51 protein-coding genes and 1 riboswitch (2 of these 52 cut by a window edge) are annotated in these 57,671 nt (G+C 43.3%); of the genes, 17 read left to right on the top strand and 34 right to left on the bottom strand.

Translation table 11 applies throughout. From position 1 onward, the window contains the following. Nucleotides 1-121: the 3' portion of a VOC family protein gene (locus KYJ26_RS04065; protein WP_219166124.1), read on the top strand. The gene continues 290 nt to the left of window position 1, outside the view; only the last 121 of its 411 coding nucleotides appear in the window; its start codon lies off the left edge, out of view; its stop codon occupies nucleotides 119-121. A gap of 64 nt (nucleotides 122-185) precedes the next feature. Here KYJ26_RS04065 and KYJ26_RS04060 read toward each other — a convergent pair whose 3' ends face one another. From KYJ26_RS04060 to KYJ26_RS04040, 5 genes are read right to left on the bottom strand one after another with little or no spacing between them, the layout of a single operon-like run. Then, nucleotides 186-830 carry a Crp/Fnr family transcriptional regulator gene (locus KYJ26_RS04060; protein WP_219166122.1) on the bottom strand — a complete coding sequence of 215 codons (645 nt, stop codon included), beginning with the start codon at nucleotides 828-830 and terminating at the stop codon, nucleotides 186-188. Beyond that, the gene (gene msrB / locus KYJ26_RS04055; protein ID WP_374939751.1) at nucleotides 827-1,966 is read right to left on the bottom strand and encodes a peptide-methionine (R)-S-oxide reductase MsrB; all 1,140 of its coding nucleotides are present in this window, start codon (nucleotides 1,964-1,966) and stop codon (nucleotides 827-829) included. The genes KYJ26_RS04060 and msrB overlap by 4 nt, the downstream gene beginning before the upstream one ends. Further along, nucleotides 1,966-3,018 carry a HAMP domain-containing sensor histidine kinase gene (locus KYJ26_RS04050; RefSeq protein WP_219166119.1) on the bottom strand — a complete coding sequence of 351 codons (1,053 nt, stop codon included), beginning with the start codon at nucleotides 3,016-3,018 and terminating at the stop codon, nucleotides 1,966-1,968. Before KYJ26_RS04050 ends, msrB begins: the two co-directional genes overlap by 1 nt. Then, the gene (locus tag KYJ26_RS04045) at nucleotides 3,005-3,709 is read right to left on the bottom strand and encodes a response regulator transcription factor (RefSeq protein ID WP_219166118.1); all 705 of its coding nucleotides are present in this window, start codon (nucleotides 3,707-3,709) and stop codon (nucleotides 3,005-3,007) included. Before KYJ26_RS04045 ends, KYJ26_RS04050 begins: the two co-directional genes overlap by 14 nt. 13 nt (nucleotides 3,710-3,722) lie before the next feature. Continuing rightward, entirely contained in the window at nucleotides 3,723-4,226 is a 504-nt protein-coding gene (locus KYJ26_RS04040) for a DM13 domain-containing protein (protein WP_219166116.1), read from the bottom strand. A gap of 164 nt (nucleotides 4,227-4,390) precedes the next feature. Here KYJ26_RS04040 and KYJ26_RS04035 point away from each other — a divergent pair, with 164 nt between their 5' ends. The 3 genes from KYJ26_RS04035 (at nucleotide 4,391) to KYJ26_RS04025 (ending at nucleotide 6,548) form a co-directional block, all read left to right on the top strand. Then, nucleotides 4,391-5,473 (top strand): MBL fold metallo-hydrolase, encoded by a 1,083-nt coding sequence (locus KYJ26_RS04035; protein WP_219166114.1) that lies wholly within the window; start codon nucleotides 4,391-4,393, stop codon nucleotides 5,471-5,473. A gap of 58 nt (nucleotides 5,474-5,531) precedes the next feature. Beyond that, nucleotides 5,532-6,074, top strand: a complete 543-nt coding sequence (locus KYJ26_RS04030; protein ID WP_219166112.1) for a DUF6944 family repetitive protein — start codon at nucleotides 5,532-5,534, stop codon at nucleotides 6,072-6,074. A gap of 216 nt (nucleotides 6,075-6,290) precedes the next feature. Further along, nucleotides 6,291-6,548 carry a spore coat protein gene (locus KYJ26_RS04025; RefSeq protein WP_374939750.1) on the top strand — a complete coding sequence of 86 codons (258 nt, stop codon included), beginning with the start codon at nucleotides 6,291-6,293 and terminating at the stop codon, nucleotides 6,546-6,548. Nucleotides 6,549-6,660: 112 nt separating this feature from the next. Here the strand turns inward: KYJ26_RS04025 and KYJ26_RS04020 are convergent, their stop codons facing one another. Continuing rightward, nucleotides 6,661-7,638 (bottom strand): LLM class flavin-dependent oxidoreductase, encoded by a 978-nt coding sequence (locus KYJ26_RS04020; protein ID WP_219166111.1) that lies wholly within the window; start codon nucleotides 7,636-7,638, stop codon nucleotides 6,661-6,663. A gap of 226 nt (nucleotides 7,639-7,864) precedes the next feature. Further along, a complete protein-coding gene (locus tag KYJ26_RS04015; protein WP_219166110.1) occupies nucleotides 7,865-8,713 on the bottom strand; it encodes a VOC family protein in 849 nt (282 codons plus the stop codon). Nucleotides 8,714-8,872: 159 nt separating this feature from the next. Between KYJ26_RS04015 and KYJ26_RS04010 the strand changes: the two genes are divergently transcribed. Both KYJ26_RS04010 and KYJ26_RS04005 read left to right on the top strand, forming a co-directional pair. Continuing rightward, nucleotides 8,873-9,187 (top strand): winged helix-turn-helix transcriptional regulator, encoded by a 315-nt coding sequence (locus tag KYJ26_RS04010; RefSeq protein ID WP_219166108.1) that lies wholly within the window; start codon nucleotides 8,873-8,875, stop codon nucleotides 9,185-9,187. 198 nt (nucleotides 9,188-9,385) lie between these two features. Beyond that, the gene (locus tag KYJ26_RS04005) at nucleotides 9,386-10,600 is read left to right on the top strand and encodes an MFS transporter (protein WP_219166106.1); all 1,215 of its coding nucleotides are present in this window, start codon (nucleotides 9,386-9,388) and stop codon (nucleotides 10,598-10,600) included. Nucleotides 10,601-10,687: 87 nt separating this feature from the next. Here KYJ26_RS04005 and KYJ26_RS04000 read toward each other — a convergent pair whose 3' ends face one another. Beyond that, entirely contained in the window at nucleotides 10,688-10,843 is a 156-nt protein-coding gene (locus KYJ26_RS04000) for a DUF1540 domain-containing protein (protein WP_079532121.1), read from the bottom strand. Nucleotides 10,844-10,958: 115 nt separating this feature from the next. After that, complete coding sequence (locus tag KYJ26_RS03995) at nucleotides 10,959-12,164, bottom strand: MFS transporter (RefSeq protein ID WP_219166104.1); 1,206 nt, start codon at nucleotides 12,162-12,164, stop codon at nucleotides 10,959-10,961. 138 nt (nucleotides 12,165-12,302) lie between these two features. On the opposite strand from KYJ26_RS03995, the gene KYJ26_RS03990 reads away from it, so the two are divergent. Together KYJ26_RS03990 and KYJ26_RS03985 are read left to right on the top strand one after the other, a co-directional pair. Then, nucleotides 12,303-12,737: a MarR family winged helix-turn-helix transcriptional regulator gene (locus KYJ26_RS03990; protein WP_219166102.1), complete on the top strand. Its 435-nt coding sequence runs from the start codon at nucleotides 12,303-12,305 to the stop codon at nucleotides 12,735-12,737. Between the two features lie 10 nt (nucleotides 12,738-12,747). Beyond that, entirely contained in the window at nucleotides 12,748-13,503 is a 756-nt protein-coding gene (locus tag KYJ26_RS03985; protein WP_219166100.1) for a sugar phosphate isomerase/epimerase family protein, read from the top strand. A 44-nt stretch (nucleotides 13,504-13,547) separates the two neighbouring features. Here KYJ26_RS03985 and KYJ26_RS03980 read toward each other — a convergent pair whose 3' ends face one another. Continuing rightward, complete coding sequence (locus KYJ26_RS03980; protein WP_219166098.1) at nucleotides 13,548-14,528, bottom strand: zinc-binding dehydrogenase; 981 nt, start codon at nucleotides 14,526-14,528, stop codon at nucleotides 13,548-13,550. 276 nt (nucleotides 14,529-14,804) lie between these two features. Here KYJ26_RS03980 and KYJ26_RS03975 point away from each other — a divergent pair, with 276 nt between their 5' ends. Further along, on the top strand, nucleotides 14,805-15,182 hold the full coding sequence (locus KYJ26_RS03975; protein WP_219166096.1) for a winged helix-turn-helix transcriptional regulator: 378 nt from the start codon (nucleotides 14,805-14,807) through the stop codon (nucleotides 15,180-15,182). 40 nt (nucleotides 15,183-15,222) lie between these two features. Here the strand turns inward: KYJ26_RS03975 and KYJ26_RS03970 are convergent, their stop codons facing one another. Next, complete coding sequence (locus KYJ26_RS03970) at nucleotides 15,223-16,113, bottom strand: TIGR01777 family oxidoreductase (RefSeq protein ID WP_219166095.1); 891 nt, start codon at nucleotides 16,111-16,113, stop codon at nucleotides 15,223-15,225. Nucleotides 16,114-16,457: 344 nt separating this feature from the next. Between KYJ26_RS03970 and KYJ26_RS03965 the strand changes: the two genes are divergently transcribed. Both KYJ26_RS03965 and KYJ26_RS03960 read left to right on the top strand, forming a co-directional pair. Further along, on the top strand, nucleotides 16,458-18,101 hold the full coding sequence (locus KYJ26_RS03965) for a M4 family metallopeptidase (RefSeq protein WP_219166093.1): 1,644 nt from the start codon (nucleotides 16,458-16,460) through the stop codon (nucleotides 18,099-18,101). A gap of 159 nt (nucleotides 18,102-18,260) precedes the next feature. Next, nucleotides 18,261-19,349 (top strand): diguanylate cyclase, encoded by a 1,089-nt coding sequence (locus KYJ26_RS03960; protein WP_219166092.1) that lies wholly within the window; start codon nucleotides 18,261-18,263, stop codon nucleotides 19,347-19,349. A gap of 110 nt (nucleotides 19,350-19,459) precedes the next feature. Here the strand turns inward: KYJ26_RS03960 and KYJ26_RS03955 are convergent, their stop codons facing one another. Next, on the bottom strand, nucleotides 19,460-19,861 hold the full coding sequence (locus KYJ26_RS03955; RefSeq protein ID WP_219166091.1) for a DoxX family protein: 402 nt from the start codon (nucleotides 19,859-19,861) through the stop codon (nucleotides 19,460-19,462). A gap of 76 nt (nucleotides 19,862-19,937) precedes the next feature. Next, nucleotides 19,938-20,885: an arginine deiminase family protein gene (locus tag KYJ26_RS03950; RefSeq protein ID WP_219166090.1), complete on the bottom strand. Its 948-nt coding sequence runs from the start codon at nucleotides 20,883-20,885 to the stop codon at nucleotides 19,938-19,940. 129 nt (nucleotides 20,886-21,014) lie between these two features. On the opposite strand from KYJ26_RS03950, the gene KYJ26_RS03945 reads away from it, so the two are divergent. After that, nucleotides 21,015-22,319 carry an amino acid permease gene (locus KYJ26_RS03945; protein WP_219166089.1) on the top strand — a complete coding sequence of 435 codons (1,305 nt, stop codon included), beginning with the start codon at nucleotides 21,015-21,017 and terminating at the stop codon, nucleotides 22,317-22,319. Nucleotides 22,320-22,328: 9 nt separating this feature from the next. On the opposite strand, the gene KYJ26_RS03940 is transcribed toward KYJ26_RS03945, so the two are convergent. Both KYJ26_RS03940 and KYJ26_RS03935 read right to left on the bottom strand, forming a co-directional pair. Then, on the bottom strand, nucleotides 22,329-23,072 hold the full coding sequence (locus tag KYJ26_RS03940) for a YqcI/YcgG family protein (RefSeq protein WP_219166087.1): 744 nt from the start codon (nucleotides 23,070-23,072) through the stop codon (nucleotides 22,329-22,331). 64 nt (nucleotides 23,073-23,136) lie between these two features. Next, nucleotides 23,137-23,766 carry a LysE family transporter gene (locus KYJ26_RS03935; RefSeq protein ID WP_219166086.1) on the bottom strand — a complete coding sequence of 210 codons (630 nt, stop codon included), beginning with the start codon at nucleotides 23,764-23,766 and terminating at the stop codon, nucleotides 23,137-23,139. 135 nt (nucleotides 23,767-23,901) lie between these two features. Between KYJ26_RS03935 and KYJ26_RS03930 the strand changes: the two genes are divergently transcribed. Both KYJ26_RS03930 and KYJ26_RS03925 read left to right on the top strand, forming a co-directional pair. Next, a complete protein-coding gene (locus KYJ26_RS03930) occupies nucleotides 23,902-24,534 on the top strand; it encodes a spore coat protein (protein WP_374939749.1) in 633 nt (210 codons plus the stop codon). Nucleotides 24,535-25,302: 768 nt separating this feature from the next. Beyond that, nucleotides 25,303-25,797, top strand: coding sequence for a L,D-transpeptidase family protein (locus KYJ26_RS03925; protein ID WP_219166084.1), 495 nt, complete (start codon nucleotides 25,303-25,305; stop codon nucleotides 25,795-25,797). 39 nt (nucleotides 25,798-25,836) lie between these two features. Here KYJ26_RS03925 and KYJ26_RS03920 read toward each other — a convergent pair whose 3' ends face one another. Beyond that, a complete protein-coding gene (locus tag KYJ26_RS03920) occupies nucleotides 25,837-27,033 on the bottom strand; it encodes an aspartate kinase (protein WP_219166082.1) in 1,197 nt (398 codons plus the stop codon). Between the two features lie 47 nt (nucleotides 27,034-27,080). Next, the gene (locus KYJ26_RS03915) at nucleotides 27,081-28,328 is read right to left on the bottom strand and encodes a homoserine dehydrogenase (protein WP_219166081.1); all 1,248 of its coding nucleotides are present in this window, start codon (nucleotides 28,326-28,328) and stop codon (nucleotides 27,081-27,083) included. A 131-nt stretch (nucleotides 28,329-28,459) separates the two neighbouring features. Then, nucleotides 28,460-28,570, bottom strand: a riboswitch (SAM riboswitch). Between the two features lie 257 nt (nucleotides 28,571-28,827). Here KYJ26_RS03915 and KYJ26_RS03910 point away from each other — a divergent pair. After that, nucleotides 28,828-30,213: a DUF2254 domain-containing protein gene (locus tag KYJ26_RS03910; protein ID WP_219166079.1), complete on the top strand. Its 1,386-nt coding sequence runs from the start codon at nucleotides 28,828-28,830 to the stop codon at nucleotides 30,211-30,213. A 45-nt stretch (nucleotides 30,214-30,258) separates the two neighbouring features. Here the strand turns inward: KYJ26_RS03910 and KYJ26_RS03905 are convergent, their stop codons facing one another. The 9 genes from KYJ26_RS03905 to aspA form a co-directional block, all read right to left on the bottom strand. Continuing rightward, complete coding sequence (locus tag KYJ26_RS03905) at nucleotides 30,259-30,519, bottom strand: hypothetical protein (protein ID WP_219166078.1); 261 nt, start codon at nucleotides 30,517-30,519, stop codon at nucleotides 30,259-30,261. Between the two features lie 28 nt (nucleotides 30,520-30,547). Continuing rightward, nucleotides 30,548-31,759 (bottom strand): helix-turn-helix domain-containing protein, encoded by a 1,212-nt coding sequence (locus tag KYJ26_RS03900; RefSeq protein WP_219166077.1) that lies wholly within the window; start codon nucleotides 31,757-31,759, stop codon nucleotides 30,548-30,550. 397 nt (nucleotides 31,760-32,156) lie between these two features. Further along, nucleotides 32,157-32,654, bottom strand: a complete 498-nt coding sequence (locus KYJ26_RS03895) for a protease inhibitor I9 family protein (RefSeq protein WP_257474877.1) — start codon at nucleotides 32,652-32,654, stop codon at nucleotides 32,157-32,159. 133 nt (nucleotides 32,655-32,787) lie between these two features. Next, the gene (gene sleB, locus KYJ26_RS03890) at nucleotides 32,788-33,498 is read right to left on the bottom strand and encodes a spore cortex-lytic enzyme (protein ID WP_219166074.1); all 711 of its coding nucleotides are present in this window, start codon (nucleotides 33,496-33,498) and stop codon (nucleotides 32,788-32,790) included. A gap of 124 nt (nucleotides 33,499-33,622) precedes the next feature. Then, nucleotides 33,623-37,714, bottom strand: coding sequence for a S8 family serine peptidase (locus KYJ26_RS24185; RefSeq protein WP_219166073.1), 4,092 nt, complete (start codon nucleotides 37,712-37,714; stop codon nucleotides 33,623-33,625). 285 nt (nucleotides 37,715-37,999) lie between these two features. After that, entirely contained in the window at nucleotides 38,000-41,422 is a 3,423-nt protein-coding gene (locus KYJ26_RS03880) for a S8 family serine peptidase (RefSeq protein WP_219166072.1), read from the bottom strand. Between the two features lie 480 nt (nucleotides 41,423-41,902). Next, nucleotides 41,903-46,081, bottom strand: coding sequence for a S8 family serine peptidase (locus KYJ26_RS03875; RefSeq protein WP_219166071.1), 4,179 nt, complete (start codon nucleotides 46,079-46,081; stop codon nucleotides 41,903-41,905). A gap of 340 nt (nucleotides 46,082-46,421) precedes the next feature. Further along, nucleotides 46,422-47,681: a helix-turn-helix transcriptional regulator gene (locus tag KYJ26_RS03870; protein WP_219166069.1), complete on the bottom strand. Its 1,260-nt coding sequence runs from the start codon at nucleotides 47,679-47,681 to the stop codon at nucleotides 46,422-46,424. 311 nt (nucleotides 47,682-47,992) lie between these two features. Then, the gene (gene aspA, locus KYJ26_RS03865) at nucleotides 47,993-49,423 is read right to left on the bottom strand and encodes an aspartate ammonia-lyase (protein ID WP_219166067.1); all 1,431 of its coding nucleotides are present in this window, start codon (nucleotides 49,421-49,423) and stop codon (nucleotides 47,993-47,995) included. Nucleotides 49,424-49,663: 240 nt separating this feature from the next. Here aspA and KYJ26_RS03860 point away from each other — a divergent pair, with 240 nt between their 5' ends. Together KYJ26_RS03860 and KYJ26_RS03855 are read left to right on the top strand one after the other, a co-directional pair. Further along, nucleotides 49,664-50,032 (top strand): cytochrome-c oxidase, encoded by a 369-nt coding sequence (locus KYJ26_RS03860; protein WP_219166065.1) that lies wholly within the window; start codon nucleotides 49,664-49,666, stop codon nucleotides 50,030-50,032. 141 nt (nucleotides 50,033-50,173) lie between these two features. After that, a complete protein-coding gene (locus tag KYJ26_RS03855; RefSeq protein WP_219166063.1) occupies nucleotides 50,174-50,596 on the top strand; it encodes a VOC family protein in 423 nt (140 codons plus the stop codon). Between the two features lie 46 nt (nucleotides 50,597-50,642). Here KYJ26_RS03855 and qoxD read toward each other — a convergent pair whose 3' ends face one another. The 8 genes from qoxD to KYJ26_RS03815 all read right to left on the bottom strand — a co-directional run. Continuing rightward, entirely contained in the window at nucleotides 50,643-50,939 is a 297-nt protein-coding gene (gene qoxD / locus KYJ26_RS03850) for a cytochrome aa3 quinol oxidase subunit IV (protein ID WP_219166061.1), read from the bottom strand. Beyond that, nucleotides 50,939-51,550 (bottom strand): cytochrome aa3 quinol oxidase subunit III, encoded by a 612-nt coding sequence (gene qoxC / locus KYJ26_RS03845; protein ID WP_219166060.1) that lies wholly within the window; start codon nucleotides 51,548-51,550, stop codon nucleotides 50,939-50,941. Before qoxC ends, qoxD begins: the two co-directional genes overlap by 1 nt. 2 nt (nucleotides 51,551-51,552) lie before the next feature. Beyond that, nucleotides 51,553-53,514 carry a cytochrome aa3 quinol oxidase subunit I gene (qoxB, locus tag KYJ26_RS03840; protein WP_219166058.1) on the bottom strand — a complete coding sequence of 654 codons (1,962 nt, stop codon included), beginning with the start codon at nucleotides 53,512-53,514 and terminating at the stop codon, nucleotides 51,553-51,555. Nucleotides 53,515-53,530: 16 nt separating this feature from the next. Continuing rightward, on the bottom strand, nucleotides 53,531-54,550 hold the full coding sequence (gene qoxA, locus KYJ26_RS03835; protein WP_219166056.1) for a cytochrome aa3 quinol oxidase subunit II: 1,020 nt from the start codon (nucleotides 54,548-54,550) through the stop codon (nucleotides 53,531-53,533). A gap of 354 nt (nucleotides 54,551-54,904) precedes the next feature. Next, the gene (locus KYJ26_RS03830) at nucleotides 54,905-56,431 is read right to left on the bottom strand and encodes a multicopper oxidase family protein (RefSeq protein WP_219166054.1); all 1,527 of its coding nucleotides are present in this window, start codon (nucleotides 56,429-56,431) and stop codon (nucleotides 54,905-54,907) included. A gap of 71 nt (nucleotides 56,432-56,502) precedes the next feature. Beyond that, nucleotides 56,503-56,742 carry an SHOCT domain-containing protein gene (locus KYJ26_RS24180; protein WP_219166052.1) on the bottom strand — a complete coding sequence of 80 codons (240 nt, stop codon included), beginning with the start codon at nucleotides 56,740-56,742 and terminating at the stop codon, nucleotides 56,503-56,505. Nucleotides 56,743-56,987: 245 nt separating this feature from the next. Continuing rightward, nucleotides 56,988-57,269 (bottom strand): glutaredoxin family protein, encoded by a 282-nt coding sequence (locus KYJ26_RS03820; RefSeq protein ID WP_219166050.1) that lies wholly within the window; start codon nucleotides 57,267-57,269, stop codon nucleotides 56,988-56,990. Between the two features lie 29 nt (nucleotides 57,270-57,298). Then, nucleotides 57,299-57,671, bottom strand: the 3' end of a protein-coding gene (locus tag KYJ26_RS03815) for a heavy metal translocating P-type ATPase (protein WP_219166048.1). Its footprint extends 2,084 nt past the window's final position; only the last 373 of its 2,457 coding nucleotides appear in the window; the start codon falls outside the window, past its right edge; the stop codon is at nucleotides 57,299-57,301.

Genomic DNA, 57,671 nt, shown 5'->3' with positions numbered 1-57,671 from the left:
ACGATTAACTGAAAAAGGAAACGTCGTAATGGAGCTTCAAGATACGTTCTGGGGCGCGATCTATGCCAAGGTAAAGGATCCTTTCGGCATCACCTGGGACCTTAATTACACAAAAAAATAAACTAAAAAGGCTACTGCGTCACAAGCTTCCGCAGTAGCCCTCTTAAAAATCCCCGTACCTCTTATCACACACCGATGCTGAAATCTGCCCCTTTCATAATATGATAATACTTATCGATTTTCTGGATGTGACCTTCGGATATGAGTTGTTTCGTCAGGCTGGTAACGGTTTCCCTTGTAGATCCGATGAAGCTTGCGATATCCTGGTGGGTAAGAGGAACATTGATTTTCATATAATTTCCTTTCATTTCTCCAAAACGAGGCATCAGGAAGGTCATGAGATGAAGGATTCTTTCTTTGACGGGGGCAAACATAATACGTTCAAGGAATATACTCCTCTGTTTCATATGCTGATTGAGGGCAGAATATAATTCAGTCAAGGTCGGTTGATGTGTGACCCCAATGCGCTCCACCTGTTTATTAGAGATCACCCGGACTACCACTGTATCGATCGCTTCTGCATATACACCGTCATCGTCTAAACTAAAGCGTGGTATATTACTGAAGAATTCACCTTCCCCAAGAACAATCAGTATGGTTTTTCGGCCATCCTCACTATTCTTATAAAGTTTTATTTTTCCCGATTGGATCATATAAAGATTCTTGCTCAAAGAAAAAGGCTGATAGATCACCTCTTTTTTTGAGTAGTTTACGAGCCTCCCTGACAAATCTTCCATAAAGGGAGTCGACCTCAATGTTGCTGAACTCATGACGCCTCCTCCTCATCACTTTCAAATTCTGATACAAACTCACCGTAACCCTGCTCTTCCAATTCATCTTTCGGGATGAATTGGAGTGCTGCTGAATTCATACAGTATCTCAATCCTGTAGGCTCGGGTCCATCTTCGAATACATGACCCAAATGGGAGTCTGCGTGTCTACTTCTGACCTCCGTACGAACCATGAACAACTTGCGGTCCTCTACTTCAACAATATTGTCTTCCACGAGTGGTTTGGTGAAACTTGGCCATCCTGTTCCACTCTTGTATTTATCCTTCGAGCTGAAAAGAGGTTCACCTGAGACTATGTCAACATAGATCCCCTCATCCTTGTTATCCCAATATTCATTCTTGAAGGCTTCTTCAGTTGCCTCTTCCTGAGTGACTTTGTATTGGAGTTCCGTCAGCTTTTCTTTTAATTCATCATCCGTATAGGAAGGATAAAGGGAGTTGGTTTCGAGTTTGATATGCCTATCTTTCCCCCAGGCCTCATCCAGAAAATCATCCCTTCCTGAATTGCTTCTGTAGAATTTATAGCTTAATTTATTTTTCTTATAATAATCCTGATGGTACTCTTCTGCTTTGTAGAACGTTTTAGCCGGTTTGATTTCTGTTACAACCTCTTCTTTAAAAGGTCCTGAGTCTGCCAATTCCTTCTTAGACTCCTGAGCGGCTTTCATTTGTTCTTCGCTATGATAGAAAATCCCGCTCACGTATTGAGGTCCCCGGTCGACAAATTGTCCTCCGGCATCCGTCGGATCAATCTGTCTCCAGAAGATCGTTAATAATTGTTCATACGATATCACATCGGGATCATATTCGATTTGAACAGCTTCTACATGTCCCGTTTGTTTAGAGGATACTTCGTCATAGGTCGGATTTTTTTCTTCTCCTCCTGTGTATCCTGAAATGACTGAGTAAACGCCGTCCAGTTTTTCAAAGGGCGGTTCCATACACCAGAAGCATCCCCCTGCAAAGGTGGCGAGTGCATGGTTTTCATCGACCTTGTTCGTTACCGCTTCACTGCCCAATGATTTCTGAGTTAGGCTTGCATACAGTTTCGGTCCGAAGAAAGCCCCAAGACCCACTACTAAAAGTAATCCGAGGCCAAGCATTAATTTTTTCATCATCTCTCCTCCTTGCTACTTTCTATAGGTATTCGAAACCAAAAGGTGCTGCCAGAATATCCATCGCTTTCCACACCAATTTCACCACCGTGAAGGTCGATGATTTCCTTACAGATAGATAATCCGAGGCCTGATCCCCCTCCCTCTTTGTTACGGGATTTCTCTACCCGGTAGAATCGCTCAAAGATAGAACCCTGTTCTTCAATGGGAACTCCCTTCCCCTCGTCTGTCACTGAGAATTCCATTTGTTCCTTTCGTGTTACTGCCCTTATCTCCAGTGAGGTGCGGGGGGATGAAAAAGAAAGTGCGTTTTGGATCAGGTTGGTCATCACCCTCTTGATATGAACAGGCATTAACGGGATCATAGGGAGATTCTCATCGTATTCCACTTTCACCTCTATCCCTTTCTCCTGTATTTTTTGTTCGAACTGCTGAATGGTATCAATCAACAACTGATCAATTGGAGCAGGAGATGGATTCCAAGCAAGCTTTCTGTTTTCAAGCTGAGAAAACTCCAGCACTTCTTCAATCAAAAGACTTAACTTTTCCGTTTCCGTTAAAATCGTTTCAAAATATCTTTTCCGTGTCTCCGGATCTTCAATGATGTCATCATTCAATGCCGCTACAAAGGAGTGGATGGATGACAACGGTGTCCTGAGATCATGAGATACATTGGCAATGAGTTCACTTTTGAATTTTTCCGATTCCTTTAATTCACCAAACATGCCTTCGATCCTTGAGGACATATGATTAAAGTTAGCCGCGAGCTCTTTGATTTCCTGTGGTCCCGCTTCTGTCACCTTCACATCAAAGTCGCCGTCAGCCATCCTCCCCGCCTCCCTGCTCATCTGTTTCACGGATTTTAATAAGGGGGATGTAATCATCAGATTCACGGCAAAAGATAGAAGACCTGCTCCCAATGTAATAAGTGAAAGAAGAATGATTATATCGGTTGAAATGAACATTTGGACATACGATATGGTAAGGAAAGCAAGAATCACTCCCAGGGAAATCGTGTTGGCCAAAATTAGGAGAGTTCTAATCTTCATCATGATGCTCCCCTTCAAATTTATATCCGATTCCCCATACGGTTTTGATCCACCGGGGCTCGGAAGGATCCTTCTCGATTTTCTCCCTCAGCCTGCGGATATGGACGTTGATTGTATTGGCATCTCCCATATATTCATATCCCCATAATGTTTCTATCAGCTGTGATTTCGAGAAAACCTGTGAAGGATGTTGAGCCAGCAGAGATAATAGTTCAAACTCCTTCACGGTCATCTCGACTTCGAATCCGTGTGAAACCACTGTCCGTTTATTCCGGTCAATCTGAAGGTCCTTCCACTTAAGAACATCCTGTTGCTCTTCCGCAGCTGCTGAATAGGTTCTTCGTAATACGTTTTTGACCCGAAGTAACAGCTCACGGGGACTGAATGGTTTCGTGACATAATCGTCTGCACCTATCGTGAGACCATAAATCCGGTCCTTCTCTTGACCTAGTGCTGTCAGCATGATGATCGGTGTGTCATGATCTTCCCTTATTTTTTCTGCTACCTGCCAACCATCCATTTCAGGCATCATGATGTCAAGGATCACAATATCCGGATTGAATGAATGATACCGTTTGATTGCTTCTATTCCGTTGGAGGCCGTGCTTACATCATATCCCTCCCGTATAAGATAGCGTGAACAAACATCCACGATATTTTCTTCATCGTCTACCAACAGCACTTTTTTTGCCACGTTGAACGCCCCTTTACATGCCAGTACGTAATTCAGCAATACCAAAATCTACATTGAATTGTTTACACCAAATCACGATCTTCATCCCCGCTGTCGCTTTATTATTAGGGATCTCATAATTTTGATTACCGATGTTTCCTTTTAATTTGCCAAGAGAAATTCCTTCTGCGGTTTCTTGATCCGCCCCTACTAAGTAAACGTAAAGATCCGGCCCATTGGTCACTTCAAAATTTTCCAATCGAACATGTTGTTCAGAAACCATCACGCTCCCTTTGGCCACGTGATCAGAATCCGCCCCTTTAAACGTTCCCATGAGTTCATTTACTTTCATTGTATCGTTTGTCATGGCGTCTGGCGAAGATGAGTCGGTTTCTTTCATCATCCCGTCTTCATTCTCTTTCATATTAGTAGCTACAGGTGATTCGTTGACAACCTTGTCGAAGAAAAGCGGTGAAACGAGCCACCACCCCACTCCCAAAACCCCTGCTGCAACGATTCCAATAACCCATCTCTTCAATACGATCATCCTCTCTATCCCGATTAACTGTAGTATAAAAAACAAACCTTATGGAATCTTAACGGAATCCTTAATTAATTCTTAAATGTACATCGGGCTTCGTTTTGGACAGGTTCACGCGAATCTGAGATAGTAAAAGATATTGAACGAAAAGGAGACTATCCATGCTTATTACTCTAGTATTGATCTTTGCAATCATTTTGACCGGTTTCCTGGCTGTACGGTATTATCCCGCATTTGGTAGAAAGCCATCCGTGGAGAGAGTGCGCTTATCTCCTCAATATTCAAAAGGCTCATTTCAAAATTCAGTCCCCACATCTATGGATTCCAGCTTTTCTTCGACCGTATCGATGGTTCGCGATCTGGCAAAGAGAAACGCTAATCGCAAACCCGCTGATGATATTCCAAGAGTAGCCTTTCCTTCCATAGACCATCCTCCGGGTGTTACGAATGTAACGTGGTTCGGGCACTCTGCCTCTATGATTGAAATCGATGGGAGGAGGTTATTACTTGATCCCATGTTTGGAAGATCCCCCTCTCCATTCCAGTGGATAGGTGGAAAAAGGTACAGTAAGGAGCTGCCATTTCAAATCGATGAGCTTCCTTCGATTGATGCGGTGATTTTCTCCCATGACCATTACGATCATCTCGATTACGGCACGATTCGAAAGCTTAAGAAAAAAGTGAACCAATTCTTTGTACCGCTTGGGGTGGGAAGTCATTTGGAGCGGTGGGGAGTGGAGACTGATCATATCGTAGAGCTTGATTGGTGGGACGAGATGGAGTGGAATGGCCTTACACTGGCCTGCACTCCTGCCAGGCATTTCTCCGGGCGAAGCTTGCATGATCGTAACGCTTCTTTATGGTGTTCTTGGTGTATCATCGGCTCCTCTTCTAAAATCTTTTTTAGCGGGGATAGCGGATTCGGTCCTCACTTCAAGGAAATCGGGGAACAGTATGGACCATTTGATTTGACCCTCATGGAATGCGGTCAATACGATCCTAGATGGGCACCGATTCATATGCTTCCCGAAGAGACGGTAGAGGCTCACCTCGATGTAAAAGGAAAAACACTCTTGCCCATTCATTGGGGGGCATTCACACTATCCTTTCATGAATGGACAGATCCCATAAACCGGGTGACCAGGAGAGGAGAGGAACTGAATGTTCCCATTGCCACCCCGAAGATCGGGGAGACTTTCCTTGTGAAGGGAGATAGCTTACCGTCTTCGAAATGGTGGGAATGAACACATAATCGCCCTGTTGTATACAATATCTAAGAACTACAAAGTAGGCGATTATACTATGAGCAATGAGCAAAAAGCCACGTTTGGAGCCTGGGTCGCGGCCATCGGGACTGTTATTGCAGCGATTGGCAGCACCCCGATCAAGAGTATCCCAAAAGATACATTAAGGTCGTTCAATCTCATAGGAAATGAATTACAGGCAACCGGGAATGCCCTTGAAGCAGATGCCATTGAGGACTTCTCGCTGACGAAAGCCGGAAATGAAATTCAAGCCGTAGGAAACGTAACCGTCATTGCCGGAATTGTGATTGATTTTAATGATATCATCAAGCAAGAGCTTAATATCAAAGGGAACCTCCTTCAGGCATTAGGGGGATCTGCCGCTCTTTACGATTCCTTTAATGAAGAACATTCTCTTGATGTCCTTTATTCGATATATGGGAATCTTCTCCAGATCATCGGTAACTCCCTTCAAGCCATCTCCGGCATCCTCGAATTAAATAATAGAGACAGCGGGAATATTAACGTCGTTGGAAGCTGGATTCAAGCGATTGGAGCCATTATATCAGCACTCGTTCAAACTAAAGATTCCTCTACTTGAAGTTGCTTTACATATTCTCTTCAGAATGTAGAGCAACTAGCATCATTTGCTCTACATCAATGATTATTTAAGAAGGATTTTCCCGATAAAAGCAGATCCTTCTTGAGCCTCCAAACTGGGTACATTTTCATAAAATCTCTCTATATGGGTTAACGCCCATACCATTTCGGTGTGGAAAGAATACTCATAACCTAGATAGAGAGGAGGTTTTATGCTTTGAATGGTTTTCAGACAGTAAGCAGCGAGCACTTTATGAATTATGGTGATTTTCGTCGCCCGATCGGACGGAGACCCGGATTTGGATATGGCGGATTCGGAAGACGCCCGTTTGGATTCGGCTTCAGCCCATTTGTAGGCGGACTTGCGGGAGGATTATTGGGAGCGGCATTATTGAGCCCTGGTTATGGATATGGGTACGGTTATGGATATCCGCCACCTTATTATGGTTATCCTCCATACCCCTATTATTATTAATATCATACAACTTAAAGAGGAACCCGCTTGCCACTGCAGGAAATCGGGTTCCTTTTCCTATTTTCAGAGCTGATGATGAGTGAGGCGCTTATATGCATTTGGCAGGACATGACTAAAGAACAGCCTCAGCCACTAACTCATATGACCTTAATTTATCTTCGAATTTCGCTACATTAGATATGATCATAAATTCATCGGTTTGATACACTTCACTTAGCATCTCGAGCTCTTCCTTCACTTTTTGGGGAGTCCCTATGATGGTTCTTCTCCTGTTTTCTTTTACTTTTTCTTTCTCAAAATCTGATAGTACCCTTGCCTTCGCTTCTTCCTTTGCAGGAATTTCGGTGTCCCTTCCCTTCTCTACAGCCAATAGCCACAAATCCTGGGTAAGCGCTATTTCTTCTGCTTCCGCCTGGGTAGGAGCACAAACAACAAAGATACACACATTACTCTTAGGTTGAGATAAGGAGTGAGAAGGCTGAAAGTGAGAATGATAATAATCCAGCGCCCTTTTCCCATTTACCGGATTGATGAAGTGACCAAACGTAAAAGCCGTACCCTTTTCAGCTGCCACCCGGGCACCACGATGAGTGATCCCAAGTATCCATGGGAGTGGAGGAGCCGTTACGTCGGGATACGCCTTTACTGATTGATCCGGAGAGAGATGCAAATAATCCTGTAATGCTGCCACTTGTCCTGTAAACTCATTCATACTTTTTTTCAACCCATCCGTGAGAGCCAGTCTTGTCTCATATGAACCCCCGGGCGAACGCCCAATTCCAAGATCAATCCGATTAGGAAAAAGAGTTTCTAACACCTTGAAGTCCTCTGCAATCTTATAAGGGCTGTATTGGGGAAGCAGGACACCCCCAGACCCGACCCTGATTGAATCCGTCATGGACGCAATATGTGAAATCAACACCTGGGGAGCAGAGCCTGCGAGACCATTCGTATTATGATGCTCCGCCACCCAAAACCGTGTATACCCCAGTTCCTCCGTTCTCCTGGCAAGACGAACCGTATTCCTCAACGCAGTCTCTGCATCCTCCCCCCTCGATATCACAGACTGATCCAACACACTCAACTTCATTCCCAACACTCCCCTTTCCATATGTATTTCCCTTAGTATGTGCCCACCATTATCCCACTACCATCCCCTGAAATAAAAATAAACTGCTTAGAGGGACGGACCTCGATTTTTGGAGAGTAAATACAAGAACGCCTCCTAGAAAGGGCTGTTCAAAACGCGAGGCATCAATGTTTATTTTGGAATGGGAAGAGGGACGGACCTCGATTTTCGAGGTCCGTCCCTCTCTTTACAAGCTTAAGTAGATGCAGTTACCGGATGGGTCACGGGTGAGGAGTCTTCCTTCTTGTTCCTGGATGAATGCTCCGATGGATTGAAGGTTGTTAATGGCAATGCTCCGCTTTTCTTCACTGGGGAAGTGCAGGGTGAACCAGTTGAGTCCTGCACTGTTTTCCGGAGGAGTCGGTGCGCCGACCCCGTTCCAGGTATTCAGTCCAATGTGATGATGGTACCCTCCGGTCGAAATGAAGAGTGCCTGATTCCCAAAACGGCTGACAACGTCGAAGCCAAGGCCTTTCCCGTAGAATTCTTCCGCTGACTTCAAATCTGAAACGTGAAGATGGATATGGCCCATCACCGTATCGGCAGGAAGCCCATCCCACGCTTCCCCCTCCGCCTCGGCTACTATTCCCCGGGCATCGATGGGATCTACCGCCATCTCTACCTGGCCGCTATTCCATGTCCAATCCTCCGATGGACGGTCCCTGTATATTTCGATTCCATTTCCATCGGGATCTGACAAGTAAAGAGCCTCACTGACAAGATGATCGGACGAGCCCAGCTGTATATTCAGCTTGATCAAGTGAGCCAACAGCTTCCCAAGGTCTGCTCTAGTAGGCAACAACAAGGCGAAATGATATAAGCCTGTCGTCCGCTGCTCTTTGGGCATGATATGCTCAGGCTGGTCCAAAGTTAACAGTGGATGACTTCCGTCTGCTGACAACGTTGCACTCTTCTCAGTTTGGTTCAGAACATTGAAGCCGAGCACTTTCTGGTAAAAGGATAGAGATCGGTGTAGATCCTGTACTTTCAGACTTACTTCTCCGACAAATACATGGGGATATTTATGAAAGTTCATCTTTATTTCCTCCGTTTATATTGATGTTTATTTATAGGTTACTTTATGTAACTTATTTTAAATAAATAACTAAAAACCGTCAAGTAATCAACTTACTATAAAAAGATGAATATGGTATACTACTAACTAGATTTTTCACTGATGAATGGAGGCATTTTTATGAATCAATCCGACATATGCCCACGATTTGAAAAAGCCATCGGTATTTTAAGTCAGCGATGGACAGCCCTTATCATCTACCAACTGCTTTCCGGTCCACAGCGAAACTGCACCATTAAGGACGCCATCGGAATCAGTGGCAGACTCCTTTCAGAACGTCTAAAGGACCTTGAGCAGGAAGAAATCGTCAGAAGGGACGTCTACCCTGACACACCCGTACGCATAGAATATTCGTTAACAGAGAAAGGCTATTCTTTAGAGCCTTTGATGAAAAATATAGAGAAGTGGTCTCAGGAGTGGATTGAGAAGGGATAAGAACTCGTCAGGTTTGGCGGGTTTTTTGTTTTGGGATATTTTTGTTGAAAGATAGGATTTAACGAGTGTCTTTTCTCGTTCCGGTGGTGGGGAGGTTCAAATACAGTCCCACAAAAAAACCATTCCCTTCCCATCCCACCCATAGTATATTTAGAGTAACGAAATAAATCGAAATCGACTGCGAGGGACGGACCTACTATGTGGAAAAATAAAAATGTGTGGATCTTATTGATCGGAGAATTTATCGCCGGGCTTGGATTATGGCTGGGGATCATCGGAAATCTGGAGTTTATGCAGGAAAAGGTGCCATCTGACTTCCTGAAGTCGGTCATCCTGGCTTCGGGGCTTCTCGCGGGTCTTGCTGTCGGACCTTTAGCCGGCAAAATAACGGATCAAGCGAATAAAAAAACCGTCATGCTCGTATCGGGTTTCACACGGGCGCTGAGTGTTGTTTTCATGTTGATTGCCATATACACAGGATCGGTACTATGGATGGTCGTCTTCTTGGTGAGCATCCAAATTTCTGCCGCTTTTTATTTTCCTGCTCTTCAGGCTGCCATTCCCATGGTAGTAAAAGAAAAAGAGCTACTGCAAATGAACGGGGTGCATATGAATGTGGCCACTCTTTCGAGGATTCTGGGTACGGCATTGGCGGGGATCCTGCTGGTCATCATATCACTCTCGATGCTGTATGTTCTTTCCCTGGTGGCTTATCTCGCGCTGTTCATCATGACCTGGTTCCTGACAATCGATGAAAAACAACAGGAAACTCCTCAGGGCACAAAACCAAAAGCGGCAGGATTCAAGGAAGTATTTCCGGTCATCAAAAGTCTTCCCATCGTATTCATGACACTTGTCATGACACTCATCCCGCTACTCTTTATCGGTGGCTTCAACTTGATGGTCATCAATATCAGTGAGCTTCAGGACAGTTCCGCCATTAAAGGGTGGATTTATACAGCGGAAGGAATTGCATTTATGACTGGGGCATTTGCGGTAAAGAAAATCGGCGAAACGGTCTCGCCCTATAAAATCCTGTTCACTTTCAGCTTTGTGATCGGGATAGCGCAAATGCTCCTCTACTTTGCCACAAGCCCCGTGATGTCTGTGCTTGCGTTCACAGTCTTTGGCTTTTCTGTCGGATGCTTCTTCCCGACAGCTGCCACCATTTTTCAAACCAGGATCCCGAAAGAATTCCACGGCCGGTTCTTTTCGTTCAGAAATATGCTCGACAGGCTGATTTTTCAGGTTGTCCTGCTATTAACCGGGCTCCTGCTGGATCTTGTCGGACTGAAGATCATGACGGTCCTATTCGGCTGCCTTTCCCTAGTGATGACTGGGCTTTTCTATTCAAAATATAGGCAACTTCGGACGACCACCCTCTCAGAACAAGCTGGTCAGGCTCACATTTAATTGTGAGCTTTTTTGTATAATAATGAGAATTGTTATCAATACTACATAAAAAGAAGACAACCACGCCTATGGTTGCCCTCTCTTATGTTACATACCTGGTTCGAATGTTTTGCAATCCGTTTCTTCGCTGTTATGTGCCTTGTTCCCTTTATGACTGACAACGAAAATCTGATCGGCAGAACATTTCTTCCCTTCACTGTTGTACCTGCAGTTACTTACTTCACAAAGTACGTCTTGTGCCATGGTATACACCTCCCCTATACCTTTAGAGTGTACGTTTCGTTTCAGGTTCATACCTTCACTTTAACCTCTGATCACAAAAAGGGGACTCACCTCAGTAAGGTTAGCCCCCTTTACCTTATAACTCCAATGCCTCCCCTTGATTCACAGCCATTCTTCTTCGTTTCGTCACAATTTTATATACTGCCACAGTAAGCAAGATCACCCCGCAGCAAATGATATATAAGGTCGAAAACCCAAAATGCGCCGAAACTACCCCCAACACAAACGATCCAATTGCAATCCCCAAGTCATAAAAAATGAAGAAAGTGGCCGTTGCATGCCCTGTTCTTCCTTTAGGTGCAGCCTGTATGGACATGGTCTGAAAACTTGGAAGCAAAGCACCGTAACCGAGTCCGATCAGGGATCCTGCAACCAATAATGTAGAAACCGAATGCGCGGCGCTCAATAGAAGCAATCCAACGGCAAAAATCATAAGGGATGGATATATGACCGAGTTCGGCCCCGATCGATCGAATAAACGACCTGTATAGGGTCGCGACAGCAGCATGGCCGCTGCAAACACGACGAAAAATAAACTGACCGATTCAAATAGACCGACAGATTTGGCATACACGGATATAAATGACATGATTCCGGAGTAGGCAAATGAAGTTAAAAAGCCCACCAATGCAATCGGGACCGCCTTCACTTCCATTAAATCCTTGAGTGTCAACCGTTTTGATACCCCGGCTTTCGTTTCGTCCTCCGACACCTCGATCCCGAATGAGCAGAGAAAACCGATGACGATGATCCATGAAAGCCCCATGAACAAAGAGGTGTACGGGATCCATCTAATGAGGGCCAATGAAAGAAATGGTCCCACCACCACAGCCAGATTCATCGACATGGCAAAGTAGCCAAGTCCTTCCCCTTTCCTGTTCGCTGGAATCATATCCGCGGCAATCGCCACTAAGACCGTCGATCCGATACTGAACCAAATTCCATGGAAGAAGCGAAGCCCCATTAAAACATAAAAATCATTTACCCAGAAATAAATGAAAGTAGAAATACCGAACATCAACACACTGGTGATCAGCGTCTTTTTCTTGCCTAACAGTTCAATGATTTTTCCCGAAAACGGACGAACAAGTATGGCCGATAATAAGAATACCGTGGTGGCAAGCCCCGCCTGCCCTTCTGTTCCATGAAGTTCATCGATTACATACAGAGGTAGGATGGTTAACAGTGAGTAAAACACTAAAAACAGAAAAAAATTATTCAGTAACGCCATATAAAATGGCCTCGTCCAGATGGTTTGTGTCGTTGTATGTTCCACAATCATTCTCCTTCGTTCAACTAGTTGTTACACTAATTATATCTACAACATGTATATTTGTAAATATAGTTGTTGTGACAATTAATTTTATATCTGTCGAATTTCATGTATGATAAAGAAAAGACTAAAAGAAGGTGAAAAACCGTGAAGACGACCCGCGATGAAACCATTGGCTTGTATACAAGCCACACAGTAAAAAATATCATTCGATTCCTCACCGTGAATCTGAAAGATTTCGATGTGACGCCTGAGCAGTGGACCGTTTTGAAGAGGCTCGCCGAACAAGATGGAATCAGCCAAAAACAACTGGCCATGAAGTCAGAAAAAGATCAGCCTACCGTGACCAGAATATTGGATATATTGGAAAGAAAAGAGCTGATCTACAAACAGAAAAACACAGAAGATAGAAGGTCCTTCCTTATCTTTATCACGGAAAAAGGAATGACAGCCAAGAATGAGCTATCCCCTTTTATAGAGGAATTATATGAAGAGACAATTCTTAAAGGAATTTCAGAGGAGGAATTAGAAGTATATAAAAGCGTGCTTTCTCAAATCAACGCGAACATGACCAGAGAATAGGAGTGACGGTATGAAAAAAATCCCTGTTGCCCTCCAGATGTATACGCTTAGGAACGAGGCGGAAAAGGATTTCAGAGGTACCCTGCAAAAGGTGGCTGAATTGGGGTATGAGGGTGTCGAGCTTGCGGGCTATGGAGGTTTTTCTTCCAAAGAATTGAAGAAAGTACTCGATGATCTGGGACTTCAGGCGGTCTCCAGTCATATCCCACTGACTGATCTTAGAACCCGTTTGGATGATGTGATTACCGATCAGCTTGAGCTCGGCAGCCGCTACATCGTATGTCCATACTTGTCTCCTGAAGAACGAACAGAGGAAGATTATTTTCGTTTGATCGATGATCTGAACACCATTGGTGCCAAATGCTTTCAAGCTGGGCTTACCCTCTGCTATCATCATCATGATTTCGAATTAACGACCCTTTCCAATGGGAAAACGGCTCTTGAGACGATTCTTTCAGAAACGAACCCCCTTTGGGTAAAAGCCGAGTTTGATATTTACTGGCTGACATTTGCCGGGGAGCATCCGGTGGAGTGGCTGAAGCGTTACCAAGGTCGGGCTCCTCTTGTCCATTTAAAGGATATGACGACGGACGGAGAGCGTTTTTTTGCTGAATTGGGATCGGGTGGCGTTGACATCGCTTCTGTCCTGAACTATGGCATGCATAGTGATGTGGACTGGTGGATCGTCGAACAGGACCAGTCAAAGATCCCTCCCATCGACAGCGTCCGAAAAAGCCTTGAATACTTACGACACAACAGCATTTAATGGGAAAAGGAGAGCCGCATAAATCACGGCTCTCCTTTTTACCATTATTTTAATTTCGCTACAATCTTACCTTTTACATGTCGTTCGGATAAACGGCTCAGGGCTTCAGGTACTTCGTCAAGAGTGACCGTCTCTTTCAGCATGGCTTCCAGCTTCCCGTGCTCCAGAAGGGAAAGCATCTCATCCCCGATTACCGCAAAATCCTCCTGCGCTTTCATATCATTCGTTTGATGGGCCGCTGCAAGAGCGATCTCATGGTACGAAACGACTTTCGTGAAAGGTTTGATCTTCGTGACATCAGGGGCACCTGCAATGTAAACCATATGACCCATGTATGCGAGTGCATCAAGGGAATCGGTCGCACTCTGTCTGCTTACCGCATCCACGACAGCGTCAACACCACGGCCATCCGTTATTTCCATCACTTTTGCATTCACGTCTTCTTCTCTGTAATCGATGACATGATCGGCACCGAGAGATTTCACATATTCATGATTGTGACGGGACGCAGTGGATATGACTGTCTTTCCGGCAAGTTTCGCAAGCTGTACACCGAATCCGCCTACACCACCTGCACCTCCATGAATCAAAATCGTATCAATCTGGTCAAGGGGCAATTTACGGTGAATAGCCTGATAGGCCGTATAGCCCGCCGTCGGAAGAGCAGCCGCATCTTCAAAGGAAACGCTGTCCGGGATACGTGAAACCGTATGTGCCGTGATGATCGCGTATTCAGCATATCCGCCTTTTTTCGTGAAGTCACCATGATAAACGACACGGTCACCCTCCTTGAATTCTGTTACTCCTTCTCCAACTTCTGCGATCACACCTGCTACATCCAAACCGAGGATGTGGGGATAGGACCAAGCAGGCATCCCATTCGTCGCTGTCTTATAATCAACCGGATTCAGCCCAACTGCATGTACCTCCACGAGAAGTTCTCCTTTTTCCGGTGAAGGCGTTTCGATTTCCTCCACCTGCATGTCTTTCCATAAACCTTTATCCTTTAATAATAGAGCCTTCATTATATTCATCTCCTTAAGAGCGTTATGATTATTTTGCTTACATGGTATATAATATATACTATAAACTCGTTAAACAAGTAGGCACTATTTAGTATCTTGGTTACCGTTTGGAAACCTGGGAGATGCCTTTGTTCGTTGTATAAGAGGGGGTCAGCTGCTGAATATCTTCTCTTTTTCAGCAGCTGAATTTCATCGGGATTTTAACAGCTGAATCAATTTGATTATTCACCTGCTGAATAAAAAATGAACACCAAACAGAAACCAGGAGGTACTCATATGAAACAACTAAACCCGGAATATCAATGCTCCATCGACCTCGTGATTGACGTCATCGGAGGGAAATGGAAGGTCCTCATACTATGGAATTTAAACGAAGGGGTAAAGCGATTTAATGAGTTGAAGCGTTCCTTGCCGAACATCACACAGAAAATGCTTACCCAGCAGCTTCGGGAGCTTGAAGAGCATGGACTCGTCTCAAGGACGGTTTACCAGGAGGTCCCTCCGAAAGTCGAGTACTCGACGACTGAGATGGGAAAGAAGCTTCAGAGCACTTTATTTGAGATGTGTAAATGGGGAGATGAGTATGCGGAGCAAAAAGGAATCGTGATGAACCGCTGCTGGACAACCTATGATTTCATGGAGAATGATCGGTAGATACGAAAAGGACTTGTCGCTGTGACAAGTCCTTTTATCTTCATTTAGCGAGTATTTGTTCAAATGCCTTTTCCAACGTGTCATATCGAAAGACGAATCCTGATTTTTCCAATCTCTCCGGAACGACCCATCTGCTCTTCAAGACCAATTCGGTTTCCGTTTGAATCAGCAGGGAACCTGCTTCGAGCATCCACTTCGGAGTCGGAAGACCGACTTTCCTGTTCATATCGTTTCTTAATTGTGCCATGAATTCCCGATTGGTGACAGGATTTGGAGAAGAACAGTTGAACACCCCGGATAACTCCTTCGAATCCTTCAGAAAAAGGATGACGCGGAACAGGTCTTCTACATGAATCCAGCTGAATTTCTGACTCCCCGGCCCCTGCACTCCCCCAAGGCCAAATTTGACCAGATTTTTATAAGGCGTCATCACTCCGCCATCGGGCCCAAGGACAATGGCGATTCGTAAAGCGGCGAGCCTGGTTTTCGGAAGTGAAAACGAGAAGAATGCCTTCTCCCACTCTTTGGCCACTTCGACAGAAAACCCCGTGCCGATCTCGCCGCCTTCTTCCGTCATGGGCCGGTCTTCTGCATGACGATAGATGGTTGCCGTACTGGAATTGATCCATAAAGGCGGTGGATTCTGACATTGTAAGAGGGCGTTCCCCAAGAGATCCGTTGTTTCGGTCCTGGAGCGAAAAATTTCGGCTTTGTTTTTTTCGTTGTAGCGGCAATCGACTGATTTTCCTGCAAGATTAATGAGCATATCTGCATCACTTAATGACTGAACAATGTCATCGGGACGATCCCACGAAACATGTGGAGACTGTCTTGAAATGATGGTCACGTGATAGCCCTTCTCCTTGAATTTCTTCTGAAGATACCGGCCGATAAAACCGGTTCCCCCCGCAATGACGATTTTATTTTCCACAGTATCAACTCTTTTCACCTAATTAGTTTGTGAATTATTTCACATTAATTATACCAAATCCTGCCACAAACTCAAATAAAAATCTTCCTGATCCTACATGCACAAAAAATAGTGGAATATTCCTAGAAAAATATTTTTCAACGAATGGAATAGATAAAGGTAGAAATTCCCCTCAATTTTGTTTTATATCGACATTTTAGAACACTAAATATTTCAAATTTACTGAAAATTACCATTTTTTTCATTGTCAATCTTCCTATTTTTTACTAGACTACTAATTAGCCGCCGGGGCCAAAAGAAATAGCTATTTCCAAAATCTATGATCAAAAGGGGAAATTGTAATTATGTCGAAAAAGAAATTAGTTAGTTTAGCACTAGGTACTTCTCTTGTATTCAGCGCATCCTTTACAGGTGCGTCCGCATTCGCCCAGTCTTCAGATTCTATTACTTCGAAAATGGAAATTCATCAAAAGGTCATGAACATAGATAAAAAAGGGCCTAGCTTCTTATCTGGGAAACTATCAAAAGGTATTGTAAAGAACGATCAAGATGTGAAAAAGTTCATGAAAGAGAATAAAGAGCTTTTCGCCATCGACCCCCATTCTGAACTGACATTACTGGAAAAAACGACAGACGATCTAGGAATGTCTCATTATCGATTCACTCAATCAGTGGACGGTGTCCCTGTTGATGGAGCCATCTTCATTGTCCATACAAATAAAAAGAATGAAGTGACGGCTACAACGGGTCAACTATACAAAGAAGCTTCTAAAAAAGTAACCAAGACAAAATCAAAAATCAATCAAAAATCAGCTACGGACCTTGCTTGGAAGCATATCGGCCTTTCTAAAGCGGACACGGTGACAGGAACTCAGGAACAGTTTACCATTGATGCCAAGAAAGACAGTCATGTTGAAAGCACGACCGAGAAAAATGATCTTGTGATTCATGAAAAAGATGGAAAGTTCACTCTTGCTTATAAGGTACAGCTTCAATTCATCGAGCCTTATGGAGCGAACTGGCAAATCTATGTGGATGCGAAAGATGGATCCATCGTCGAAGCTTTTAATGCTGTAACTGATGCAGCTACGACAGGAAGCGGCTACGGAGTTTTAGATGACTATAAAACTCTTAATACTTATTCTTCGAACGGTACTTATTACTTATATGATGTGACGAAACCAATGAACGGTGTCATTGAGACCTTTACGGCACAAAATGGATCAAGCCTACCAGGATACTATTCCACTGACAGCAATAACTCCTGGACTGCCTATTCTCAAGCGGCTGATGTAGATGCCCATGCTTATGCCGGTAAAGTCTATGATTACTATAAAAACACACATAACCGCAACAGTTTCGACAATAACGGAGCGACCATCCGCTCTACTGTCCATTACGGATCCAACTACAATAACGCGTTCTGGAATGGATCTCAAATGGTTTATGGTGACGGGGACGGATCTACTTTCACTTCCCTATCAGGCGCATTGGATGTCGTTGCCCATGAGCTGACTCATGCCGTGACGGAGCGTACTGCCGGATTACAATATCAATATCAATCAGGTGCACTGAACGAATCATTCTCTGATGTATTCGGCTATTTCTTAGATCCAAGTGATTATTTAATGGGTGAAGATGTTTACACACCAGGTATTTCAGGAGATGCGTTGCGCAGTCTTTCAAACCCTGCCAAGTACGGACAACCTGAACATATGAATAACTATGTGAACACATCTTCTGATAACGGAGGCGTTCATACAAACTCCGGTATCCCTAATAAAGCAGCTTACAACACGATTTCAAGCATCGGTAAAGCGAAAGCAGAAAAGATCTACTACCGTGCGCTGACTGTTTATTTAACACCAACAAGTAATTTCAGTTACGCACGAGCAGCACTTCTTCAATCAGCTGCAGACCTTTACGGAAGCGGAAGCTCTACTTACAATTCCGTGAAAGCTGCATGGGATGCTGTAGGAGTCTATTAATTCCAACGATGATGTATGATAAGAAGCCGTCCTTTTGGGCGGCTTTTTCTATTATGGATTTTTAATAGTTAAAAATAGTTAACCTTCCCCCTGTATAACCGATATAATAAATATAGGTATATTGTCACACTTCAACTTTCATTTAAGGGAGGAGTGGTCATGTTAGAACCGTTATTCATTAATGTATGTGTCTTTATTTCTTTTTTATATTTTGCCGGGATTGTGATGCGAAATCCACAGAGATCCCCCCTCCCTTCCCTACTGTTGATGGGTGTATTCTTCGGGATCCTCGGGCTCGTTCTCATGAATTTTACAATTCCACTGAAACATAACAGCATGATGGATTTAAGGCATCTGGCAATCATCACAGTGGCCGTATACATCGGATGGGTTCCGGCACTGATATCAGCATTCATCATTACAGCGGGCAGGCTCCTGATGTTCGGGGTAAGTCCCGAGGCAGTGGTTGCAGGAACAGCGATGTTCTCCATCGGTATTTTATCAGGCTTAATGACCCGCCTTCGGTTCGGAAATCTGTATAAGCTCCAAATGATGAACATCGTAAGCTTGCTCATCGTATTCTTTGCTTTAATTAAAAATATAGGGATTACAGAAACTCTGAAAGTTTTTTCCTATCATTTCTTCACTTCACTTGCGGTCGGCTTTATTGCATACTTTATCGCTGAGCAGATCAAACGATCAAATGAGCAGTATCATCTACTGGAGCAGAGCGCCACGAAAGATTTTCTCACGAGCCTGAACAATGTAAGACAGTTTGATGTTAGTTATAATGAGGCCTTGAAACACGCACATGAAAGAAATGAAAAACTATCCTTACTCCTTATTGATATCGACCACTTCAAGAACGTAAACGATACATTCGGTCATCATGCCGGTGATATGGTTCTGAAGGAACTTGGTAAAGTGTTAAAGCATCACTCCAGGACCTTTGATATTGTTTCAAGGAACGGAGGGGAGGAGTTTAGCATCCTCCTTCTGGATTGTCCCCATAGTCATGGGATGGTCATAGCGGAAAGGATCAGGGCAGCCGTTGAAAGACATTCCTTTTTCATTACGGAGGAACAATCGATCCGCATCACGATATCAATCGGGGTGTCCACTTTCCCGGATACCCTTTCCCAGGACGGAGAGGAAATCTTCGAGCAGGCAGATAAGGCCCTTTATCTTGCGAAACGGACAGGACGAAATAAAGTATGTGATTTCCAGATGGTTCAAGCCATACACTGATAAAGCACAACAAGTTTCAACATCTTTTCCCAGGAAATGATGTAGGGAATTGAATGAAAAAGGAGAAGGGTGTCGACTCCCTTCTCCTTTTTCATTCATCCAACCTTCTATTATAAACTGGTGACCTTCTGACGTTGTTTATTGAGCGCACTCATGACGGACCACTTGTCACTTCCCGTGATTGAAAGCATGACTGACAATGCCAATAGCACTAAAGGAAACTCATATCCTCCGATGAGACCCATTTTAAATTTAACCAGTACAATCGCTCCCAACATGGTCACCGCCAATGCAGCAGCTGATGGAATCACATAGAAACCGATGATTAACATTAATCCACCGACAGCCTCTATGATTGCCGTTGTATAGGCCATGATCGCTGGTAAGCCGATTTGATCGAACATCTCGATGGTTTGCTCCATACCCATTATTTTTTGCATTCCATGTGCGACCATGATGATCCCTAGGACCACCCTTCCAATCAGAAGGGACCATTCTACTCTCTTGTTCATCTTAACCACTCCTCTTTAATCAAGCTAACGCTAAAGTATCCAAAATGGATCACTTCATTGCTTTCATAAAGGGAACTTACTCGCTCCGTTCAAATGGCAAGGTCATACAGCGGATTCCACCACCGCCTTTTTCAAGTTCGTTTACTTCCACCTCAATCAGTTTCTTAGCTTTTAATTTCGGATGATCTTTCAATATTTTCTTATTGGCTTTCGTACTCACCAACAGCGTTTCAGGATCCAGATTTAAAAAATTGATGTCAGCCACCGTATGCTTCACATCACCGGTCCAGAGAACATCAAATCCATGCCGCTTGATATAGTCTTCCATCATCACATACCGTCCACTTTTTTCATTGACGACCTGGACAGGAAAAAGACGCATATAACTTTTGGCAATCAGTAGGTCTGCCCCGGCTACATTACAATTCATATCCAAATGCATCGTTTCACCGGTACGGGGTAAGTCGATGATCCCGATTTCAGTAAATCCAGCTTGAAAGATTTTCCCCTTCATCACCTCTACACTTTCAATGCTGGACCGGAGCCCGGTATTGATGAAAACCGTATCGCGATTCAAAACGAATACATCCCCATTCTCCAGCGCCTTCAACCGGTTATTGTCCTGTATGGAAAAGGTACTCTCATCAAACCACCTCTGAAACAACTCATGACTGTGAACGTATTCCGGAGCTCTCATGGTAATTCCTGCATCACCCGGGATCACGGTGTTCCCATATACACATGCCAGATCTCGTACAAAAACACGATTGATAAGATGGTCATTTAACTGCCTGTCCTCATCCTTAAGATGATTGGCGTAATCGATGACCGTAACACCCGCATCCTCCATTGCACGAATCATCAGTTTATGATTTTCTTTCGCTTTTTCCTGGTTAACCGGTTTCTCCCATCCAACGTAATCCGCCGTGCGTTGATCGGGAACATCCAGTGAAGAAGGCGAGCATACCAACACCGTTTTCAATTCCCCATGTTCATTCCAACAATTCGCATTGATCTTTACCATCAGCAGAACCCCCTCTATTATCAGTCTTTTCTTACTTTCTCCGTTCCCATTAAAATCATTCCGGTCCCATTCACATAATTCATCCGGTGGAATGTCACACTATGGGGGATAAAGGTCAGGTGAAGAGATGTGAGTAAATGTACGAATGAAACGAACCTTTCGTGGAGGCAGCTATCCTTCATCGGGGTAGGCTGTATCATCGGAACGGGATATTTCCTTGGCTCAGCCATCCCGATTCAACGGGCAGGGTCTTCTGTCCTTCTTGCCTATTTAATCGCTGGTATTGGTACATGGATGGTCTTCCAGGCACTTGCCAAACTGACGGCAGAACACCCTGAAAAAGGTTCATTCCGTACCTATGCCAAGAAAGCATACGGATCATGGGCCGGGTTCAGTAACGGCTGGGTGTACTGGTCAGCGGAGATGCTCATTATGGGGAGCCAATTAACCGCCCTAGCACTGTTTGCCCAGTTTTGGTTTCCAGGAGTGCCCCTTTGGATTTTAAGTGCCGGATTTGCGGGTCTTGGTCTGGTGATCATTCTATTGGGAGTGAAGAGAGTCGAGCAGATGGAGAATCTCTTTGGAGTGATGAAGGCGGCTGCGATCGTCATGTTCATCCTCGTAGCGGGTGCCGCCATGTTTGGGTGGCTCGGAAACGAAGCATCTGGCCCTGAGCTTCAGAATCCCATTTCCACCCTACTTCCCATCGAGGGAAAGGGGTTATGGCTTGCCCTACTATTTGCCTTTTATGGATTCGGTGGAATTGAAGTGATGGGTCTGATGGCCAAAGAACTGAAGGATCCAAAGGATGCCCCGAAGTCGGGGAACATCATGCTGATGACGTTAACCTTCCTTTATGTTCTTTCTTTCTATCTTGTTTTGAAGATGGTTCCGGCTGAAGCGATTGATCCGAATGAAAGTCCATTTCTGACAGCCCTGAAACAATATGACCTTCCATGGGTCCCACATGTCTTCAACTCCATTCTGATCATTGCCGGTTTCTCGACGATGGTCGCGTCATTGTACGCTGTGACTACGATGCTTGTCGCCCTCTCTGAGGAAGGGGACGCGCCACGGATTTTCTCGAGGAAAGGGAACTGGAGCATACCACTTCCTGCTTTCGGACTAACAACTTTAGTCGTTGCCATCTCGATTGTGATTGCCATGCTCCTCCCCGAAAGACTATTCGAATACATCACAACAGCTGCAGGACTGATGCTTCTTTATACGTGGATCTTTATCCTTGCCTCCTCCCTCAAACTTTTGAGCAAAACGGCTTGGAATCTGATTCAGACGCTGATCGCCCTTTTCCTTATATTATTCGCCATCAGTGGTACCCTCTTCGATGATGTGAGCCGGATAGGGTTCTTTGTGAGTCTCGGATTCATCCTGCTCATTGCCTGTGCGGCATTTCTCAAAAGAAAAAAGAGTTAAAGGGAGCCTTTAACTCTTGATCTTTTTATGCATATGTGAAAACGGGCATTTACTTATGGAAGTATCCTCATCACGCAGATAATATTGCTTCCATTCATAGTTGTCTTCCTGCCCATACCATTTCAGACTTGGGTGAGGCTCGATATCGTCATATTCCACCAGCCGCTTTCGGATGACTTTCTTTAATTTTTGTCCAAATGCCGTTGAGGAGTTAATTTCATCAAAAACCCATCTGGGCTGGAATGCCAATAGAAAATAAGGAAAATGACGGCTTTTCCTGACATTGTGAGCAGGGGTTGCACAGAAGGCGAAATAAGGTTCTCCATCAAAGCAAAACTCCCACGTATGATCATGGGGATCCTTACCGATGTGATCCGGCCAAGGCTTTTCGTCCATTTGGTGGACACGGTTCAACAGATTCCAAAAAACCTGCTCATATGTTTCAACCGACAGATTTCCCCCTGTCATATCTGAATGACAGAACACTACCAGAGAAGCGTAATTTCCTGTCTCCCTGGAAATCTCACCGTATTGTTTTAAGTAAGATGCCAGTGTTTCCGAAGCTTCCCCACTTCTTGGATCCCCCGTAAAACCGAAACGAAGTGTATTAGATTGAAACCCTTGTTTCCCGGGTACGCAAGGATAAGGATGCTCTTCATCCAACATCATGGCTGAGAAGTGACGGTAAGCGGATTGCTGCCACGGGGTAAGCTCCTCCATATGTTGATCGATCCAGCTCTTTGAACATAACATATAGCCGATCCCTCCTAAGGATTACTCATGTATCCTATTAGGAAGGAACCGTCTGGGTGTCTGTCTAGCCGAATAATAACCTGCAGGCTTCCACGCCGAAATAAATGCCGAAGCCCATCAAAACAATCCCGGAAACAATGGAAATGAAGCGCAGGATCCCCGGACTTACAAGCTTCCTCGCCCCCGTTGCGACACCGGCCATCGTCACATCCCAAATGGTGATACCTAGAAAAATGCCCATACTGTACACTAGGACCTGCCACGATTCGTAAGAGCTTGACGTCTTAGCAAGGATGGAACCATAGATCCCGAGCCAAAACAAAATGCTCATCGGGTTGGATATCGCCATAAAAAATCCTGTACGAAAGGCCTTTCCTTTTGTCTCACTTTTATTTTTTCCAGCAAAAGCCTCAAGGTCTCCGGACTTTAGAAGGCTTTCAATCCCCGTGTATGTCAGAATAAAAAATCCAAATATCCATAAAAAAAGTTTGATGATCGGGATATCGATGAATTGAGCAATCCCAAAATAAATCAGGAGCATAAAGATTCCGTCCGCCACCATCCCCCCAACCCCGACTAGCCAGGCATGGAGGAAACCGAATCGGATCCCCTTGTCCAACTGAGCTGCATTGATCGGACCCATCGGTGCTGAAAGGGATAAACCCAACACAATATAACTAATAAAGATACTCATGTTCGACCACCTTCAAATCGACTTCTTCCCATTGTATTCGGACAAGTCCGGAAGTATTAAATCTATTTCGGAATAAATATAGTCATTCCGGTTATTCTAATCAACGATACTATTTACCATAGGAGGAGAACATCTGTGCAAAATCAACAGCAGCCAATGAACCAACCCGGACCGGGGATGCCACCGAACATGATGAACGCCCAAAGTAAAGATCATGGGGGACATGAGTTGTTCGATGCCCATGAAATCATCGCAGGAATCATCAGCATGCTCGATCAGTATCAAATGTATGATCAGCATATTCAGGACCCTGAGTTAAAAGATATCGTAAAACGGCAGACCGCATTTGTAACGACTATGTATAATTCAATCGTAGGAAGCTTTTCAACGGGGCATGATCCACAAGTGCCGACTCAGCAATACAAAATGAACCAATCCCACACTGCCACTTACGGCATCAAACCTGGTGCTCCTAAAAAGCCCAATCAGTCCGTGAATGACCTTTCAGACAAGGGCTTGTCTGCGTATATGCTCGGACAGACCAAATCATTAGCCACTCTCCTTGCCATGACGGCTCTCGAAATGACAAATCCTGTATTGCGACGGGTTGTAGCGGACAGTGTGCCGAATTTCATTGAAATGAGCTATGAAATTTTCCTTTATCAGAACAAGCATGGATACTATCAGGTCCCTCAACTGAATGACCAGGATATGACCCTCATGCTGCAAAGCTATACGGAAGTTCCACAGCAGAACCTTCCTCAATAACATTCATAACGCCTGCCCCAGAATGCAGGCGTTTTTATTTTGGCCGTTTTCTTATACATTGTTGCTTTTAGATGTAGCGAGTGGCTATTGATTTCCGCTACAGGTGCTCGCTTTCCGTGGGGCTGGCGGTGAGCCTCCTCGGCTTTTTGCCTGCGGGGTCTCACCTGTCCAGCTACGGCGGCTAGCCCCTCGAGGTCATAAGCTAAATGGTCCAAGAAGGCAAAAGAACGCCTTCTTATCCCATTCACCTTATGCTTGTCGGGGCTGAACGAGCCGCCTCCGCATTTCGTGCTGTCCAGCGTTTCCCACAGGAGTCGAGCACCTGCAGCGAGAATAAACTGACGAAAAGTTTGACTATCACAAAGGAAATGTGGAGATTACGTATGTCACTGCTTTTTCATTCGTTGCCGTGACTGATTTTATTTCATTGCCCTTTACTCTTTTTAAACGGATGGTCACAAACCATTTTGCTCTGTCACCACTTACTACGTTAGAGGGTGAAGGGAACTGCGTAGACTCCTACGGAAAACGGGCGTGTCGAGACCCCGGAAGCGGTTTTTGCTGAGGAGGCTCGGCCGAACGTCCGTGGAAAGCGGAGCAGTTCCCTTCACCCTCCATCACCACAACCTAAATGACAGAGCATCGTAAATCTTAGTTTGGATCCGAATAGCAACAATCTTTGCGAAAACATCCTTTATTTTCCGCTTCTCACTAATTTCCTTACCTGCACATAGTATGAAGTGAAAGTGAAACAGGAGGTGACCCCTGTTGATTCATACGGTGAAAACAGGAGAAACACTGGGACAAATATCAAGGGACTACAGGACTCCGCTTGCTGCCATCCTTACTGCCAATCCGGGCATCAATCCGGATCAAATTTATCCAGGACAAACGATCACCATTCCCGGTATCCCCGATACTACCGGCAATCCTTATAGAATAGAAGTCTCTGTTAACAATCGCACCCTCCGTCTTTTCAAAGATGGGGTTGAGATAAAGCAGTATCCCATCGCTGTGGGAAGAGTCCTGTTCGAAACGCCCATCGGGGATTTCATCATCATCAATAAAGCCCCGAATCCAGGGGGGCCATTTGGGACGATGTGGATGAGTTTATCGAAGGAAAGCTATGGAATCCATGGTACAAACAACCCTTCTTCCATCGGGAATGCAGTCTCCAAAGGATGTATAAGGATGTATAACAAAGACGTGGAAGAGCTCTCGAAGATCGTTCCTGTCGGGACGCCTGTGTCCATCAATCCATAAAGGAAAAAAGTGTATAGACAGGACTATACACTTTTCCTTTTATAATATCGCCCTTTTGGATTCAATATAATCCAGACCAAAGTGCATGTGGAGTATCCTTGCTGCTTTTTCAACGTCACCGCGATCGACAAGGGCACTTAGACCAACCGATGATTCCCAGACCGATACTTTCCCGATATGATAATCATGAAAAACATTGGTGACCTTTTCTTTTACTTCCCCGGAAGATTGGATACTTCCAATCACGCATACTTTCGATAGATCTTCCACTATTTCAAAATGAGAATATGCCCCGCTATAGCCGCTGACGATTTTCTTCACTGCATGGACATCCTCATCTTTTATGATCAGTGCCAGGTCTTCTCTATGCTTGATCCTCTCTGTTTCGATATGGTGAGAATCAAGATCATACAGAATCAAGGATTCCCCTCCATCACACCCATGGATGGTAAGGACTGAAATACCTTTCTGGAGCGCCACACCGACTATGCTTCCATTCTTTTGAGCTTTAGCACTGATAACGGAACCCCGCCCCTCCTTTAAACTTGAACGGACGATTAAAGGGACAAGATGTTCCTTTGCGTGCTTAATCGCTCTCGGGTGCAGGACATTGGCTCCCATCGTGGCAAAACGAAGCATGTCATTATACGATAAACCGTCGATTTTAGCAGCCCTTGGGACCACTCTCGGATCTGAGGTATACACCCCGTCCACATCCGTGTAAATGTCACATCGATCCGCTTTTAGTGCGGAAGCAAGGGCGGCTGCGGTTGTATCTGAACCACCCCTTCCAAGCGTAGTGAGCTCACCATCCTCTGTAACTCCTTGGAATCCGGCGACCACGACAATCCGTCCGGCTGATAATTCCTCTTTGATTCTCCCTGTTTCTATGGAAGTGATCTTGGCATTGCCGAACACCGCGTCTGTCCGGATCCCAGCCTGCCTGCCGGTCAGGGATACTGCCTCCACCCCTTTATGCTGGAGGGCCATTGTCAGAAGGGAAATCGTGACCTGCTCCCCTGTTGAAAGGAGCATATCCATTTCCCTTTTCCGGGGAACATCAGACAATTCACCCGCAAGCTTTACAAGGGCGTCCGTCGTTTTATCCATGGCCGATACAACCACCACCACGTCATGCCCTTTCTCCTTTTCCTTCAACGCATAACCTGCTACCCGTTTAATTCGATCCGCAGAACCTACAGAGGTTCCACCAAATTTCTGAACGACGATACTCAAGTGATCCCCCTACTTTCTATCAGATCTGTTGCTTTTTCATAAAACCGTCAGGAAACCGCAATCCCTTCTTTCACTGCATTTTCAAGTGGGATTTCGTCCAGGATGGACACTGCCTGGATCTGTTCCTGTGATGTAAGAACTGATTCTATGTCCTCTTTCCTGCCTTCTACAAAGACATACAGGAAAACACCAAGCTGAATGCGGTCTTTTAGTGTGAACAATGGAATCCACCTTTGATAGTCTTCATTTGCAGGTACACGTAAGACCCATTGGCCTGTGCGATCTTCCAGAACCTCTTCAATGTGTACTGTACTTTCAGGAGAAGCCGTGTATTTTCCTTGAATCAGTGAAAGAAAATCCTCCACCATGGCACTTCCTGTTGGACATTTACCGGCGCCTGGGCCAAGTAGTGTGATTCTTCCTACCAGACTCCCTTTTAATGAAATCGCATTTTCCACATCCTCCACCCCGTAGAAAGGATGGGTGTCATGGACGAGGACTGGCTCGACTTCACCTTTGATCCGGTTGAATCCGTCACGTTCCAATGAACCTACGTGTTTAAACCGCAATCGGAAGGACTCGGCTGCCTGGAGCCATTCTGCCGTCAAGTGTGTAATCCCCTTGCGTTTGATATCCTTCCAATCTGGCTGTCTGCCAAAAGCGGTCTGACTCAAAATCAGCAATTTATAAAAGGCATCATATCCTTCGATGTCGCTCGTCGGATCCGCCTCTGCGTACCCCTTTTCTTGTGACTGCTTTAGAGCGGTTTCAAAAGAAAGACCCTTTTTTCTCATTTGGGACAAAATGAAGTTGGAAGTCCCATTCAATATACCTTGAATGCTTTTGATTTCATTTACCTTCAGGAGCTGGCGGATTGTGCCGATGACCGGGATCCCTCCGGCTGTTGTCGCTTCGAAACCAACAGATACACTGTGGCGTGTTGCTTTCTCCATAAGGTCGGGGCCGAATTTAGCAAACATGGCTTTATTGGCCGTGACGATGTGAATTCCCTTCTCCACCGCTTTCGATAAATACGTGTATCCCGGTTCTTCTCCTACAATCGCTTCAAAAATCACATGAAGATCCGGTATGTCGAGAATATCCTTGAATTCTGTTGTGACCTTAATGGACGGATCTATTTCCCTTTGTTTTACCGGGTCCTTGATTAGAATCGCCCTCACTTTCACCTCTTTACCTAGTGCTTCCTTCAACCTCTCCTGGTGAGTATCAATGGCTTCACATACCCCTTGACCGACAGTTCCAAAGCCCAGTATCGCCACATTTATCGCTGACATCTTTCAGCCTCCTTTTTGTCGTTTGTATCATATCGCTTCTTTCTGAAGATCCACCGGGCATGGTGGAAAGAATGAGGGTATAAAGAAAAGCCCTCTTCTTGTAAGAAGAGGGCTTAGTGTGTATGCTCCTCCCCTTATCTTCCAGATTCACATGGAATCTGTAGGAATTGGCACCTTTACAGACTGATCCTGCAGGTTGCCGGGCTTCATCGGGCCTATCCCTCCGCCGCTCTTGATAAGAGATATAACGTTACGTTTCGACTTGATATTTGAGTATGAATTGGATTATATAGGTGATTCATTCCTCCGTCAATACCATTTTCGGTATTTTTAAAAAATTCTTTCTAATTTGTCAGACAACCTAATTTCACATGGGTTTACTGTGATTTCCTTTGAAACATGCACCCTCTATGAATCTATTTTTGAAATTCAGGTTTTAACCTATACTGGCAGGGAAAACTAACCCATATCCAATTACTAGAAAGGAACCGTTTCAATCATGATTAAAAAAATGCTTCCTCTTTCCATCCGGAAATATTTGCTCATGTCAAAACGACAGCGCATGCATGAAATCCGGCTGACCATATGGTATATGCCTTTTTTATACATATGTCTTGCCGTACTGCTGGTAGCCATCACCCTTTACTTGGATCTCTCATTGGAAATCTCACAGTATACGTTTGATCTATTAAGCATGGATGCCTCCGTCACCAGAATCCTTGTGAGCACCCTCATTGGTGGCGTTCTGACGCTCAGTGCCTTCACGCTTAATTCCCTCTTAGTCGTGTTGACGACGTTCAGTGGACAATTTTCGCCAAGGATGCTCTTGGATTTCATTTCGGACAGGCAGACGCAGCACGCCCTCGGTATATTTAATGGCAGTTTTGTTTATGTCCTCCTTCTCTTTTTGTTTATAGGCAGTTCAAAGAAGGAGATGTTCGTTGCTGCACCCATGATGACGATCGCCCTTGCCTTTTTATCAGCCATCACTTTCATCTTTTTCATTAACCATGCGTCTACATGGATGCAGGTCCATAATATCACGTACAATATGAAACAGGTTTCTGAAGTGATGATCCATCAGACACTGAAGAAAGATTTAGAAGCACATCGCACCACTGAAGATGGGGACATCATGGAGGAAGAGAAAAAGAACATTCTTCATGTGAAGGCTAATCACTCCGGCTATATTCAATTAGTTGATTTCCAGGGAATGATTCAACTCGCACAGAAAGAGAATCTTGTCCTACAGCTTCATTATAAAGTGGGCGATTATGTACTTGCCGGGAATGAAGTTCTGAGCTTATGGGGGCCGGAAACAGAAAATATCTTCACTGATTCATACCTGCAATTCATTGAAATGGGCCATAAAGAGACAGAAATCCAAGACCTGCAGATGGGAATCCATAAACTTGCAGAGGTGGCGATTAAATCCCTGGGGAATGACGATCCCAAAACGGCTTCGAACACAATCGACCAGATGGCCGATCTGATGCTGACAGTGGAGGATCAATTAACCTTCACACCCTATTTGATCGACCAGGAAGACAGAATACGCGTCATCCTTCAATCTGAACCATTTGATTATTATCTGTATCGGGGATTCGGCTATATTCGTCACTATGCCAAAGACAATCATTTAATCATCACGGAAATCGTACGTGCACTGGCTCTTTTAGCAGAATCCATTCAACCTTCGAAGCACAAAGATCTTTGGGCATTCGCCTGCAATACCATCGATCATATCGAAAGAGAGGTCATTTACGAATTAGATAAAACCTTTCTTCTTCAAGAGGTTCATAAGCTTGCACGCCTCACCGGCCACTTCAGGGAATATAAAGAAATCGAAGATAAATTCTATCCGAACGCTAATAAAAACACGTAAAAAGCTTCATTTCTCTCAGAGAGAAATGAAGCTTTTTTACGAGAGTCATATCCACGTTTCGACAATGCTGCCATCTTCACCTTGAGCTTTCGGTACAACGGAGAATCGTTCCGGGATTTCACTTCTGACCGCTTCTAAAGTTGGTCTCATCAAAATGTTATGGGTCGGCTGATTCACATCGAATAGTCTTGCTACAAACATGCCTTGATAATCTTTCGGACTTTGATAGATACAGATGATCGGCATTTTATAATCACTTAAGACCACCTCATCGAATGACGAGATTAATCGATCCGGGTTTTCCATCCTATCTCTCCTTTACAGGGTATTGTGCTTAGCTGTTAACGCATTCTTTTTCATTAACCATTTTCCCATTGTAGAGCTTTTGAATATAGTAATTACACTCGGAGTATTGCCCTTCTTCCTTCAACAATGGGATGATGACATTCTCCATATATTGATAATATGCTTCTTCTCCTTCATGAACCCTGATACCAAGCATCGTAAATAGACACTCTTTGCAGGAATCTTTATTGGCGGTTGCATAACGGAGTCCTTCCTCTATCAAAGTTTCCAATTTTTCAAGTGCCGGTCCCTCTACATCCATGGAACTCTCAATATAACCAAAAAGAATTCTGACATAGTCTTCTGTGGGTGCCTCATGTTTCAATAGTCCATATGCGACCTGATAGGCATCCCGTGCCTTTCTATCCTGCATCAAGTCCCGATACACCCCACCTAAATTCAGATAAAGAATGGCTTTTCTTCCGTGATCATGCAGGTTATCACAATGCTGAATCAACTCATCATATTTCTCTACTATTGCTTCGAGACCTTCCTCTCCATTTTTGCTTTCCGCAATCAACTGAATCGTAGCAGCATCAATACATCTTGTGAAATTAAATGTTTCTTTGAAATAATTCAAGGCCCGCTGACTATATCGCAAGGACCTGTCATACTGCCCTAACTCATGATAGCCAACGGATAGATGAAAGTATGATTCAGGATTGGAGTAGATATCCCGGTCTATTCTTTCCAAAAACATAACAGCAGATTGGGGATTCCCTTTCTCAAGCTCGTACATCCCCTTTATATGATAGTACAGCTGAAAGTCATAATCGGACATATGAAAGGATAGACGCTTATTAGAGAACTGACTTAAATAGAATCCAGCATCCTTTAGCTTACCTTTCATCATAAAGTATCTTGCTTTCAATATCTTATATGTACCGTTCAAGGTTTCGATCTGGATTAATGGATTTTGTTCAATGGTCTCCTTCAATAACTCGACCTTCCCATTTACCTGCTTGATCATGACATCATGCCACAATTCTAAATCTAATTGTAATTTTTTATATGTTTTTAGCTCTTTCTCAATATTAATATTTAACCGATGATTGAACAGATCGATTTTATCTTTCGTAATCTGTAAGTGCCCACTTTCAATTTTACTAATATGGCCTGGAGTACAAATCCCTTCCCCCACTTGCTTCTGGGTCATGCCTTTATAGATCCGATAGTATTTAATAAATGCCCCAATATTCATTATTTACCCCCCGTGGTGAATTAGTAGAAAATCTTCCGTCTCGAAAACAGGCCTATCGCTTTATCTTTTTTTATAGCGGTATACGTTCTACTAATATTATACTAATAAATAATCGGGATGAAATTGGGGTTTTCTACTGGCATAAGAATCAGCGGATCGTGACTTTACTCCTACTTTCATTCTTGCATTTTCGTCCCACTTAAAGTAATTTCCCCCTTTCATTCTTTCATATCGAATCTTTTGTCCACATAACGACCCTATAAAGAACAAATACCCAGGTCTTTTCGCCTGTTCTTTTTTCCCAACTTGAGATTGTCATGGTTGTTATGTTGAAAAAGTGTTTTGATTCCTATCTCCTTTTATTAATAAAAAAACGACGCCTGTATGGCTTTCCTTTTTACAATTGATTTGAAGGCTGGATTGGTGGGTCGAGCTGAATTTCCTTGTTACGATAAATCCTGGAAATAATAGAAGATCCCATTAAGCGCTTAATTTCTTTCGCCGGCAATTCCATTGACACCCCATTAAAAGCTGTCTTATAACGATGTGTGATTCGATACTCCACTTCGTTCCCTTCTAAAAAGGCTTGCAGCTCTTTTTCAAACTCCTGATGACTATGTTCAACTTTTTCTTTGGCTGATTCCAGAGTCAGCTCCACTCCTTGCGCTTCTGCTTCCAAAACAGCTATCTTTGCAGGTTTGGTCTTGAATTCTATAATGATGGATACATTCTCCCCGCTTGACAGGTCAAGTTCCGGATCCACTTTGATCGACGAATTCATTGTCTCTTTCACCGCCTCTTCATCTCCTTGTTTACCATTGTCCCCATTATTCAGACAGCCCCCCAGGGATAACAATGACAGTGCTAACAGGGCTTTACAGTACCACTTCTTCATCGTCATTCAATCTCCTTTTTCAAATAGTAAAAAAGACAACCTATAAGGAATTTTTCCTGAGGATTGTCTTTTCAATAGTATGGATAGGGTGTCACCCTTGCTCTGCTTAGGATTAAATGTCAATTCCTCGTACCTACTTACAGAAAATATGTTTCCCAATTTGCTTGATTTGTGGACGACTCCAAATCCAGCTGCTAGTTGCCGTATCAGGATTGAAATAATAGATTGCCCCATCACTTGGGTCCCATCCATTGACTGCGTCGAGCACCGCTTTTTTTGCTGTTTCATTCGGAGTCAGGTTGATTTGTCCATCAGCCACAGCAGTAAATGCCCCGGGCTCATAGATCACTCCAGCGACGGTGTTTGGGAATGAGGCACTCCTTACACGGTTAAGGATTACCGCCGCGACTGCTACTTGACCGGTGTATGATTCACCTCGTGACTCACCGTATACGGCATTGGCCATTAATTGTATATCGTTTTGAGAGAAGCCATTCGGAACATTGGAACTACCTCCCCCTGTTGAATCTCCCTTATCATAAACAGTGGCTTTGACTAATTTTTCTTTTGTTTTGGGGCCGACGACTCCATCCACGGGCAAGCCGAACTCATCCTGGAATATTCGTACGGCCCAATATGTATTGTATCCAAATACACCATCCACTTTGCTTGTATAGAATCCGATGTACTTTAACCTCGATTGTAACTCGATGACATCTTCCCCTGTTGCACCCCTTTGGATAACTTGAGATGAAAAGGCATTTACTTCTACTTGTTGTCCACTACCAACAAAAAACAAGGCCGATATGAAAAGAATGGTTATGAAAAATTTGAGTTTTGACATAAGAACCTCCAAAGAAAGATAGATGGGTTATATTGTCTTCTTTAGAGAACTAAATTATGTACGTAACACATGTTCCGCTCTAATGCAAAGAAAGGCAGCCCAATTGGACTGCCCTTTCTTCCGATTAGGAATTAATTCCTAATTCTTTTTTGATCGTGTCGATTGTTTCACCATTCGCTTCTGCTTGAGGATCTGGAGTGTCTATTACAAAATCATTTTCAGACAAGTAGTATTTCTCAAGGAGTGTAAAGTCTTTCTCATCTGTCGTGCCGTCGAAGTTAATATCCGTATTCCGATCATTCGTTCCCCAATGCTCTTGAAGTAATAATGCATCGTGAATATCAATCACATTGTCTTTATTGATATCCCCAGGCTTGGAAACGGCCATATAATACGTGACATATTCACCAATATCCACACCATTTTCCTTGCGACCCGCTTCAAGTGGTGTATACGTTGTGTAATGTCCTGGTACATCTGTCACGACTGTGTACTTCTGTACAGATGCCGGTAGTTCGAAATTAATCACACCGTTTTTCGGTATGGTGACAGGATAAGTATTACCATCCTCATCCTCTAAGTGTATCGTCGCACCTATTTGTGTGTAATCCCGACCGTAGTCAAAACGACCTGCATCTGTCAGGAGCCCTTCGGCGCCGATAAATCCTGCATTGACCTTTGATACTTTCGGATAAATTGGGTGAGCTCCCAGTTTCGTCGGTATCCGTGGTCCGTTATTGATTTTCATCGTACTTACACTGCTGAACAATGGAGAATAGGTATTGAAGAACTCCTGCTCATTCGTGTCAGCGACAATTTTGAATAATGCCACGTCACCTGATACACCTACACCAGGAATCTTGATCTCAATATCATTCCTGACACTTGTTGTACCGGTTTTTGTCACATTTAATTCGGTTCCCTCCGGTAATCCGTCAGCCAATTGGAATTCAACGGAATCCAAGAACTTACTTGAGTTATAGGTATACATTGAAAAGTCATGGGCGTTTTCCAAATTTCTAGCGTAGAATGTATACGTTACCTTGTCACCCATCTGGTAAGAATCTTTATCCGCTTTTGCAAAAACAAATTGGAATCCTTTTGGCACATAATAGACCATTTTTGGAATGGCTGTGTTCCCTGCATAATCTGCACCTAAGTATTGGATTTCTTTGATATAAGATGTTTTTACATTGATTTCTTGTGAGAATGTTCCGTCTTCCTCTACCTGTAGTCTATAGCTTGGACCGTTTGGACCGTACCATATATTATTACTGGCCTGAGTGAGTGGGATATCGGTCTTTGCCGTTTCCTCTATTTCAGCATCCAATAAAGTTCCTGATAGGGTGACTGTTTCTTGTCCTTCTTCCAGCTCTACTATTGGAAAATCACCGGTTGGCAATGCGTTTGTCTGATCATAAACCACGGTTGGCGCCCCATTATCCAAGCTGATGGTGGATGTTTTGGCGAACTGCTTTCCATCTTTCGTCGTTCCGATCATCTTCACGTCATAAATACCGTCTTCCACTCTTACTTTCGTATAGCTCAACGGCTTTTTATCATTTCCCGTTAATGGATAATAATAGCCATAGAACCCCTCTTCAATATAATAATCGACATCAATGGCTGCTCCGGCCGAATTCACACCCGTGATCCATCCCAGGTCTTCCTTCGTATCGTGATCAACCAATACCCAATCCAATCTTTCCATCGGGGAGTTCAATCTGAAATCAAGATCCGTTTCTTTTCTGCTATAAGGATTATTCACGCGATTCGTGGAAATGCTCTTCGTATACACATCAAAGTAGCCAATTCCTTCTTCCACGACTTTCGCTCCGAATGGGATGCGATAATGGTCTTCCGGTTCCTTTTCGTTTTGAATGACAATATACCCTTCATACGTTCCTTTTTGCGCAGATTTCGGAATGGTGAGAACTGCGTTGAATGATTCCACTTCCCCTTTTTTCACTTTCAGGGAGCTTGGCACATCGAGCTTCACACCATTTTTCTCTGCGTCCAAGGAATCAGAAGCTTTTGCCCCTATATTATATTCTACTGAAATCTCATATTTGTTATTTTTATGGCTATTATTTGTAATGGATAGATTCGTCGATCTTGTCAGTTGTTCTTCTCCCATTGGGATAAAACCGTAGCTTAAGCCACCGGTTTGTTCCGGAATGATGATCTCTTCCTGATTTTCAATAAATGGCGTTTCATCCAGAACCGAAATCATGGTTTCCGAGTGGATGGCCTGCATCGGGTCGACTCTTCCTGCTCCTACTTCAAATACGCTATATTGTTTCTTCAAAGGATCTGCCGTGTTCATTAACACCGATTTAATGTCACTTGGCGTATAGTCAGGATGGGCTTGAAGTAATAGAGCAGCAATCCCGGCAACTTGAGGTGACGCCATCGATGTACCTGATAATCGTTGGTAGGCATGTGAATAATCCGATGAGTCCTCTTTATTCTGCATATAAGATGGAACGGTTGAGAGGATATTGACCCCGGGTGCCGTTACTTCCGGCTTGATATCATATAAGGTTCCTGAAGGACCTTTTGAGCTGAAGGAAGCCAGCTCATCACCGCTGATTTCAGATTCTCCTGCCTCTCCTAGGGTAATGGTAGGAGTTCCTGCCTTAAATAGTTCTTTCGCAGATAATCCATCTTGATTGGTTAAAGAGAACGTTGGGATATTGTCATCGCTCTCACCCAAATAATGAGGAATATGTCCTTCATCTGGATTAATATTATAAATGATGACTGCTTTTGCACCATGTTGTTTGGCGACTTCCATCTTTTCGATGAGTGCATAAGTGCCGCGTGCCACGAATGCCACTTTCCCTGTAACATCTTTCCCGTTGTAATCAGCTTGTCCACCTTCACCTACATCGACCATTTCATAGCTTTTCCCTTGCAGACTACTAAACTCATTTGTCCAGTTGTTGGTCATTAACTGTAGTTGCCCATCAAGTTTCTTGCCCTCTACAGAAAAAGCACCCTCATACGTTGTAACATTGGATGGGGCCGAGCTCGCTCCTACGGTCAAAGCAAGTGCAGCAGCTCCTGGAGATCCCAGCGTATAATTTCCTTGATCACCTGAATTTCCCGCAGCAACGACGGCTGTTACACCACTTAATACGGCATTATCAACGGCAATGCTCGTTGCATACAATGGGTTATTCGTTGCTGCTCCAAGGGAAAGGTTGATGACATCCATTCCATCTGCCACAGCACGGTCAATCCCGGCAAGAATGTTACTGGTTGATCCAGATCCGTATTTGCCTAATACACGGTATACATTCAATTCGGCATCTGGAGCGACACCAATGACTTTGTAATCGGAATCATTCGCCGCTCGACCTACGATGGTTCCCGAAACATGTGTACCATGTTCGGTATAATAATAGCTTCCTTGATTCGTTTCTGGATAACCAGAAGCTTTCCAATCCTCATACGTCGTTTCCATTGGATCGTCATCATTATCTACAAAGTCGTATCCGCCTTTATAGGAAGCTTTTAAATCAGGGTGGTTATAATCGATTCCTGTATCAATCACCCCAACTTTAATCCCTTTACCTGTGAATCCTTCCTTATGTAGCTGGTCAATCTTCATGAAAGGGATACTGTCTACTTTTGTCGTTGATCCTTCTTCATCCGTCGCTTTAGGTGGAGGAGAAAGTTGGACTTCTTCCTCACTGTAAACAGCCTTCACTACTTCAGAATCTAATAGGCTCTCAACTTCATTGGCCGGTAGAGTCATCGCTACGCCATTAAACGCATCTTTATATGTATGCTTGATTTCGTAGTTGTCTTTCCCGGATTTCGTCTTTTTCACCTTATCATTCAAGTCTTTCTTGAATTTTACGTGGGACTCTTCTACCTGTTTCTTTGCCTTCTCTAGAGAAACATCCTTCCCCTTTAGAGATTGTTGGATTTGCTCAGTCTTTGCAGGAAGCTGTTCGAATTCGACAATGACGGTCACTGCTTCTTCACTTTTCAGATCAATGTCTCTCGATAATTGCAGACCTCTCATTGACCGATTGGCTTCTAGTTTGTCCAACGCCTCTCGTTGTTCTGTTGACAAGCCCGCTAAGACTTTCATTGCATCAGACTGTGTTTCTGCATGTATGGCAGGACCATGGCTAAGAGGTGCAACTCCACCGATCAGAAGACCTACACTTAATGCAATCTTTGGATATTTACTGGCATTCATGACTTCAACCCCCTTTTTCTTTCTAATTAAATTATATTGTCGAAAGATTCATACGTCATTGGGGGGAATTCTATCAAATGAGGCGGAAGAAATATGGTGATTTTTGTGTAAAAGAAGGGATAAAAGTCAGAAAAATCAACCATTCTAGACTTCATCCGACATTCCTACGCTAAAATCAGTCTATTCGAACCATTTCTTTTGAATCACTAAAATTGGGGGATAATATGTTTTTTCATAGAGAAAGCCAAGAAAATCCTATTTAAAGGAAGTTCTTGGCTTCGCAAGTTAATGTTTCACTGTGATTTTCTTTTTCTCGGACTTCAATGATAACCCCGTTTCATCCGTACCGGTTACCGTAACATAGTAGTCACCGTTAGGATATTCAGCACCAGCATACCATTTCAACCCATAAATCGAATGTTCATTTTCAATATCGGCATATTCAATCACTTCGCCTGCTGCATTAGAAATCTCTAAATGCCAATCTAACCGTTTATAGCCAAAGATCAAGATGGAGGCCGGTTTCGTTTCATTCACATTGGATCGTGATACACTCCAATAATTGATAAATGGATCTGCATTCAGCAATTCCTCATTTCCAGTATAACCAACCCCAACATTCTGGAGAGCATCTATGGCTGATATCATGACAATCTCAGGTTTTTCTTCGGTAATGTACTCATTTACACCGCTGTTTACGCTTTTACGAATACCTCCATTTACCCAGATGAAATTTCCGATATGTTTCGTTCCCTCTTCCGTGACATCCCACGTAATTTTATACTTCCCATCCTCAAGTTCAGTGATGTTAATATTTTTAACAACAGGAGCAACAGAATCCAGTTTAAACGGAATCTTCGTTTGTTGTGGCTCCGCTCCATCAAAATTTAATGTACTTTCGTATACATACGTATAGTTGCCGTCAGGAAGTTGGTTCCCATCGTCATCTGTGCCACTCCAGAACATCCCATCGAACTTATAGGAGTAATTTCCATAGCTCATTATGTTCTTTCTGAATGGATATGGATTGCCGTCTTCTGTGAAATCACCAAAATTCGTGATGTGGGCAACCGTTTTTCCATTTTCATCTTCCACTTTCAACGACATTTCTTTCAAATTACGAAACGCTGTGAAGGAAGGATACATACCTGAAGCAATAGCGTTCTTGGAGTATCCAATCTGATTAGGGTCAAATGTTCCCGTGGAAGTATCATATCCCATAGGCAACTCCTTAACATCATTCCAAAGAACGGTATATCCTAAATATGGATCTCCATTAACCGGACTCTCATCAATATTATCTAGAGATTCCCAATCACCATAAAAGCCCATAAAAGGCATCGTTAAAGTAGTTAAATCTTTTACTGAACTGCCTTTTGGTACGAATCGTACAAACCCCTCAACAAAACGACCTTCGCTTAACTCTTCTGGAAGTGTGACAGAGATGTTCACTTCGCCGTCACGGCGTGGTTTGTATTGGAATTTCTTTTCACCCATCTGCTTTCCGTTAATCTTTACAACTGCCCCATCGATAGGAACCGAATGTAAGGTAAGATAGTCTCGTTCTACTCCATCATAAGTCTTCTTCTCTGTTTCATCCATTAACACGTCTACGACGATTTCATACTGGTCATTGGCTTTCTCAAGCTTTTTTGAGAGAGGCTCGACATCCAATGTGAAATCGAACGTTCTATCTACTTCTTTTAACGCTACGGATGCAGCCTTTTCTAAAGGAGCACCTACATTCTCTAAAAGGTAGGGAGATTTAACCGCTTGTTCAATCTTCATCAAACCTGACCCTTGACGCCTTGGTGAGTATAAAGAGTTCTCATCATCTGGATTTCTTAACACCTCAGACGTATTCATTAAAACATTCTTTGCTTTTAAGACGGTTTCTTCATTTTTTGGTAAACCCAACTCTTCATAATACTTCTCGAGGAGTAAAGCTGCACCGGCTGCAACATGTGGAGTGGCCATGGACGTTCCACTCATCACCTCATATTCGTTGTTCAATACTGTTGAGCTGATTTTCCCGCCAGGTGCTGTGATTTCCGGTTTAAAGCTTAGATCGGTTGGCGCACCATAAGAAGAGAAATAAGACATGGGTTCCGTCGTCGGATTTTGTACCCAGAGACCTTCGTTTGACAATTCCACTGAGATTTTTTCTCCGCTTTGTAATCGTTCTACCAGTTGATCTCCCTCAGTATGTCCAGTCGTAACGGCGGGAATCGTGTACTTAGAGAAATATAAAGTTGCATAGGACGGGTATTTATCTGGTGGAATGACAATAACCCCAACTCCCCCTTTTCTTGCTGCATCGTATTGTAGGGATGAATAGGTAGAGTAAGATTTTTCAAGTTTCGCAACGACAATCTTCCCTTCTAAATCCAAGTCATCCAGATGGCTTCCAAATCCTTCACCAGCGAAAATCAATTCGTATTCTTTACCAGCTTCAAGTTCGTCACTAAACTTCTTAGAACTGTACTGTGTTTGGTACCCAAACTGACTTCCATCATTTAAACGAAGGGATTCGACTCTCATCTGATCATTCTCTGATGAAGCAACCTGCAGTGCGGATGGAGTGACACCAGGGTCACCGACGAGGCCGATATCAGGATTCTTGGCCAATGGTAATTGAGATCTTTCCAGCAAGTTTTGTTTTGTACTATAAGAAGCATTACCTGCCGCTGCTACGACCAACACCCCACGCTCGGTTGCATACTGAATGGCACGTTGAATCGGGTCATTGGGATCTGCGCTTCCTGCGTCAGATCCAAGGCTTAAATTGATGACATCAGCCCCGAACTCCACCGCATGATAGATTCCAGCTGCAATATCATCGTCATACGCACCACTTCTTTTATCAGAGAATACCTTTTCAGCTAATAGCTGTACATCCGGTGCGACTCCCATCGCTTTTTTCTGTGATTCTTCGTATGCCCCGACAATTCCGGCTACATGGGTTCCGTGGGAATTACTTGAAGGGATGACATTGGTATCATGGTCTGCCCAGTCATAGCCTGTGGGTACTTTGTCTGTATACCAAACATCATTTACTTCCGATTCATCAAGCTTTTTTTGCATATTCGTTTCATTATACCTTGCTTTTTTCTTTCCTTTTTCAGAAAGCGTCATGGCCTCATGGCGATAATCGATTCCTGAGTCCACGATGGCCACGACCATTCCATCACCGCTATAATTATATTTCGTCCATACATTCATCGCTTCCACAAGTTCATTGCTTTTTACATCCATGTGTTCATACGTTTTGGCGATACGAATATCCTTTACGCCTTCCATCTCTTTGATCTTCTCGGCGTCTTTCATCGTCGTTTCCATACTGAATCCATAGAAGCCTGTTGAATACGTATGTATGACTTTAGAAGAAGCATCCCGCTTTTTCATAAACGTATTTTTGACTTGCTCAACCTGCTTATCAGGGGCAGTTCTCAATTTCTCATTTACGTCGACTTCAACGATTAAACGGACATTTTCATCCGGATTGAATGCTTTTAGGTCCTGTCCGTATAAAGGATCATCGGTCGCTTTCTTTTCCAAAGACAAACTTGGGAGGTTTGTCTTTTGTGCAGCAGGTATCTGCCCCTCTTTCGTCTGATAGAATGTTGCACCCGCCGGCGTAATCATACTGCTGCTTAGGAGAACGGTCATCAATCCAATGGATAGCGTACTTTTCTTCGAAACCATCATGTATTCACCCTTTTAAATAGAATAGTATCTTTCTTTTTACGTATCTCGTAGAAGAAACAGTACTCCCGTAAATATCATATCTATCCCCTTACATTGCCTTCCTCCTTCAATCATTTTGAATACGGAGTACCATTACCTAACCATTTCTATTAAGTGATCAGGTATCCTGTTGGGGGAGTCCAAGTATGATGAGAAGGAAAAAATGGGTCGTTTCACCCTTTAGTTTCCAATATTTTTTGCATTTCTTTTGAAATAGCCAAATATGCTAGTGTAAAAGAAGTAATATTCTGTACATTTATTGGGGGAAATGAAGTGAATAGTAGAATATAAACATCGGAGGATCGCAAAAGAATTCATTTTATGAAATTAGACTCACCTTCCTGATTTCCTCATTTTAAAAATTAACTATTCATTGGGAATAAAAAAAGGGAAAGAAATGTCATGAACATTTCTTTCCCTTTTGTGGGTTCATGCCTACTGTTATTCAGTTGGCTCTAATCCCATCAAATTCAAATAATAAGCCAGATCTTTTTTACCGTTCGTTTCTTTAGGTGCTTTCCCTTTAGGCGCATCCGGTCCTTTTGTTAAGAAGTTCTTTTCAATGAATCGAACGTCCGTCTCGTTTACTACTCCATCCTGATTCAGGTCGTAGGTTTGAATCTCAGGGTTTTCGTTGCCGTAGTACTCAACAATATCACGAACATCTTTGATGTCGATCAAGCTATCGCTGTTTACATCTCCAGCAAGACTGATTTTGGTTCCTGCTGAAACGAACCTGCCATACTCTTCGCCTTTCAATTCAAATCCAGGAATGAATGGCGAATAAGTCTTTACATGGCCTGGGATTTCCACAACGACCTTGTATGTCTCAAGGGAAGCCGGCACACCGTAAATTGTGTATTTTCCATTTGCAGCAATGCTGCCTTCATATTTTTCACCATCCGGTGATAGAGCATATACCTTCGCTCCAATATTTTGAGCTACACCATTTGGTAATAGTAGATTGCCGCTGAAACTTTTCTTCAAAAATGCTTCTGGTTTAATATTCCCTTCGATCCTTGAATGTTTGGACACGAAGTTATAGGATGACGTGCTGTAATATGGAAGTGTTACGGCAGCATCTTCACCGGCCTTTGTGTAGCTTGACTTTGTGACATCCATTTTGTCATCTCCATAGAACCAATCATCTTGAGTGACCTTGAACGTTACGTCCACGACAGGCATATCTCCATTCAAACCAGAGTACCCTTCCCCATTCAATCCAGCTCCCAACGTAACGGTCTGGTAATATCCGGTACCGCTTACTACCGGATCCTGAAGGGATGCCTGAAGTCCTTTTTCTTCGGCATAGACTTTAAACCCTTCATTCAGCTTTGCCGATTCGAATGAGTACATTTCTCCTTTATACTGAATGGTGTACTCCCCGGAGATAAAATCTTTCACGTTATTCAAACTCAGCGTCATGGTCACAGTATCGTCTAACCCAACTTCTTTCTTGTTGTAATCAGATGTTACATATTCAGTGCCCTCTTGTAAGAAGACATAATGTTGGTAATTGACATTCATTGCAATATCAGCACCGGCTAAACTTAATCTTAATGGTCCATCTGCAATATCAGAAGGTTCGATTCCAAACTGAGTATCCCCTTCTGAATCCGCTGAAGGGAAACAACAATTGTAGTATGGACGGATGCCAGTTGCTATAAAAAATCTGTTTGATGATTGATCATAATTCATTCCTTTTGATTCCAAGACATCCACTGTTTCATCCTGCACATTCCCGTGGAGCCAGAATGCTGTCTTTCCAAACTCTTCTGTGTACATATCTTCATTGATTTCATACACACCAGGAGCTTTATCAAATGTCACTTGAGGTTTTGAATTATCCACGATGACAGGTGTGTCGATCGTATACGTTTTCCCTTCTTCATCATACCCAATGAACTCCATATCATAATCCCCTTCAGGCAAATCAATGTATTGATCTGATATCGGGTTTTGTTCGTCATTGGTAAATGGATAAACGACTCCAGCAAATACAGCAGGAATGTAATACCTGAAGTCAGCCTTTGCATTCGCTTGTGTGAGGGAAGCTATGAATCCAATCGCCTCACCTGATTTTCCATCCTTAATTACAATGTCTATCCTCGTCAGCGGGTTCTTCATTTGAAATATTGCTGAGATAAATGGATTGTAATACTGCCACTTAGGTGTATTATTTGCTAATGCTGGTCGGTCTGTTTCAATATAGTCGAACCCTTTTCCTGTGACTCGAATCGCAAATGGAACCTGATACGTTTCACTCGCATCGCTTGCATTCGTTAGGTGAATATATCCTTCATAACGGCCTTCTTCTGCATCTTCCGGAACCGTGATTGTTGGTGAAATCTCTTTCGAAGAGTTTGCGCCAATTGCTACATTCGTCGGAACGTCTAACACAATGCCGTTTGCAGCTGAATCCTTGATGCCTGTACGTTCACCATGGTATTCGACTTCTACCTTGAAAGACTTTTCTTCTACGCCACTGTTCTCAATGATCATCCTGCTGTCTGCTTTAATTCCATCGTCATCCTTGTAGTGACTTCCGAAAGAGATGGATGCCGTCTCTTCATCAATTTCTACCTCTACACCGTTTTCATTTAGAGTTTTGGTTTTACCCATCACTTTGATGGAAACATCGGCATGTACCGCATCATAGGCATCCACACGTCCCGCTCCCTGTTCGTATACGGATACGTCACCCTTTAAGTCTTCTGCTGTATTCATTAGTGCTTCTTTCACGTCAAATGGGGTATACTCAGGATGCTCTGAAAGGATCAGGGCCGCCACACCAGCAATATGAGGTGTTGCCATGGAGGTTCCCTGAAGACGTGCATATGCTGCAGAATAGTCTACCCCTTCTTCCGGGCTATTGATATATTCTGGAATGGTGGAGAAGATCGCTACTCCAGGTGCCACAACATCCGGTTTGATATCATAGCTGCCATTTACAGGTCCCCTTGAACTGAAGCTGGCCAGGTTGTCCCCCTCTGTTTGAACAGTCGCTAAATCCCCGAACGTAATGGAAGCGTTATCTCCTAATCCTTTTAAACGTTCTCCGTCCTCTTTAGTCATACGGAAGGTCGGGATAAAGTCTGCTCCTTCTCCCAGATAAGCCTGAATCTGTCCGTCTATATTATTGTAGATGATTACAGCTTCTGCCCCGGCTTCTTTTGCATGCTTCATCTTCTCCACAAAGGCAATTTCCCCACGTTGAATCAAAGCAATTTTACCAGTTAGATCTTTCCCTTCGAAATCATCTTCATATCCAAGTCCAGCAAAAACCACTTGTTTGGACTGATTTTCAAGAGTGGTTAAATCATCTGAAAAATTCTTCCCCAGTAATAAAACATTCTCAAATGTTTCACCATTTACACTCATGGATTGGAAGGTAGGGATATCCATGTCAAAATCACTTGCCCCAACCGTAATGCCTAGGGCCGCTGCACCTGGAGCTCCAAGTGTTCCTTCTTCCGGCCCACTGTTTCCTGCCGCCACGACTGTCACCACTCCCGATAGCATGGCGTTGTTCACTGCTACAGAGGTTGGATATAATGGATCGTTCGTTGACGCTCCTAAAGAAAGGTTGATGACATCCATTTCGTCATCTATGGCTTTGTCGATTCCTGCAAGGACCCCTGCTGTCGCTCCGGATCCATAGGGTCCAAGTACACGATAGCCATAAAGATCCACATTCGGTGCTACCCCTTTTACGGCATAATCCACTGAGTTTTGTTGGTCCCCGGCGATCGTTCCTGATACATGTGTTCCGTGTTCCGTATAATAAGCAGATCCAGAATTCGGATTGATTTCAGGTAAACCGGATTTTTTCCAATCTTCATATGTAGTTTCCATCGGGTCACTATCATTATCAACGAAATCATATCCGCCTTTGTATACATCTTTTAAATCTGGATGGTTATAATCAATTCCTGTATCCAAAACCCCAACTTTAATGCCTTTCCCTGTTACGTTTTCATCATGAAGCTTGTCCACATTGATCTGAGGGATACTATCCATCATTTTAGATGTAGAAGCTTCCCCTTCCATTTCCGGTAGGTCAAGCTGAACGACTTCATCTTTCCATACCCGTTTCACGACCCCGGAATCCAGTAAACTTTCAATCTCATTTCCTGGAATGGACATTGCGACACCATTGATGGCAGAACGATATTCTTTCGTGATTTTCGCCTCTTGTAATCCAGGACTTGCACTCTTTTTATTTTTCATAGAATTGAATGTTTGTTTAAATTCACTGTGGGATTTCTCTACCTTCACAGCAGCTGCTTTAGTAGTCATACGGACTCCCTTAGCCGCCTGCTTCATCACTTCAACCTTTGCAGGTGCCTGTTCAAATTCAACGATGACATCAACAAGCCCTTCACTTTCAGTATTGATATTCGGAGCGATTTCAAAATCCGGTCTCGCTTCTATCTGTTTGAGAGCATTTCTTTGCTCATCGGTTAGATTCATCAATGTTTTTTCTACATCTTTTACCTGTGTGAACTTAGACGTACTAGGTGCACTTTCTGCCATAACATTAAATGGAATTCCAGATGTTCCTAATAGACTTGTAGCCAGTGCAACCGTCAAGATCTTAGCTGAGCGCTTCTTATTCATACTCTTCCCCCTCTAATATTCATCCGTGGCACAGAAATGTTTACAACTTGTATTCTATCTCTCTTGATCAATACTGTTAATTGGGAAAATTCTTTATATTTATAAGCAAATCTCTCAAATTCTTATCCATTTCATGGTTCAATTCAACGAACCAGGGACGTCAGGAAAGCTCGGATGTTGGGAAAGTTTTTCTTGAAGTAGTCATTGTACCTATAAAGTTATTTTTCCTCTTAACTAAACAGGTATATCCTACTATTCGAAAAGGGATAATATCCCCACGGAAATTTCATGATAACGTAAAACAAGCAACCTGAAATGGCTGCTTGTTTACATCTTTCATTTAAATTGGTTCATTATGATTAAAGATCAGCTTTTTTAATAGTTCATTGGATAATTGCAGATATTCGTTGGAAGAAACCAGGTCTCCCTTTTCCTTAAAATATGCCGCCAATCGCTCCGAGAAGGTTGCTGACTTATATAGATCATATTGTTTCATCACTGGCAGACCACGGTCGATCAAGTAATCGCAAAGACGTTTGTCATCCTTGATTGCATCTAAGTATACCACCATTAATTCAATATATTTAATGGAATCTTGTTCTTTAAAATCTCTTAAATTCTCCTGTAAAAGAGTGATTGCCCTCTCACTCTCTTCCAGATCCAGCAACACTTGGACCAATTCTACCAATGTACCGTAATAGCTCATTGTGTGTTTCTTCTTTAACTTGAGCGACTGGGAGAAATAGTCCAGCGATTTTTGTAGACTTCCTTTTCTTCTGTTTAACAGACCGAAATTATGAAGAGCAGTAATTTTCGATTCGTTATCCTTCAACATTTCTGCATCGTTCAAGGCTGTATGCAGCAAGTCTTCTGCACGTTCAAAATCGTTAATATAAATCAAGTTAGCCGATAACCCTATCTTTACATGGAGAATCCTCAGTATATTCCCAGTGTTTTGGAAGATTCTCAAAGCCTTGTGCGAGTAATGAAGGGACAATGTGAAATGCTTCAATAACCCGTGATTTGCGGCTTTGTAATAATGATAATCTGTCACTTTATCGCTATAAAGATCGGCTTTATCCTCAATTTTATCGAAGATGGCAATCGCCTTGGAGTATTGTTGTTTCTGACCATAATAAATCCCTTGAAAGAACTCCCATAAGTATTTTTCAAATGATGAGAATTTGCTCATATTCTTTTTTAATCCTAGAGAAGCCCGTTCATAATCGGTTGGACTATTCGTGAATAATAGATATCGAAGCATGTAAAGTTCATATAAGTAAACCATTTCCGTACATTGAATATAATCTCTATGCTTTTCTAACTCCTGATACAGTCTTTCGGCATGATCGCGATGAAGTCTTTCAATTGCTTCATAGAATTGGACTAACTGACGTTTTAAATACAGTGTTTTCGCCGTTTCCTCTTCGATCGATACACCGAGTCGTTTACAAAGTAATTCTAAGGTTTCCAGATTCCCCTCTTTGGAACTATTTTCAATCTTACTTAAATGAGTGGTTGAACATATCCCCTTACAAAGCTGTTCTTGTGTTTTACTTTGTTTCTTTCGATGATAATAGATGATTCTGCCGATAGACATGGTTTCACTTCCCCCCCTGTATATATCTATCATTATACATAGGAAATAGGTATCTTATAAGCTATTAACGATAAGTATTTATACTTAATTAGATGGATAATAATATATAAATTATTAATAAATATACATTATTACCTTTTAAAGGCAATACCTTTTAAACATTGTTGCCATTGTATAAAGCGAGTGGTGGTAGATTACAGCGAAGCTAGCGGTGAGCCTCCTCGAGCTAAAGCCTTTGAGGTAAACCTGAAAAATAAAAAAGAGAAACCCTCTTCTAAATAGAAAAGAAGGTTTCTCTACCTATCATCGATTTACTGTCGATCAAACAGCATACGGCCCGCAATTCCCGGATTCGTCATTTCAAACGGATTCAGGATCAGATCAAGCTCTTCTTCTGTCAGGACATCATACTCAAGGCAAAGCTCCCTGACCGATTTCCCTTTTAAAATGGCTTCCCTGGCAATGCGGGATACGACTTCATATCCTAAGTGAGGGTTCACCGCGGTAATGATCCCTACACTGTTTTCCACATATTCCTTCATACGCGTTTCATTCGCTTCAATCCCCACAAGGCAATTGTCCGTAAAGCTTCTGAACGCATTGTTCATGATGCTGATGGATTGAAGGAGATTGAATACGAGTACAGGCTCCATCACGTTCAGTTCAAGCTGACCGGCTTCCGATGCCAGCGAGATGGTCTGATCATTCCCCATGACCTGGAAGGCTACTTGATTAATCAGTTCCGGCATGACGGGATTCACTTTCCCCGGCATGATGGAAGAACCCGGCTGTCGGGATGGAAGTGAAATTTCACCCAATCCGGCACGTGGCCCTGAAGCCATCAAACGCAGATCGTTGGCTATTTTGGACATGTTCGTCATACAAACCTTCAATGCAGCCGAAACCTCTGTGTAGGCGTCGGTATTTTGTGTCGCATCTACCAGATGTTCAGCCCCTGTTAACGGTAGCCCGCTGATATCAGCCAGGTGCTTGACAACACTCTTAATATAAACAGGATCCGCGTTTAACCCGGTACCTACAGCGGTCGCTCCCATATTCACTTCATAGAGATGATCCCTGGTGCGTCCGATACGTTTAATATCACGCTCCACTACTCTGCTGTACGCTTCAAATTCTTGTCCAAGACGGATCGGAACCGCATCCTGCAGATGGGTACGTCCCATTTTTATGACGTGATCGAACTCCTGGGCTTTTTGTTTAAAGGCATTCAGCATATGCTCCATCGTGCCCAGAAGCTTTTCTAGCAATTTCAGGGTTGAAATATGGATGACTGTCGGGAAAACGTCATTCGTTGACTGTGACATATTCACATGACTGTTCGGGCTTACTTTCCCATACTCCCCTTTGCGATGGGACATGAGTTCCAGGGCACGATTGGCGATAACCTCATTGGCATTCATGTTGATGGATGTACCTGCACCGCCTTGAATCGGATCGACGATGAAGAATTCATGAAACTTCCCTTGGAGTATCTCATCAGATGCCTGGACGATGGCTTGACCGATTCCCTCATAAAGACGGGTGGTTTCCATATTGGCAAGCGCTGCCGCTTTCTTTACGACTGCCAGGGCATCGATCATTTCTTTATGAATTTTATAACCAGTGACCGGGAAGTTCTCCACGGCCCTCAGAGTTTGTATTCCATAGTAAACATCCTCAGGTACTTCTTTTTCCCCGAGAAAATCTTTTTCTATTCTAAATCCACTTGTGACGTTTATCATTTCTCTACTCCCCATATTTGGATTAGCTGTCTCTAATTGATGATTCTATCAATTAGAGTGTAAGTAGGCAACGATTTAGGGACAAAACCATTAATTTCAAAAATTCTAAAAAAAACGCTTTCATTGTGTTCCCCTTAACTTAGAAAACGAAGTGCTTTTTTATTGGAATAGCATCATGATAGAACGTTCTACACGGGTCTAAATACTCATATAATACGAGTGAAAAGGAGGAGGAATAAAATGGGTATCAAACTGATTAAAATTTCAGTCGTCTACTTTATGATCGGCGTATGTATCGGGCTGTATATGTCGATGGTCCATGACTACACCCTTGCCCCGGTTCATGTTCACATCAACTTATTGGGATGGACCGCCCTGACACTTGCAGGTATCATTTATCACTTATTTCCTGCCGTATCTTCGACGAAATTGGCCAAAGCTCATTTCTGGATTCACAACATTGGATTACCGTTGATGATGATTGGCTTATTCCTTTTTGTTCTTGGGAATGAAGCGGTCGTACCGATCATTGCAACAGGAGGCGTCTTGACTACAGTCGGTGTATTATTGTTCGGATATAATGTATTAAAGGAGTTAAAATCCACATAATCAACTGGAGCAGATCCGATGACCCTACTCGGGGATCGGGTCTGCATTTTATTTTTTGATTAATCTAAAAACAATCCTGCAATATGTGGTGAAAGTGATACAATATAAACGAATGCCCATTTCAAATTAGGAGTGATGTACATGTCGGTCAATGTTTATCTGAATTTCAATGGCAATTGCCGGGAAGCGGCAGAGTATTATGCAGAAGTATTTGAAACAGAACCACCAAAAATCATGACATTCGCTGAGGCACCTCAACATCCTGACTACCCTCTTCCTGAAGAGGCAAAAAATCTGGTCCTACATACAAGACTCTCCATCGATGGCAGTGATGTCATGTTTTCAGATGTATTTCCAAATATGCCTTTTGTAGAAGGAAATAATATCACCCTGGCTCTTGTAAGTGCCGATACTGAAAAGCTGACATCCCGTTTCCACAAGTTAAAAGAAGGCGGGAAGGTTGACATGGAGCTTCAGGAAACCTTCTGGAGCAAGCTGTACGGTCAAGTCACCGATAAGTTCGGTATTCAGTGGCAATTCAATTACGAAGATAACGAAAGATAATTATAAAAAGAAGCTGATGGGAATTCCCATCAGCTTCTTTTCTCTATTAATGCATATTGCTCAATACCCAGACAGAACCGGCAACGATGACAATCGCGATGAATGCGGCTGACATCATTTTCCCAACCTGCCATCTGCCTTCACCTTCGTTTACGTGCATGAACATGAAGAGCTGGATAGCGGCCTGGATGAACGCCAGAACGAATACGATCGATACAATCAGTCCATATGAAAGATTCGTATAAAGTCCAAACCAGACGGCTAGGAACGTTAACGCGATCGAAAGAATAAAACCAATGATCTGAGTCCAAGGCAATCCATTATGATTCGAATGTTGTGACATTATCCCACCATCCCTAGTAAGTACACGCTTGTGAACACGAAGATCCAGACAAAGTCCAGGAAGTGCCAGTACAAGCTTGATACAAATAGTTTTTTAGCGGTATCAGGATTCAATCCCCGCTGCTTCACTTGGAACATGACGAGAAGGATCCATAGAATCCCTACTGATACGTGGAGACCATGCGTCCCGGTCAGTAGATAGAAGGATGACCAGAATGCATTGGTACCCATGGCTGCCCCTTCATGGACCAAATGGATGAATTCCGTGATTTCCATGTAGAGGAATCCGAGTCCAAATAATAATGTGATGATCAGCCAGACCATCATGGATTTGACATTTCGTTTTCTTAATTCATTTATTGATAAACCCGACGTGAAACTACTGATTAACAGGAGCAACGTCATGATGATCGTATTCTTCATATCAAACACTTCACTTGGAAGCGGGCCACCCATGGTGCCTGCCTTCAAAGCGAAGAACGTTGCGAAAATAGTGGCAAATAATGCGATTTCCGCACCAAGGAAAACCCAGAATCCGAAGATGTTCAGTTTCCCGATATCGGATTGATATTCAAGTGGCGTGTTTGGATCTATATTCGTACTATGTGCCATGCTCACGCCTCCCTCTTATACGGATTTTCAGTCTTTTCGATTTCTTCCACACTTACATAATAGCCTTCATCCTGTTTGTGGGACATCATTGAACGGAATGCCATGCATCCGAAGATCCCGACAAGTGCTGCTATCGCCATCCAGAACAGTTCAAATACTAAACCAAATCCTGCGACGAAGAACAGCGCGGACATGATGAAAGGTGTCCCTGCATTGCTTGGCATGTGAATCGGTTGATATTCGAAGTTGTCAGGAACCATCTTTCTTCCTTCTTGCTTCATATCATAAAATGCATCATGACTTTTCACTTCAGGAACGTGTGCAAAGTTGTAATGAGGCGGGATTGCTGAACTTGTTGCCCATTCAAGGGTACGTCCATCCCACGCGTCACCTGTTGTTTCTCTCTCTGCAAAACGGTAGCTGTAATAGATACCATAAACGAGTACCATGAATCCTACTCCCATTCCGAAAGCTCCGACAGAAGAAATTACATTCAATGCTGTCCAGCCATCTTCAGGACCATACGTGTATACACGTCTTGGCATACCTGCAAATCCTAATACGAACTGAGGTAAGAAACAAAGATTGAATCCGATGGAGAATAACCAGAAAGCCCATCGTCCGATTCGTTCATTCATCTTATGACCAAACATCTTTGGATACCAATATGCAAGTCCCGCGAAGCAGGCAAATACAACACCGGCAATCAATGTGTAATGGAAGTGAGCAACCAGGAAGTAGTTATTGTGATATTGGAAGTCGGCCGCAGCCATTCCAAGCATAACCCCTGTTACCCCACCGATCAGGAATGTCGGGATGAACGCAACAGACCATAACATCGGTACAGTAAATTCGATTTTCCCTTTGAATAAGGTACCTAGCCAGTTGAATATTTTGATTCCAGTCGGTATGGCAATCGCCATCGTTGAAATCGAGAATACACTGTTCACTGCTGCGCTTCCGCCCATCGTAAAGAAGTGATGGACCCAAACAACAAAGCTTAGTCCAGAGATCGCAACAAGTGAGATAATCATAGATTTATAACCAAATAGTGTTTTTCTTGCAAAAGTAGCAATGATTTCTGAGAAAATTCCGAAGGCCGGTAATATAACGATATATACTTCCGGATGCCCCCATAGCCAGAACAGGTTTGACCAGAGCATAGGGTTACCACCATCCGTAAGCGTGAAGAAGTGGGAACCGAATAAACGGTCAAATGTCATCAGAGCTAATGTGACAGTCAAAATCGGGAATGCGAATACGATGATGAATGCCGTGATCAGCGTTGTCCATGTAAACATTGGCATGCGAAGAAGCGTCATGCCTGGTGCACGCATCTTAATGATGGTGACGACAAAGTTGATCCCTGTGAGTAACGTACCGATACCCGATATTTGCAGACCTAAGAGGTAATAGTTAATACCCGGTCCAGGACTACCTTCGATCGCAAGCGGTGCGTAGTTCGTCCAACCTGCGTTCGGTGATCCACCGAATACGAAAGAAATATTGAAAAGGATTGCCCCGAACATGAATGACCAGAAGCTTAGGTTATTCAAATAAGGGAATGCTACGTCCCTTGCACCAATTTGCAAAGGAACGACCACGTTCATCAATCCAAGTAAGAACGGCATCGCCATGAACAGGATCATGATTGTACCGTGAGTCGTAAAGATTTCATTGTAGTGCTCAGATGTCAAAAATGAGTTATTCGGCACCGTCAATTGTGCCCTCATCAAGAGTGCGTCGACTCCTCCACGGAAGAGCATGACAAGTGCTGCCAGGATATACATGATACCGATTTTTTTATGATCAACGCTTGTAATCCAATCGTTCCATAACCATTTCCACTTTTTAAAGTAAGTGAGGACTGCAACGATTCCAATTACGGTGAAAGCGATCGAAATGTTGGCTCCTATGATCAACGGATCGTTGAGGATAAGATTATCCTTAATAAAATCAAACATTTAAAGTCCTCCTTTCTTAGTGCTCATGACTGCCATGATCTTCATGGTCATCATCTTCTTTTTTCTTCATATCATCATGGTCCATGTCTTCGTGACCTTCCATGTCCATATGTTCGTGACTTGACATGGCGTCTTTATCTGCACCACCAACCGTGGTATCAAGACCGTATTTCTGTCGGATGGCCATGGCATATTCAGAGTTCTTACCATGATCGACGAATGCCAAGTGAGTGGAAGAGAATGTCATCTTATCAACCGTTTCAGGAAGCATCAGTTTTTCATACGTGTCTTCCGTCAATTTCGGTTCGTTGGATTGAGCATCTTCGACCCAATCTTCATATTTGTCTTGTTTCATTGCAACGAAATCAAACGTTTGGTGCGTCATTCCTTCACCGGTGAAGTTTGAGTTTCTTCCATCATACGTGCCTGGCTCATCAGCCTGCAGATATAAGTCATTGACCATACCAGGCATTCCATAAATCTGTCCGCCGATTTGCGGCACCCAGAATGAAGCCATTGAATCAGCTGCTGTCACTTTGAATAAAATCGGATGATCTTCAGGAACATTCACATAGTTTACCGTTTCAATTCCTTCTTCAGGATAGCTGAAGATCCATTTCCAATCGACAGCCGTCGCATGGATGACGATTGGATCTTTATGAGAGGTCGCTTCCGGTGCGTCTCTTAATTCATAAAGGGCTTTTGTGTTCGGGATGGATAATGCGATGACGATCAGGACGGGAATGAGTGTCCAAATAATCTCAAGGAATGTACTTCCGTGCATATCCGGCTTATAGTCACTATTCTTCTTACTGCTTCGATACTTGAACAAGATGATTGTAAAGAAACCGAGAACAACAACCATAATGGCAATCATATAGTATATCGATAACATAATCAGATCTTTTTGGACGGCTCCGACCGGTCCTTTAGGATCGAGGATGATTAATTCGCTATCAGTACTGAATATAATGATGAAAAATAACGAAATGAGACTTATTAAAACAATTAAATACGGTTTGAATTTATTAAACAAAAGAAATCACCTTCCTTTATGTAGAATTTACTCTCGTAGACCTATACTATCAAATTCTCTAAACACGTACCCTTAATAACTGCATTTTTAAACAGATTTTCGAAATTTCGACGCATTTTATTCACAGAACGGTAACAATGTTGGAAAGAATTTCTCAAGGGACAAAAAAATAACTCTCAAAGTTATCTGAGAATAACATTGAGAGCGTTTTATAGGTTGATTATTTAGAATATTATCATCTATATTTTTATAAAATGTGAACAGATTTCGAAATCATATCATTATGTCAGGAGAATTTTAATCGTAAGCATCTTTTATCTCTAAAGTATGAAAACACGCTCTTATCATCCATTTTCAGTTCGGTTGGTTTTCTTTTTCACCACCTAAATCAAACGGGGAGTAGACGCCTTCATAGTCCACGATCGTCACCATTCCCCTGGCGGCATGATTGTTATCGTGGCAATGAAATAACCATTCTCCAACATTATCCGCTTTAAAATAAATAACATATTCCTCTCCGGGTTTTACATGAATTAAATCTTTGACGATCGGCTTTTCAAATTCCCTTCCATTCTTCGAGTTCACTTGAAAGCGATGGCCATGCAAATGCATAGGATGATTCATCCTGCCATTATTTCTAAGTGTGACCTTAACGATGTCCCCATCTTTTACATGGATAGGTGGTGTATCTGGAAAGGTTTCATCGTTAATTTGAAATGACATGCCTTCTCCCATTGACATCCCCATACTTAGGTCCATGTCGTAGGTAACATCCGGTTCAGGAATTTCTCCGAAAATAGGCTTCTCGCTCCCATATGAAATCCCCTTCGCCACACCTGCTTCTTTAGCGAGTGTGGCGCCCTGATGTCGATTTTGATTTCTCTCGGAAACGACCGGGATGATCATATCTTCCGCATTTTCTACACTCTGTTCCTGACCGATAAATACCGTTTCCTTTTCAGGCTTCGTAAATTCCACATCCATTCGTTCTCCAGGGGCTATTTCAAGAACATTGGATTCGTGGTCTTCAGACACCACATGTTCTGCATCATTTGCTATGACTCTCATAGACCCTTCCGGGAAAACCAAGCGATGCTCCTGGTATCCGGCATTAACAAATCTCAATCTCGCTTTTTCACCCGCTTCCATCGTAAGCGGCTCGATCGCTCTTCCCGCTTTTCCGTTCACGGTAAAGGTATCGTACATTTGTTTCGTATCCGCTTCACCGTCTCCGGACATCGCTCCCATCATCATACCTCCCATATTAGAGATATCCTCTCTCTCTTGATCTACTGCCCACTCATCCAGGATGAACACTTCATCCTTCTTATACTCTTTTTCCTTTTCTTCGACAACGAGTGATCCATATAAACCTTTGTCAACCTGTATAGAGCTTTGTTGATGGGAATGGTACCAATACGTGCCTGCATCATTCGCGACGAATTCATACGTAAAACTTTCGCCAGGTTGAACGGCATCCTGGGTCAACCCTGGAATGCCATCCATTTTGTTCGGTAAAAGGACCCCGTGCCAGTGAATTGTCACCGGTACGTCCAACTCGTTCACAAGCTTTACTTGTACAACATCACCTTCTGTGACATGGAGAGATTCTCCTGGCACTGTACCATTATAGGTCCAGGCAGATACCTTTTTATCCTCACTGATGTTCCACTGTTTTTCCTCTGCAGTCAGAACGAATTTCCTAACTGGATGATCCTTTTTTTCTTGCGCACTCACTTCCAGAATACTCGTTTCTCCACCTTTCACTTCCTTTGGTAAACTCAAATCTCCACTTCTATACCAAGGTGATTGAAGGAACACGATGATTCCGATTCCCACTAATCCGATAATGAGCATAGAGCCAATGACCTTTCTATTCATAGCTGTCTCCCCTTTTTTCTCACTTGAAGTTTTCTAACACCCAAGTTCCGGAAAAATCTCATACCATTCATTTATTCATCTATTTTCCGTTTGAGCCGCTCATATTCTTCTTCCGTGATTTCTCCTTTTGCCAAACGCTCCTTCAGCAGTCCTAATGAATGATGATTATGATGGTGAGTTGAATGACTAGACTGCCCCGGGTTCTTCCCCCTCATCATCCAAATGAATATGCCAACAATCGCTACTATTAATATGATAAAAAGAAAGCCAGTTCCAAAGAAACCTGCGCCCATTCCTCCACCGTTCATCATAGAATCATCTCCTTTATACTTATACTCTCTTTATACCCAATGAGGTATTAACAAAAACAATCTTTTCTCTCAAATTGATAAGATTCCCCCTTTTTTATAACCAGAATCACCTTTCTATTTCCCCGTAAATGTGCAAATAAAATGGAGAAAGAAAAAAAATCAGATACCCCCTGTCAATCAACAGGACATATCTGATATGGTTGGATTCTCCATCATCTTCGTTTTAGATGATGGAACGGTTGAAGTCATTTCAACCCTAATAACTGCTGAATTTCCTCTTTATTATTCTCAAATCCAATTAAATTCTTTACAAGCTTTTTCTTCCCGAATAGACCTTTCTCGTAAAAGACAAAGGAAGGCACGATCCTTGAACCCGCAATCTCTTTGAGTTCTTTTTCATACCTATCCTCTTCACCTACGTTCTTATGAACATAGTCGATCTCCTGTTCATTTAAATATTCTTTTGCCGCTTGACAATCTGAACAGGTGGGCCGGGTGTAAAGCTCTAATGTCAGGTTATTACTCATCTTGTCAATCAGCTCCTTTTTGTAAAGAACTACATCCCGGAAGGTTTAAACCCTTTCAGGCGCAGGGCGTTCAAGAGAACGGATACGGAACTGAAGCTCATGGCGGCCCCGGCGATCATCGGATTGAGTAACGGCCCTCCGAACAGATGAAGGATCCCCATGGCAACAGGAATGCCAAGGATGTTATAGCCAAATGCCCAGAAAAGGTTCTGCTTGATATTCCGAATGGTTGCTTTACTTAATTCAACGGCTGTCGGTACGTCCATCAGGTCACTTCGCATCAGGACGATGTCCGCAGACTCCATGGCTACATCCGTACCGGAACCGATGGCAATCCCGATATCCGCTTGAGCAAGGGCAGGCGCGTCGTTGATTCCGTCTCCGACCATCGCCACTTTCCTG

It is taken from the genome of Rossellomorea orangium, assembly GCF_019334305.1.
GTDB lineage: Bacteria > Bacillota > Bacilli > Bacillales > Bacillaceae_B > Rossellomorea.
This window is presented reverse-complemented; position numbering and strand designations above follow the sequence as displayed.

What these genes read in the sequence shown, in the direction of transcription:
- KYJ26_RS03895 (WP_257474877.1), bottom strand. Translation starts at nt 32,654, where the DNA reads ATGAAGAAGTGGTACTGTAAAGCCCTGTTAGCACTGTCATTGTTATCC.
- KYJ26_RS03910 (WP_219166079.1), top strand. Translation starts at nt 28,828, where the DNA reads ATGATTAAAAAAATGCTTCCTCTTTCCATCCGGAAATATTTGCTCATG.
- KYJ26_RS03975 (WP_219166096.1), top strand. Translation starts at nt 14,805, where the DNA reads ATGAAACAACTAAACCCGGAATATCAATGCTCCATCGACCTCGTGATT.
- KYJ26_RS04050 (WP_219166119.1), bottom strand. Translation starts at nt 3,018, where the DNA reads ATGATGAAGATTAGAACTCTCCTAATTTTGGCCAACACGATTTCCCTG.
- KYJ26_RS24180 (WP_219166052.1), bottom strand. Translation starts at nt 56,742, where the DNA reads ATGATGAACGGTGGAGGAATGGGCGCAGGTTTCTTTGGAACTGGCTTT.
- KYJ26_RS04010 (WP_219166108.1), top strand. Translation starts at nt 8,873, where the DNA reads ATGAATCAATCCGACATATGCCCACGATTTGAAAAAGCCATCGGTATT.
- KYJ26_RS03955 (WP_219166091.1), bottom strand. Translation starts at nt 19,861, where the DNA reads ATGAACAAGAGAGTAGAATGGTCCCTTCTGATTGGAAGGGTGGTCCTA.
- sleB (WP_219166074.1), bottom strand. Translation starts at nt 33,498, where the DNA reads ATGTCAAAACTCAAATTTTTCATAACCATTCTTTTCATATCGGCCTTG.
- KYJ26_RS03950 (WP_219166090.1), bottom strand. Translation starts at nt 20,885, where the DNA reads ATGGTAAAGATCAATGCGAATTGTTGGAATGAACATGGGGAATTGAAA.
- KYJ26_RS24185 (WP_219166073.1), bottom strand. Translation starts at nt 37,714, where the DNA reads ATGAATGCCAGTAAATATCCAAAGATTGCATTAAGTGTAGGTCTTCTG.
- KYJ26_RS03875 (WP_219166071.1), bottom strand. Translation starts at nt 46,081, where the DNA reads ATGAATAAGAAGCGCTCAGCTAAGATCTTGACGGTTGCACTGGCTACA.
- KYJ26_RS03820 (WP_219166050.1), bottom strand. Translation starts at nt 57,269, where the DNA reads ATGAGTAATAACCTGACATTAGAGCTTTACACCCGGCCCACCTGTTCA.
- KYJ26_RS03980 (WP_219166098.1), bottom strand. Translation starts at nt 14,528, where the DNA reads ATGAAGGCTCTATTATTAAAGGATAAAGGTTTATGGAAAGACATGCAG.
- KYJ26_RS03935 (WP_219166086.1), bottom strand. Translation starts at nt 23,766, where the DNA reads ATGAGTATCTTTATTAGTTATATTGTGTTGGGTTTATCCCTTTCAGCA.
- qoxD (WP_219166061.1), bottom strand. Translation starts at nt 50,939, where the DNA reads ATGTCACAACATTCGAATCATAATGGATTGCCTTGGACTCAGATCATT.
- KYJ26_RS03870 (WP_219166069.1), bottom strand. Translation starts at nt 47,681, where the DNA reads ATGTCTATCGGCAGAATCATCTATTATCATCGAAAGAAACAAAGTAAA.
- KYJ26_RS03960 (WP_219166092.1), top strand. Translation starts at nt 18,261, where the DNA reads ATGTTAGAACCGTTATTCATTAATGTATGTGTCTTTATTTCTTTTTTA.
- KYJ26_RS04020 (WP_219166111.1), bottom strand. Translation starts at nt 7,638, where the DNA reads ATGAAGTTGAGTGTGTTGGATCAGTCTGTGATATCGAGGGGGGAGGAT.
- KYJ26_RS04035 (WP_219166114.1), top strand. Translation starts at nt 4,391, where the DNA reads ATGCTTATTACTCTAGTATTGATCTTTGCAATCATTTTGACCGGTTTC.
- KYJ26_RS03915 (WP_219166081.1), bottom strand. Translation starts at nt 28,328, where the DNA reads ATGTCAGCGATAAATGTGGCGATACTGGGCTTTGGAACTGTCGGTCAA.
- KYJ26_RS04000 (WP_079532121.1), bottom strand. Translation starts at nt 10,843, where the DNA reads ATGGCACAAGACGTACTTTGTGAAGTAAGTAACTGCAGGTACAACAGT.
- KYJ26_RS04060 (WP_219166122.1), bottom strand. Translation starts at nt 830, where the DNA reads ATGAGTTCAGCAACATTGAGGTCGACTCCCTTTATGGAAGATTTGTCA.
- KYJ26_RS03965 (WP_219166093.1), top strand. Translation starts at nt 16,458, where the DNA reads ATGTCGAAAAAGAAATTAGTTAGTTTAGCACTAGGTACTTCTCTTGTA.
- KYJ26_RS04005 (WP_219166106.1), top strand. Translation starts at nt 9,386, where the DNA reads ATGTGGAAAAATAAAAATGTGTGGATCTTATTGATCGGAGAATTTATC.
- qoxB (WP_219166058.1), bottom strand. Translation starts at nt 53,514, where the DNA reads ATGTTTGATTTTATTAAGGATAATCTTATCCTCAACGATCCGTTGATC.
- KYJ26_RS03855 (WP_219166063.1), top strand. Translation starts at nt 50,174, where the DNA reads ATGTCGGTCAATGTTTATCTGAATTTCAATGGCAATTGCCGGGAAGCG.
- qoxC (WP_219166060.1), bottom strand. Translation starts at nt 51,550, where the DNA reads ATGGCACATAGTACGAATATAGATCCAAACACGCCACTTGAATATCAA.
- KYJ26_RS04030 (WP_219166112.1), top strand. Translation starts at nt 5,532, where the DNA reads ATGAGCAATGAGCAAAAAGCCACGTTTGGAGCCTGGGTCGCGGCCATC.
- aspA (WP_219166067.1), bottom strand. Translation starts at nt 49,423, where the DNA reads ATGATAAACGTCACAAGTGGATTTAGAATAGAAAAAGATTTTCTCGGG.
- KYJ26_RS03860 (WP_219166065.1), top strand. Translation starts at nt 49,664, where the DNA reads ATGGGTATCAAACTGATTAAAATTTCAGTCGTCTACTTTATGATCGGC.
- KYJ26_RS03880 (WP_219166072.1), bottom strand. Translation starts at nt 41,422, where the DNA reads ATGATGGTTTCGAAGAAAAGTACGCTATCCATTGGATTGATGACCGTT.
- KYJ26_RS03900 (WP_219166077.1), bottom strand. Translation starts at nt 31,759, where the DNA reads ATGAATATTGGGGCATTTATTAAATACTATCGGATCTATAAAGGCATG.
- KYJ26_RS03940 (WP_219166087.1), bottom strand. Translation starts at nt 23,072, where the DNA reads ATGTTATGTTCAAAGAGCTGGATCGATCAACATATGGAGGAGCTTACC.
- msrB (WP_374939751.1), bottom strand. Translation starts at nt 1,966, where the DNA reads ATGAAAAAATTAATGCTTGGCCTCGGATTACTTTTAGTAGTGGGTCTT.
- KYJ26_RS03905 (WP_219166078.1), bottom strand. Translation starts at nt 30,519, where the DNA reads ATGGAAAACCCGGATCGATTAATCTCGTCATTCGATGAGGTGGTCTTA.
- KYJ26_RS03995 (WP_219166104.1), bottom strand. Translation starts at nt 12,164, where the DNA reads ATGATTGTGGAACATACAACGACACAAACCATCTGGACGAGGCCATTT.
- KYJ26_RS03830 (WP_219166054.1), bottom strand. Translation starts at nt 56,431, where the DNA reads ATGAATAGAAAGGTCATTGGCTCTATGCTCATTATCGGATTAGTGGGA.
- KYJ26_RS03985 (WP_219166100.1), top strand. Translation starts at nt 12,748, where the DNA reads ATGAAAAAAATCCCTGTTGCCCTCCAGATGTATACGCTTAGGAACGAG.
- KYJ26_RS04015 (WP_219166110.1), bottom strand. Translation starts at nt 8,713, where the DNA reads ATGAACTTTCATAAATATCCCCATGTATTTGTCGGAGAAGTAAGTCTG.